At 66.5% G+C, this 49061-nt stretch carries 54 protein-coding genes, 2 tRNA genes and 2 pseudogenes (1 of these 58 only partly in view); 25 read left to right on the top strand and 33 right to left on the bottom strand.

What is annotated here, in order from left to right; all coding sequences use genetic code 11:
* From FHX72_RS07010 to FHX72_RS06965, 10 genes are all read right to left on the bottom strand, one after another.
* On the bottom strand, window positions 1–306 hold a 306-nt coding region (locus FHX72_RS07010), incomplete at its 3' end, for an ATP-binding protein (RefSeq protein WP_183623896.1).
* The gene (locus tag FHX72_RS07005; RefSeq protein WP_183623888.1) at window positions 306–911 is read right to left on the bottom strand and encodes a hypothetical protein; all 606 of its coding nucleotides are present in this window, start codon (window positions 909–911) and stop codon (window positions 306–308) included. The genes FHX72_RS07010 and FHX72_RS07005, both read right to left, overlap by 1 nt.
* Entirely contained in the window at window positions 905–1465 is a 561-nt protein-coding gene (locus tag FHX72_RS07000; RefSeq protein ID WP_183623887.1) for a hypothetical protein, read from the bottom strand. Before FHX72_RS07000 ends, FHX72_RS07005 begins: the two co-directional genes overlap by 7 nt.
* The gene (locus tag FHX72_RS06995) at window positions 1456–1650 is read right to left on the bottom strand and encodes a hypothetical protein (protein WP_183623885.1); all 195 of its coding nucleotides are present in this window, start codon (window positions 1648–1650) and stop codon (window positions 1456–1458) included. Before FHX72_RS06995 ends, FHX72_RS07000 begins: the two co-directional genes overlap by 10 nt.
* Window positions 1651–1770: 120 nt before the next feature.
* Window positions 1771–1947 (bottom strand): hypothetical protein, encoded by a 177-nt coding sequence (locus tag FHX72_RS06990; protein ID WP_183623883.1) that lies wholly within the window; start codon window positions 1945–1947, stop codon window positions 1771–1773.
* The gene (locus tag FHX72_RS06985; protein ID WP_183623881.1) at window positions 1940–2452 is read right to left on the bottom strand and encodes a hypothetical protein; all 513 of its coding nucleotides are present in this window, start codon (window positions 2450–2452) and stop codon (window positions 1940–1942) included. The genes FHX72_RS06990 and FHX72_RS06985 overlap by 8 nt, the downstream gene beginning before the upstream one ends.
* A gap of 150 nt (window positions 2453–2602) precedes the next feature.
* Window positions 2603–2941 carry a hypothetical protein gene (locus FHX72_RS06980; protein WP_183623879.1) on the bottom strand — a complete coding sequence of 113 codons (339 nt, stop codon included), beginning with the start codon at window positions 2939–2941 and terminating at the stop codon, window positions 2603–2605.
* Entirely contained in the window at window positions 2938–4077 is a 1140-nt protein-coding gene (locus FHX72_RS06975; protein WP_183623877.1) for a DUF7666 domain-containing protein, read from the bottom strand. Before FHX72_RS06975 ends, FHX72_RS06980 begins: the two co-directional genes overlap by 4 nt.
* Before the next feature lie 681 nt (window positions 4078–4758).
* Window positions 4759–4980, bottom strand: a complete 222-nt coding sequence (locus tag FHX72_RS06970; RefSeq protein WP_183623875.1) for a helix-turn-helix domain-containing protein — start codon at window positions 4978–4980, stop codon at window positions 4759–4761.
* Window positions 4977–5222, bottom strand: coding sequence for a hypothetical protein (locus FHX72_RS06965; protein WP_183623873.1), 246 nt, complete (start codon window positions 5220–5222; stop codon window positions 4977–4979). The genes FHX72_RS06970 and FHX72_RS06965 overlap by 4 nt, the downstream gene beginning before the upstream one ends.
* An 86-nt stretch (window positions 5223–5308) precedes the next feature.
* On the opposite strand from FHX72_RS06965, the gene FHX72_RS06960 reads away from it, so the two are divergent.
* The 3 genes from FHX72_RS06960 to FHX72_RS06950 all read left to right on the top strand — a co-directional run bounded on the left by FHX72_RS06960 (window position 5309) and on the right by FHX72_RS06950 (window position 7424).
* Window positions 5309–5686, top strand: coding sequence for a hypothetical protein (locus FHX72_RS06960; protein WP_183623871.1), 378 nt, complete (start codon window positions 5309–5311; stop codon window positions 5684–5686).
* 66 nt (window positions 5687–5752) lie between these two features.
* Window positions 5753–6103 (top strand): ImmA/IrrE family metallo-endopeptidase, encoded by a 351-nt coding sequence (locus tag FHX72_RS06955; RefSeq protein ID WP_183623869.1) that lies wholly within the window; start codon window positions 5753–5755, stop codon window positions 6101–6103.
* Between the two features lie 55 nt (window positions 6104–6158).
* Window positions 6159–7424, top strand: a complete 1266-nt coding sequence (locus tag FHX72_RS06950) for a tyrosine-type recombinase/integrase (RefSeq protein ID WP_183623861.1) — start codon at window positions 6159–6161, stop codon at window positions 7422–7424.
* Between the two features lie 34 nt (window positions 7425–7458).
* Here FHX72_RS06950 and FHX72_RS06945 read toward each other — a convergent pair.
* Window positions 7459–7533, bottom strand: a tRNA-Arg gene (locus tag FHX72_RS06945).
* Between the two features lie 135 nt (window positions 7534–7668).
* On the opposite strand from FHX72_RS06945, the gene FHX72_RS19345 reads away from it, so the two are divergent.
* The 4 genes from FHX72_RS19345 (at window position 7669) to FHX72_RS06930 (ending at window position 14020) form a co-directional block, all read left to right on the top strand.
* A complete protein-coding gene (locus FHX72_RS19345) occupies window positions 7669–7800 on the top strand; it encodes a hypothetical protein (RefSeq protein WP_268873992.1) in 132 nt (43 codons plus the stop codon).
* Between the two features lie 12 nt (window positions 7801–7812).
* Window positions 7813–8088: a LiaI-LiaF-like domain-containing protein gene (locus FHX72_RS06940; protein ID WP_068478917.1), complete on the top strand. Its 276-nt coding sequence runs from the start codon at window positions 7813–7815 to the stop codon at window positions 8086–8088.
* Window positions 8089–8155: 67 nt separating this feature from the next.
* Window positions 8156–12409 (top strand): AAA family ATPase, encoded by a 4254-nt coding sequence (locus tag FHX72_RS06935; protein WP_183623859.1) that lies wholly within the window; start codon window positions 8156–8158, stop codon window positions 12407–12409.
* Between the two features lie 282 nt (window positions 12410–12691).
* Window positions 12692–14020 carry an MFS transporter gene (locus tag FHX72_RS06930; protein WP_183623857.1) on the top strand — a complete coding sequence of 443 codons (1329 nt, stop codon included), beginning with the start codon at window positions 12692–12694 and terminating at the stop codon, window positions 14018–14020.
* A gap of 75 nt (window positions 14021–14095) precedes the next feature.
* Here the strand turns inward: FHX72_RS06930 and mscL are convergent, their stop codons facing one another.
* The 3 genes from mscL to FHX72_RS06915 are packed head-to-tail and all read right to left on the bottom strand — an operon-like array spanning window position 14096 to window position 15507.
* On the bottom strand, window positions 14096–14533 hold the full coding sequence (gene mscL / locus FHX72_RS06925; RefSeq protein WP_082775199.1) for a large conductance mechanosensitive channel protein MscL: 438 nt from the start codon (window positions 14531–14533) through the stop codon (window positions 14096–14098).
* A gap of 45 nt (window positions 14534–14578) precedes the next feature.
* Window positions 14579–14869 (bottom strand): FmdB family zinc ribbon protein, encoded by a 291-nt coding sequence (locus tag FHX72_RS06920; RefSeq protein WP_068478908.1) that lies wholly within the window; start codon window positions 14867–14869, stop codon window positions 14579–14581.
* Between the two features lie 59 nt (window positions 14870–14928).
* The gene (locus tag FHX72_RS06915; protein WP_183623855.1) at window positions 14929–15507 is read right to left on the bottom strand and encodes a 5-formyltetrahydrofolate cyclo-ligase; all 579 of its coding nucleotides are present in this window, start codon (window positions 15505–15507) and stop codon (window positions 14929–14931) included.
* Between the two features lie 132 nt (window positions 15508–15639).
* On the opposite strand from FHX72_RS06915, the gene FHX72_RS06910 reads away from it, so the two are divergent.
* The 4 genes from FHX72_RS06910 to FHX72_RS06895 all read left to right on the top strand — a co-directional run bounded on the left by FHX72_RS06910 (window position 15640) and on the right by FHX72_RS06895 (window position 19406).
* Window positions 15640–16563, top strand: coding sequence for a UTP--glucose-1-phosphate uridylyltransferase (locus FHX72_RS06910; protein WP_183623853.1), 924 nt, complete (start codon window positions 15640–15642; stop codon window positions 16561–16563).
* Between the two features lie 12 nt (window positions 16564–16575).
* Window positions 16576–17223, top strand: coding sequence for a GNAT family N-acetyltransferase (locus FHX72_RS06905; RefSeq protein ID WP_068478897.1), 648 nt, complete (start codon window positions 16576–16578; stop codon window positions 17221–17223).
* A gap of 97 nt (window positions 17224–17320) precedes the next feature.
* Window positions 17321–18442 carry a hypothetical protein gene (locus tag FHX72_RS06900; protein ID WP_183623851.1) on the top strand — a complete coding sequence of 374 codons (1122 nt, stop codon included), beginning with the start codon at window positions 17321–17323 and terminating at the stop codon, window positions 18440–18442.
* 43 nt (window positions 18443–18485) lie between these two features.
* Window positions 18486–19406: a hypothetical protein gene (locus tag FHX72_RS06895; RefSeq protein ID WP_183623849.1), complete on the top strand. Its 921-nt coding sequence runs from the start codon at window positions 18486–18488 to the stop codon at window positions 19404–19406.
* Window positions 19407–19790: 384 nt separating this feature from the next.
* Here FHX72_RS06895 and FHX72_RS06890 read toward each other — a convergent pair.
* The 3 genes and pseudogenes from FHX72_RS06890 to FHX72_RS06880 all read right to left on the bottom strand — a co-directional run.
* Window positions 19791–19967, bottom strand: a pseudogene (locus tag FHX72_RS06890) (transposase); the annotation flags it as partial.
* Between the two features lie 24 nt (window positions 19968–19991).
* The gene (locus tag FHX72_RS06885) at window positions 19992–21302 is read right to left on the bottom strand and encodes an ISL3 family transposase (RefSeq protein ID WP_183623847.1); all 1311 of its coding nucleotides are present in this window, start codon (window positions 21300–21302) and stop codon (window positions 19992–19994) included.
* A 93-nt stretch (window positions 21303–21395) separates the two neighbouring features.
* Window positions 21396–21911, bottom strand: coding sequence for a hypothetical protein (locus FHX72_RS06880; RefSeq protein WP_183623845.1), 516 nt, complete (start codon window positions 21909–21911; stop codon window positions 21396–21398).
* A gap of 155 nt (window positions 21912–22066) precedes the next feature.
* On the opposite strand from FHX72_RS06880, the gene FHX72_RS06875 reads away from it, so the two are divergent.
* On the top strand, window positions 22067–23386 hold the full coding sequence (locus tag FHX72_RS06875; RefSeq protein WP_420874862.1) for an ISL3 family transposase: 1320 nt from the start codon (window positions 22067–22069) through the stop codon (window positions 23384–23386).
* Here FHX72_RS06875 and FHX72_RS06870 read toward each other — a convergent pair.
* From FHX72_RS06870 to FHX72_RS06855, 4 genes are all read right to left on the bottom strand, one after another.
* Window positions 23376–24479, bottom strand: a complete 1104-nt coding sequence (locus FHX72_RS06870; RefSeq protein WP_183623843.1) for a transposase — start codon at window positions 24477–24479, stop codon at window positions 23376–23378. The two genes, FHX72_RS06875 and FHX72_RS06870, sit on opposite strands and share 11 nt — an antisense overlap.
* A gap of 261 nt (window positions 24480–24740) precedes the next feature.
* A complete protein-coding gene (locus tag FHX72_RS06865; RefSeq protein WP_183623840.1) occupies window positions 24741–25577 on the bottom strand; it encodes a siderophore-interacting protein in 837 nt (278 codons plus the stop codon).
* Window positions 25574–26392 carry an ABC transporter ATP-binding protein gene (locus FHX72_RS06860; protein WP_183623839.1) on the bottom strand — a complete coding sequence of 273 codons (819 nt, stop codon included), beginning with the start codon at window positions 26390–26392 and terminating at the stop codon, window positions 25574–25576. Before FHX72_RS06860 ends, FHX72_RS06865 begins: the two co-directional genes overlap by 4 nt.
* 213 nt (window positions 26393–26605) lie before the next feature.
* Complete coding sequence (locus tag FHX72_RS06855) at window positions 26606–27427, bottom strand: helix-turn-helix transcriptional regulator (protein WP_183623837.1); 822 nt, start codon at window positions 27425–27427, stop codon at window positions 26606–26608.
* 205 nt (window positions 27428–27632) lie between these two features.
* On the opposite strand from FHX72_RS06855, the gene FHX72_RS06850 reads away from it, so the two are divergent.
* Window positions 27633–27705 (top strand) — tRNA-Ala (locus tag FHX72_RS06850).
* 83 nt (window positions 27706–27788) lie between these two features.
* Here the strand turns inward: FHX72_RS06850 and FHX72_RS06845 are convergent.
* A complete protein-coding gene (locus tag FHX72_RS06845; RefSeq protein WP_276510448.1) occupies window positions 27789–28547 on the bottom strand; it encodes an NADPH-dependent F420 reductase in 759 nt (252 codons plus the stop codon).
* Between FHX72_RS06845 and FHX72_RS06840 the strand changes: the two genes are divergently transcribed.
* Both FHX72_RS06840 and FHX72_RS06835 read left to right on the top strand, forming a co-directional pair.
* The gene (locus FHX72_RS06840; RefSeq protein WP_068478787.1) at window positions 28536–28886 is read left to right on the top strand and encodes a DUF2200 domain-containing protein; all 351 of its coding nucleotides are present in this window, start codon (window positions 28536–28538) and stop codon (window positions 28884–28886) included. The genes FHX72_RS06845 and FHX72_RS06840 overlap by 12 nt on opposite strands.
* 55 nt (window positions 28887–28941) lie before the next feature.
* Window positions 28942–30222 (top strand): heparan-alpha-glucosaminide N-acetyltransferase domain-containing protein, encoded by a 1281-nt coding sequence (locus FHX72_RS06835; protein WP_183623833.1) that lies wholly within the window; start codon window positions 28942–28944, stop codon window positions 30220–30222.
* An 86-nt stretch (window positions 30223–30308) separates the two neighbouring features.
* On the opposite strand, the gene FHX72_RS06830 is transcribed toward FHX72_RS06835, so the two are convergent.
* Entirely contained in the window at window positions 30309–31304 is a 996-nt protein-coding gene (locus FHX72_RS06830) for an ABC transporter substrate-binding protein (protein WP_183623830.1), read from the bottom strand.
* 151 nt (window positions 31305–31455) lie between these two features.
* On the opposite strand from FHX72_RS06830, the pseudogene FHX72_RS19340 reads away from it, so the two are divergent.
* From FHX72_RS19340 to FHX72_RS18845, 5 genes and pseudogenes are all read left to right on the top strand, one after another.
* Window positions 31456–31611 (top strand): annotated as a pseudogene (locus tag FHX72_RS19340) (Fe(3+)-siderophore ABC transporter permease); the annotation flags it as partial.
* Between the two features lie 103 nt (window positions 31612–31714).
* A complete protein-coding gene (locus FHX72_RS06825) occupies window positions 31715–32431 on the top strand; it encodes a FecCD family ABC transporter permease (RefSeq protein ID WP_338110062.1) in 717 nt (238 codons plus the stop codon).
* The gene (locus tag FHX72_RS06820) at window positions 32428–33492 is read left to right on the top strand and encodes a FecCD family ABC transporter permease (protein ID WP_183623828.1); all 1065 of its coding nucleotides are present in this window, start codon (window positions 32428–32430) and stop codon (window positions 33490–33492) included. The genes FHX72_RS06825 and FHX72_RS06820 overlap by 4 nt, the downstream gene beginning before the upstream one ends.
* A gap of 67 nt (window positions 33493–33559) precedes the next feature.
* Window positions 33560–34762: an MFS transporter gene (locus FHX72_RS06815; protein WP_338110061.1), complete on the top strand. Its 1203-nt coding sequence runs from the start codon at window positions 33560–33562 to the stop codon at window positions 34760–34762.
* A gap of 110 nt (window positions 34763–34872) precedes the next feature.
* Window positions 34873–35112: a DUF1622 domain-containing protein gene (locus tag FHX72_RS18845; RefSeq protein ID WP_338110060.1), complete on the top strand. Its 240-nt coding sequence runs from the start codon at window positions 34873–34875 to the stop codon at window positions 35110–35112.
* Between the two features lie 100 nt (window positions 35113–35212).
* Here FHX72_RS18845 and FHX72_RS06805 read toward each other — a convergent pair whose 3' ends face one another.
* The 4 genes from FHX72_RS06805 to FHX72_RS06790 all read right to left on the bottom strand — a co-directional run bounded on the left by FHX72_RS06805 (window position 35213) and on the right by FHX72_RS06790 (window position 39453).
* The gene (locus FHX72_RS06805) at window positions 35213–36415 is read right to left on the bottom strand and encodes a TetR/AcrR family transcriptional regulator (RefSeq protein ID WP_183623826.1); all 1203 of its coding nucleotides are present in this window, start codon (window positions 36413–36415) and stop codon (window positions 35213–35215) included.
* Between the two features lie 209 nt (window positions 36416–36624).
* Window positions 36625–37803: an Ig-like domain-containing protein gene (locus tag FHX72_RS06800; protein WP_183623824.1), complete on the bottom strand. Its 1179-nt coding sequence runs from the start codon at window positions 37801–37803 to the stop codon at window positions 36625–36627.
* A gap of 268 nt (window positions 37804–38071) precedes the next feature.
* Window positions 38072–38275 (bottom strand): cold-shock protein, encoded by a 204-nt coding sequence (locus tag FHX72_RS06795; RefSeq protein ID WP_068478769.1) that lies wholly within the window; start codon window positions 38273–38275, stop codon window positions 38072–38074.
* 368 nt (window positions 38276–38643) lie between these two features.
* On the bottom strand, window positions 38644–39453 hold the full coding sequence (locus FHX72_RS06790) for a siderophore-interacting protein (protein WP_183623822.1): 810 nt from the start codon (window positions 39451–39453) through the stop codon (window positions 38644–38646).
* A gap of 175 nt (window positions 39454–39628) precedes the next feature.
* Here FHX72_RS06790 and FHX72_RS06785 point away from each other — a divergent pair, with 175 nt between their 5' ends.
* From FHX72_RS06785 to FHX72_RS06770, 4 genes are all read left to right on the top strand, one after another.
* Window positions 39629–40411 carry an alpha/beta fold hydrolase gene (locus tag FHX72_RS06785; protein WP_183623820.1) on the top strand — a complete coding sequence of 261 codons (783 nt, stop codon included), beginning with the start codon at window positions 39629–39631 and terminating at the stop codon, window positions 40409–40411.
* A gap of 100 nt (window positions 40412–40511) precedes the next feature.
* Entirely contained in the window at window positions 40512–41600 is a 1089-nt protein-coding gene (locus FHX72_RS06780; protein WP_183623818.1) for a GNAT family N-acetyltransferase, read from the top strand.
* A 54-nt stretch (window positions 41601–41654) separates the two neighbouring features.
* A complete protein-coding gene (locus FHX72_RS06775; protein ID WP_183623816.1) occupies window positions 41655–42482 on the top strand; it encodes a VOC family protein in 828 nt (275 codons plus the stop codon).
* The gene (locus FHX72_RS06770; protein WP_068478758.1) at window positions 42479–43429 is read left to right on the top strand and encodes an SDR family NAD(P)-dependent oxidoreductase; all 951 of its coding nucleotides are present in this window, start codon (window positions 42479–42481) and stop codon (window positions 43427–43429) included. Before FHX72_RS06775 ends, FHX72_RS06770 begins: the two co-directional genes overlap by 4 nt.
* Here the strand turns inward: FHX72_RS06770 and FHX72_RS06765 are convergent.
* The gene (locus FHX72_RS06765; protein WP_068478755.1) at window positions 43369–43755 is read right to left on the bottom strand and encodes a thioredoxin family protein; all 387 of its coding nucleotides are present in this window, start codon (window positions 43753–43755) and stop codon (window positions 43369–43371) included. The two genes, FHX72_RS06770 and FHX72_RS06765, sit on opposite strands and share 61 nt — an antisense overlap.
* 122 nt (window positions 43756–43877) lie before the next feature.
* On the opposite strand from FHX72_RS06765, the gene FHX72_RS06760 reads away from it, so the two are divergent.
* A complete protein-coding gene (locus tag FHX72_RS06760) occupies window positions 43878–45347 on the top strand; it encodes a DHA2 family efflux MFS transporter permease subunit (RefSeq protein ID WP_183623814.1) in 1470 nt (489 codons plus the stop codon).
* Between the two features lie 57 nt (window positions 45348–45404).
* Here the strand turns inward: FHX72_RS06760 and FHX72_RS18840 are convergent, their stop codons facing one another.
* From FHX72_RS18840 to FHX72_RS06735, 5 genes are all read right to left on the bottom strand, one after another.
* Window positions 45405–45692: a YciI family protein gene (locus FHX72_RS18840; protein ID WP_068478750.1), complete on the bottom strand. Its 288-nt coding sequence runs from the start codon at window positions 45690–45692 to the stop codon at window positions 45405–45407.
* An 8-nt stretch (window positions 45693–45700) separates the two neighbouring features.
* Window positions 45701–46621, bottom strand: coding sequence for a PRC-barrel domain-containing protein (locus FHX72_RS18835; protein WP_183623812.1), 921 nt, complete (start codon window positions 46619–46621; stop codon window positions 45701–45703).
* 107 nt (window positions 46622–46728) lie between these two features.
* Window positions 46729–47670, bottom strand: a complete 942-nt coding sequence (locus FHX72_RS06745) for a DUF4349 domain-containing protein (protein WP_183623810.1) — start codon at window positions 47668–47670, stop codon at window positions 46729–46731.
* Window positions 47671–47768: 98 nt separating this feature from the next.
* Window positions 47769–48599, bottom strand: a complete 831-nt coding sequence (locus FHX72_RS06740; RefSeq protein WP_183623808.1) for an aldo/keto reductase — start codon at window positions 48597–48599, stop codon at window positions 47769–47771.
* Between the two features lie 56 nt (window positions 48600–48655).
* Window positions 48656–49061, bottom strand: the 3' end of a protein-coding gene (locus FHX72_RS06735) for an MFS transporter (RefSeq protein ID WP_068478739.1). It continues 809 nt past the right edge of the window; the window shows 406 of its 1215 coding nt (coding positions 810–1215); its start codon lies off the right edge, out of view — the gene reads right to left on this strand; it ends in the stop codon at window positions 48656–48658.

The following is a 49061-nucleotide window of genomic DNA, read 5'->3' as shown; positions in this document are numbered from 1 at the left end:
CGAGTACTTCGCCCCATCGAGCGCGTACGCCTCGAGCTTGCCTGCGTCGTTCTTTTTCCACGTGCGCACCAGGCGGATCCCGAGCGCTTCGTCGATGAACTCCGACTGCGCGGAGTCAGCGCCGTCACGGATGGGCTTTGGCGTGAGCTTCACACCATGCGGGTCGAACAGCTCGGAAATGCCGTCGATGAACGACGACTTCCCGGATCCGTTGCGGCCCGCGACGATGACCAGCTCGCCGGCCGTCGTCTCGATGGACACGTCACGCGCGCCCTTGTAGTCGGTAACTGAGAACTTCTGCGACATCAGGCGTCTCCCTCTGTCTCGTCCTCGTCGTCCACGATCTCCGCGTCGACAACATCGCCCGCGGCCTCGTTCTGCTCCCACTCGGAAAGGAGCACGTTCGCGATCGTCCACAGCGTCTGCGGCAGCTCGCGGTACTGGTACCGGCCGGGATCGACTTCGCCGATCTCCGCGCGCAGGAGGTTGCCCCGCATGCCAGCCTCGATGCCCGAACGGGTGAACAAGCGAAGCGATAAGCGGCCCGCGGGCTGGTCGCGGATCTCGTACTCGTACCCGCCGCCCTCCTCCAGCTCGAGAGTCAGAGCCTCAGGCTCAGCCTCAGGAACGTCCAGCGGAGGCTGCCCCGTCCGGGCGCCCGTGCGCTCCGCGACGAGCTCACCGAGCACCTGCAGGACCACGTCCTTGTACTCGTCCGACACCGGTTCGACCTGAAGGAAGCGAGCCTTCGGTTCCTTCTCGAGGTCCTCGTCGATGTTCACCTCCTGCGTCACCAGCAGGCCGATGACCGGGAATACGGTCTTGTCCTGCAAGCCCTGCACGAGCTTCGAGCTGATCGATGTCAGCCCGTTCTTGTCGTCCTTCGGCAAGGCCGATGCGAACTTCACCATGACTTCTCTCCTCCGTTGTGGGGCCACCGCACAGCGCGGCACGCCTCCAGTTGTTTCGCGCCTATCGACGCTTCGACGGGCACGCCAAGGTGACGCCACCCGAGTGCGGCGAGTGCGAGCGCATCCGCCAAGTTGTGGTCCGTGATCGCCGCCGCGGGAATCGACTCCCGTAGGGCCGCGACGACCGCCGGCTTCTTCGCCGTCCCGGATCCTGTCGCGTACTTCGCCCTCGTCGCTGGCGACACCGACGCGATGCGGTCACCACGGGCAACGAGCGCATGCACGACTCGCCACCAGACGCCGGCTCGCTCGTGCGGGTTCCCGAACTTGGAACCATGCGACGGAGCTTCGATGACGATCAGCCCCGGGGGAGTAGCCGCGATCACCTGATCCGCGATCGACACCTGACGTGCCGCCCACTGCTCGAGGGACGCACCCTTCGGGAGTGACTTCGACTCGACAAGATGCTTCGCGAACCGCCACCCCTCGGTGGTGCGTCGTATCGTGACGACGCCCGACCCCGTCAGGGACAGATCCAGCCCCGTTACGAGCACGCTTCCAGCGCCTCGTCCAGGAGCGTCTCTGCCCACACCGGGGCGAACGCTTCATCCCAAGTGCGGAACGGGCCGTGCTCGAAGTAGGCCGGGTGAAAGCCATGCTCGCTACACGGCATCTGCCCGATCGGTTCGAACAAGCGCCAGAGCCGCGTCTGCGGGTTACGCCGAATGATCCACTTCATGAGCGGGTTCCTTCCTCCACCAGCGAGCCACGCTCGCCTCGAGTTCTTCCTTCGTGCGTCCGAACGCCACGAACCCGCCGGGGAAGCGAGCTACGAGGACGCCGGACGGATGGACGCTGATCACCAGAGCTCCTCCACATCCGCCTGCAGCGGTTCGCGCTGCTTGCACGCGGGGCAGGTCCAGTGAGACGCGCGCACCTCGCGGTCGCGGTCGACGGTCACGAATCCGGTCCAGCCGCACTCCCAATGCGTGCGCCATTCGTCGTGGCTGTCCACGAGCTGCCCGCTGCTACCCATGAGCGGGCCTCCGGGGATGCGCTTCCCACAGCTCGGCGGTCGCCCACAGCACCGTCTTGACGAGCAGCCGCCCGTCCTTCTCGATCACCGGCACCGCGAGACGATCACGCACCCACACCCACGATTCGTGAGTGGGCGACCACCGAACGCAGGTCGGCGCGCGAAGCGTCAGAGTCAGCTCCGACATCTCCAAGCGAGCCTGACCGCACATCTGCGCCCACCGGTCCTGCGCGTGCTTGGTGACCTTCAAGCGGGCGATGTCCATCACCGGAGCGCCCGTCTTCTGGACGCCGTGCTTGTACGAGTCCGCCGGCCACCCGTACCGCTCCCGCAACCGATGCAGGTCGGCGGTGATCTTCGCGAACGAGTTGCCCGCGCGAAGCGTGTATCTGTTGCCGTCAGGGAACAGGTAGTGCTCGCTCTCGCGGTGACGGCCGTCGAACCTTGCGCCCATCGAGCGCAGCTCCTTGCGGGCCAGCTTCGTGGGACTTTGAATCTTGCCCATACGGGGTCCTTCCTCCCTTGGAAGAGTCGAATGAGTGCCCTCGCCGGGGATCGCGCCCGGTGCATCTCTGAGATCAGATCGAGGGCGCCCCGCATCTGGCGGGGGTTTCTCACCGCGCGACTGTGCGCATTCCAACTTGCGGCGAGAGAGTTAGGCGGTCCCGAGGATCGCGTCCGTCAGGGCAAGCGCGCGCTGGGCAGCAGCTCGTCCTTGCTCGAGGTCATGCTTCGCCTGAGCGAGGGCCATCAACGTGAACGGAATTGTTCGGTGGAGGGTGACGATAAGTTCAGCGTCGGCGGGCGAAGGCGAGTCCTGCAGGTGAGTCTCGTGAAGCATGGCGACAGACACGGTGCCGTCGAACGTCGGGCCGCGACCAACCACGAACACGTTGGCCAGAGTCTCGATGTGCCACGGACCTGGCGTGCTCGTTGCCTGGAGCTGTTCCAGCTTCTCGATTGCCGCCGAGATGCGAGCAAGCGGGGCAGTCACGCTTTCACCTCGCCACCGTCACGAGTGACCTCGCGAAGCACAACGCCGGTCCGGAACTTCGCCTTCGGCACACGGCCCAGGATCGGGCGCAGCTCAGCGAGCGGCACCTTCACCTCGAGGAAGCGCGTCGCCCGCTCGAAGTAGCTGTGCGCCGTGCCCGGAGTTGGCGACACGTGCAGACCACCACCGCACTCGTTGTCGTCCGTCCAGTCCAGGCAAATGACCGTCTCGCCGACCGGGTACGCGAACAGGCGCTCCGACTTCAGGTCGTCGTTCACCGCCTTGTAGAGCAACGCGTGACCGTCCTCGACCGTGACGCCCTGGAACTCGCACCAGGTCTCAGCGTCTTCCTCGTTGACCCCGGACAGGTCGATGATCCGACCTCCGTCGACTGTGACGTCCGCGCCGTACACGTAGATCGTTGCCCACGGGCCGGCCTTCGCGATGGTCGCTCCGGATTCGGCACGGAGGACGATGGATGCGCCGCGTAGGTCCTGAACGGTGCCGCCCTGCAAGACCTCCTGAACGGTGCCGCCCTGCCAGACCTCCTGAACGGTGCCGCCCTGCAAGACCTCCTGAACGGTGCCGCCCTGCAAGACCTCCTGAACGGTGCCGCCCTGCCAGACCCTCTGAACGGTGCCGCCCTGCAAGACCCTCTGAACGGTGCCGCCCTGCAAGACCTCCTGAACGGTGCCGCCCTGCCAGACCTCCTGAACGGTGCCGCCCTGCAAGACCTCCTGAACGGTGCCGCCCTGCAAGACCCTCTGAACGGTGCCGCCCTGCCAGACCCTCTGAACGGTGCCGCCCTGCCAGACCCTCTGAACGGTGCCGCCCTGCCAGACCTCCTGAACGGTGCCGCCCTGCAAGACCCTCTGAACGGTGCCGCCCTGCCAGACCCTCTGAACGGTGCCGCCCTGCCAGACCCTCTGAACGGTGCCGCCCTGCCAGACCTCCTGAACGGTGCCGCCCTGCAAGACCCTCTGAACGGTGCCGCCCTCGAGGATGACGTCGTGGTCGCCCGTAGGCCCAACCACGAGCCGCAACCGCTTCTCGGCCCGGATCCGGACCTCTGACCAACCCGACGCGGCAAGGGCCGCGTCGAGCTCTGCCTGCGTGGTAACGATGACTGTCGACATGCTCTCTCCGTCTGTAGATATGAGTGATGGGTGAATGAGTGCGGCAGCCGCGCATTGCACACGATCTGGGAGCTTCGAACTCACTGCCGCCATCCCGGTCTTGCCTGGACCCCTCGAGCGCCGCCATTCCCGCGACTCGGGGCCCGTGTAGGTGGGCGCAGTGGGAATGCACTCGCCACCCGTGAACCGGGACGAAACTTCTATGGGCCGTAGCCCCCTCCGGCCTCTGCCGGGAATCAACCCCTGCCGTGTCCGCCTAAGCGCCGGTCTTCGTGGGTTTCCACCCCTCGGTGCTGCCCGATCTCGCATGAAGCGGTCATCAGGTCTGCCGAACCACGCGTCACGCGCAGTCCGTACTCGCTAGCCGAGAGGCTTATCTGCTGTGGAGTTTTCAACTTGCAGTGGTCGTCTCGCCCGTTTTTGGGTGCAAGAAACCAGCGCCTCGTCACGGCTTCGAGCCGCGGCATCACGCCCCGGGGACGGGACGAGGCTGGGAGAGGTGCCGCCTACCGGTGAAGGCGGGCGGTGACGAGGAGCGCGAACGCGAGCCCGCAGGCGAGGAACAGGAGCAGAGCGCTCAACGGTCCGGCCGGGAGGGGGCGCCGTACACGAGGTAGACGCCGAGGATGATGACGAGAGCGACGCAGGCGATCAGAGCGTGAGACGAGAGTGGCGACATCGCTATGCGTCCTTGACCTCGGCCGACGCGAACAGTGCAAGGAAGCGATCCTTGGGAATCAGCACTCTTCGTCCAACGCGAATGACAGGAATCTCGCCGGCATCAATTCCCGCCGTGACGGTTCGAGGGTCGACGCCGAGGATCTCAGCCACCTCGCGACGTGAGAGCACCGCATCGGACGAGTCGCGAGCCTTCGCGAGGGTCATCAGGCCGGCGGTGCTCATGCCGGTACCTTCACTGCGGTTGCCACGGAGTTGGGGACTGCGAGGAGGGTGGGGATGTCGATGCCGAAGACGGTCGCGATCTCCCCGAGGTCTTCGAGATCGAAGTTGACGGTGTGGTTCATGCGACGCCCGATCCAGAACGGGGACTTCCCGAGCTGGGACGCGAGCCACGACTGGTTCTTGTTGCGTGCCGCGAGCAGGAGGCGGATAGCCTGGGCTGCAGCGTCGTTGCCTGTTTGCATGTACCAACAATGGCATACGCAAACCGCTCATTGCAAGCTGGTTTTGCACTTGACTAGCGACTAGCGCATATGCCAAGCTTCAACACGTGACCCGATACAACGACCTCACGCCCTTCTCCATCGCGTTCGCCGCCGCCTACCGCGGGTTCATGGCCGAGAACAACGTGACTGGCAAGCAGATCGCCGCCAAGCTCGGGCGCAACACCGGGTACGTCTCCGAGCGCATCAATGGCAAGCGGGCGCTCGACACGGAGGACATCGACGCCCTGGCGATGCTTGCCGGGGGCGGGCTGGACGGAGGGCAGCTGTTCCTAGAGCTCGCGCGACGGGCTAGCGACTCCAGCACCCGTCCGGACAACGTCACCGCTTTCCCCGGTGCGCCGGACCGAACCGAGCTCACTGAGGAGCAGGAGCTGCGCTACGCGGCCGACACATCAGAGGTTGAGGACGAGATCTTCGACTAGCTCGAATGTCGGTGGCTCAATGCAGACTCGCCGGCACCATCTCCCACCTTCCCTGCTAGGAGACTCATGTACGACCCATACGAGCACGCCCAAAAACTCGGGCTCAAGATCGAAGAAGCACGGATCCGAACGGCGAACGCGCTACTCATTCCCGAGAAGAACCTGATCCTTGTGCGCCCCAAGCTTCCGGCGGTCCATCGCCGGGCCACGATCGCGCACGAGATCGTCCACTTCGAGAAGATGGATGTGGGGCGCGCACCTTGGCAGGAAGATCGCGCCGATCGCATCGCCGCGAAGCGTCTGATTCTTCCTGCCGACGTGCTGCGAGCTGAGCGCATGTACGAGCATCCTGAGCTGATCGCACGCGAGCTCGGAGTTCCAACCAAGTATCTGCACGCCTGGCGCCAGGCGGCGTGAAGCACGGATCGTGGCGACCGCAACACGGTACGCCGCTCGACAAGAAGGGGGCATCGTGTCTGCAAGTTCAACGAAACGGCGCCGAGGCAGGTCGTCGGGACGCGGCAGCGTGTCGAGCTACCAGACCAAGGCGGGACAGAAGTGGCGTTGGCAGCTCTGGATCAAGCTCGATCCCAGCGGTGACGACAGTGACGAGCGGCGCGTCGGGGGGACGGGGTTCGACACCAAAGCTGACGCCGAGGATGCTCTCGACAAGAAGCGTTCCGAGATCGCGGACCAGGAAGTCGTGGTCGCAGGTAAAGCGCCGCTAATGAGCGTCTACGCGCAGACTTGGCTGGACACGCTCCGGGTGGAGGACAGTACGAGGGCGGGCTACGAGGGGCTCGTCAAGCGCTACGTGATCCCGACGCTCGGCAGCTTCCGGATCGATGCGATCAAGCCGACGAAACTCGCCCAGGTCTACCTCCGGCTCGAACGGGACGGAGGCCGCGGGGGAGCTCCGTTGTCCGCGAACACTGTGCGCAAGACCCACGTCGTGATCGGCTCTATCCTCGACGCGGCTGTCGATGACGGGTACGTGCGCCAGAACGCAGCGCGGCGCACGCGAGTCGTCAAGGCCCCCACTGCGAAGCAGGTGAAAGCCGAAGCTCCAGAACTCGAGGTTTGGACCGCCGAGCAATTGACGGCCTTCCTCAAGTGGGATCGCCACATCTACGACGACTCCGACTACACGCTCTGGCTAGTGCTCGCGCACACGGGCATGCGCCGCGGCGAAGCACTTGGACTGAGGTGGAAGGACTTCGACGTCACGAATCAACGCATCTCTGTGCGACGGGCCGCGAACAGCATCAAGCACGGTGAGACAAAGGGGACGAAGAGCGGCAAGCCTCGCGTGATCGACCTGGACGAGAGTGTCGTGGAAGTGCTGAAGGCGTGGAAGGCGGTGCGCGGTTCACTCAGCCTCGACCTCGCACGGGCCGACGCGGTGATCTTCGGAGACACGGCCGGCAATGTCATCAATCCGAACAGAGTCACGGGCAGATGGGCCGCTCGTGTTGCCGCCGCGCGCCGAGCTGGGGTAGAGCTTCCGAAGCTCGCGCTACATGGTCTGCGTCACACACACGCGACGAACCTGCTGCAGGCGGGCGTGCATCCGCGCATCGTGCAGGAGCGCCTCGGTCACGCTGACATCAGCATCACGATGGGGCTCTACAGTCACGTCACCGAGTCCATGCAACGCGACGCAGTAGCTCGCTACATGGCCGTCATGCAGGCTGAGCACAAAACCGAGCACAAGGGGCCGGATCTGGGTGCGGTCTGATTCCGAGAATGCCTGGTCAAACACCGCAAAGAACTGGTGCCCCTGGAGGGACTCGAACCCCCAACCGTTTGCTTAGGACGCAACTGCTCTTCCATTGAGCTACAGAGGCTGGCGCGACAATGCTACCGGTGCTCGCGGCCTCGTGTGCACATCGCGCGGGTCTTGGGCCTGCGAGTCGTCAGAAGTTCATCATGATTTCGCAACGAAGCTGTTCGTGGACCGTTCGGAGTGGAAGTGTTGGGCCATGAGCACCTCAGAACAGCGCAGGGCGAGCCTCGCGGGTCCGATCGGTCTCGGCGTCGGGCTCATCATCATGGGCACGGCCTACCTTCTCGACCGTCTCGGCATCCTCCCCATGGATTGGGGGCTGCTTTAGCCGATCGCTCCCATGATCGTCGGGGTGGTCGCCCTCGTCACCAACATCCGCAACTGGTGGGGCTGGATCCTGATCGCGGTGGGCGTGTTCTTCCTCCTCAACGAGCTCGTCTTCGGTGGGCTCGGCAACATCTGGGAGCTGTGGCCTGTCGCGGTCATCGTCGTCGGCATCGTCTTCATCGTGAATGCTATCCGGGGGCGCAACAAGACCGAAGCTGGTCGCGACGGCGGGGGAGCGATCCCGCCGTCCCCGTATGGGGTCGATCCGGTCTCCGGCCGCGAAAACTAGGCCAGGCTGGGCGCAATCCACGCGCGCCTCCCCGCGCAGGTGGGCCCGGACACTTACAGTGTCACGCGTGTGGGGTCTGTTTCGTAAACGAGGTTCAGAGCCGGGCGACGCGAAGAGCGACGATCACGGCTCCGGCAAGGGTGCGCCCACAAACAATGAGACGGAGCCGATACCCGACCTGAGTCCGGTGCGGGAACGCCTCGAGCGCGAGCGTGCCGAGCGCGACCGTGAGGCGCAGGCTGACGACGAAGGCCTCGACCTCGGTCGTGACCACGAAGACGGGGTCCGCGCCCGCAACGCCGATGGTCCGAGCCTCACCCGCGGTCGGTCCTGGGTCGCGGATGCGGTTGCGCACGAGCGCAAGACGCATCCGGTTCCCTCGGCAGACGAAGAAGCTCTCACCGCCCTCGACCTCGAGCGTGCAGAAGAGGCAAGGGCGCTCCAGGCGGCTGTCGACGCCGCCCAGGACTCCTGGCTGCACGAGCTCGCCCAGCTCGGCGGCCCATCCCCACTCCTCGACTTCGCCGACGAGCCCGGTACTTACGTTGAGCTCACGAGCGCCCACCCCGGTGGCATCGCGCCCTTCGCGGCTGGCAAGACCGTGCTCCTGTCTGCGCTCGTGCGCGAGAACTCCTCGTTCCGAGGGGCACGCGACGCAGCCGATCTCATCGCACAGAAGGGCACCGAGCTGCTCGCCGGCCGCGGTATGAGCACGATCCAGCTCGCCACGGGCTTCGCCGAGTGGACGCAGGACGGCACGCATTTCCGCGCCCCCATCCTCACGCGCACGGTCGACCTGCGCCGCGCCGGTCGCGACTACGAGTTCACGCTCAAGGGCCCAAGCCGAGTGAATGCTTCGCTCGTACGCCACCTCGCACAGCACTTCGGTGTGCGCCTCCCTGTCGCTGAGCTCCTTGGCCTCGCCAAGTCGAACGACGCCTTCTTGCCGCAGCAGGTCTTCGACCGCACTCGGGCGCTCGGCGCCTCCATCCCGCAGTTCACGGTCTCGGCCCGAGCCGTCATCTCGAGCTTCGGTGAGGTGGCGAGCGCCATGCTTCGCGACACCAACGAGCTCACGCACCCGGTGCTTCGGGCGCTCGCGGGTGACGAGGACGCGCGCCAGCAGGTCTCGGCTCCCCAGCCGGCAGAGCAGCGGCCGAGCCCCGACCGGCGCGACCCCGTTGGCGATCGGTTCCTACTCGACGCGGACACCGAGCAGGAGCGCGTCGTCGACGCGATCGCGGCGGGCAACTCGGCCGTCATCAACACGATGCCGGGTACCGGCCTCACGCAGACCGTTATCAACGCGCTCGGACTGCTCGTCGCCGACGGCAAGCGTGTGCTTGTCGTCACGCCCCGCTCGGCGAGCATCCGCGCCATCCGTGCTCGGCTCAAGAGCGTTGGGCTCGAGGGGCTCGCCGTCACGCCCCGCACCCTCCGCCGTGACGCCATCGCCTCGATCTCGCGCAACGAGAAGGCCCGCAAGCCTGCGATGCACGAGCTGGACGACGCGCTCGTCAGACTCCGCCACGTGCTCGCCGACTACCGGGACGCGCTTGTGCATCCCGACCCCGCGCTCGGCGTCTCGGCGCTTGACGCCCTCGAGGAGCTCTCCCGCCTCGAACTGCGCGACCAGCCGCCCATCACAACCGCTCGTCTTGACCGCGACGCCATCGAGGCCATCGCGACGGGCCGTGACGCCATCGCCCGCCAGCTCCGCGCAGCCGGCGAGCTCGGTCAGTTCAAGTACGGCCCCGACGACTCGCCCTGGTACGGGGTTTCGTTCGAGTCGACGGATGAGGCCAACCGCGCGCAGGAAGCGGCGGTCGAGCTCGACGCCGGTACGCTCGTGGAGGTCATCGACCGCGCGCAGGAGCTCGTCGGTCGCACCCGGATGCGCCCCGCAGAGACGTACGGCGAGCTCGGCATCTACCTCCGCCTGCTGCTCGACCTGCGCGAGACGCTCGATCGCTTCCGCCCCGCGGTCTTCGACCACTCGCTGACGGACGTCATCCATGCCACGAACCCGAAGCGGGAGGGAAGCGATCTGACGTCGGCCCGCCGCAGGCAGCTGCGCCAGCTCGCGAAGGACTACGTGCGGCCCGGTGTCGTTGTGGAGGACCTGCACGAGTCGCTCAAGCTCGCTCAGCGTCAGCGCATCCTGTGGCACCGCTACGTCACGGACGGGTCCACGCCGACCGTGCCGACGGGAATCTCGGACGTCCGTAAGTTCCACCGCGAGGTCGCCGAGAAGCTGCGCCTCCTCGACGAGCCACTTGTCGACGCAGGCGCCGTCTCGCTCAGCGAGCTGCCACTGGCCGAGCTGCCGGCTCGGATCACGGAACTCGCGGCCGACAGCGAGGTGCTGCACAACCTCGTCGAGCGCCTCACAATCATCGAACGCCTCGAGAACCTCGGCCTCACGCCGCTCCTCGAGGACCTCTCCCAGCGCCACGTCGAAGCGGATGCGCTCGGCGACGAACTCGAGCTCGCCTGGTGGCAGTCGGTGCTCGAAGACCTCCTCGACCGAGACAAGGCGCTGCTCAACGCGAACACGCGCGTCGTCACCCGCCTCGAGAGCGACTTCCGGGTCGTCGACCAGGCCCACACCGATCACTCCGCGGCGCAGCTCGCCTGGCAGCTCGCCGAGGCGTGGAAGGTCGCGATCGTCGACTACAGCGAGCAGGCGGATGCTCTCCGACAGCTCCTGCGTCGCCCGGGCGTGCCCTCCACGAAGCTGGCCGTCGAGGCCGGCGACGTGTCGAAGAGCATCGCCCAGCTCTGGCTGACCACGCCGTACGATGTGCCGCTCGTGAGCGAGCGCATCCACTTCGACACGGTGGTGCTCGTGGATGCGGGAACCATGTCAATCGCGGAGAGCATCGGGGCGATCCGCCGCGGTGACCAGGTTGTCGCGTTTGGCGACCCCGTCACGCAGTACCCGACGCCGTTCACCGTCGCTGTCACGCGGCCAGCCGCAGACAGCACGGACACCTGGGGCCTGCGGCACTCCGACGAGGTCGGCGAATCGGTCTACTCGCGCCTCGCAGAGTTCCTGCCGGAGCACGCGCTCACGCGAAGCTACCGGGCAGGAGGCGAGGACCTCGCGGAGCTCGTCAACCGGCGCTTCTACAAGGGGCGCATCCGCTCGATGCCCTGGGCGGGCACCCTGCTCGGGCACTCGAGCCTCAGCTTCTCGTTCGTCGAGAACGGCACGGGGCTGCCCGACCCGATCACGGGTGGCGTCGAATCCACCGACGCCGAGGTGAGCCGCGTCGTCGAGCTTGTTGTCGACCACGCCGTGCACCGGCCGCGGGAGTCGCTCATGGTCGTCACGGCGTCTGCCCTGCACGCCCGCCGCGTCGAGCAGGCCGTGTACTCGGCCGCGTCTCGACGCAGCGACATCGCTGACTTCTTCACGGCGGCTCGTGGCGAGCCATTCACGGTCACGACGATCGAGCTGGCCACGGCGCAGTCTCGAGACCGGGTCATCTTCTCGATCGGGTTCGGACGAACGCCCCACGGACGTGTGCTCGCGAACTTCGGCGTGCTCGGAACCGAGCTCGGCGAGCGTGCGCTTGCCGTCGCCATGACCCGCGCGCGACGTTCCCTGGTGATCGTCTCCTGCATCCGCCCAGGTGAACTCGACCCCTCGCGCATGTCGCGTGGTGTCCTCGGTCTGGCGCAGATCCTCGGCGAGGCCGAGTCGAGCGAGACCGGTTCAGCTCAGCAGAGTTCCGCCCAGCCGAGCTCCGTCAAGGCGGGCTCCGGCGAGGCAGCGGCTGGCGAACCAAGCGCGGAGAGCTCCGACGACGAAGAACACGAAGTCGAGGCGCCGCCAATGCTGCTCGACCTCGCGAACCGGCTCGAGTCGTTCGGCATGACGGTCGAGCTGTTCCACCGCGGGCGAATTCCTCTGGCGGCCGCCTACCGTGGCCGTGCGATCGCGATCGACACGGACGGGCTCGACTTGCGCATCGCGGGTTCGGCGGATGCGACGCTGCGCGAGACGCTGCGCCTCCGCCCGGAGCTCCTCAAGCGCCTCGGCTGGTACTACTTGCGCGTGCACTCCTTCGAGCTGTTCGCTCATCCAGAAGCCGTTGCTCGCCGCATCGGCAAGGCGCTGAAGGTGCCGCTCCCGGCGGAGACCGCTGGCATCACGGCCGGGTCCATGGAGGGTGAGCTCGGCGAGCTGACCTCCGGCGGTTCGGTGACGAATGCGGGTGCCTCGGCGGGTGCGAACCTCGCCTCGGTCACCCTGCCTGACGGCAACCAGCAGATCGCCATCGCTCGGCCGGGCGAGCCCGGCGGTGCGAGCTGAGCGTGAGCCACTCGGACGGACAGACCACGAACCTAGACGAGCAGAGCACGGCCCCGGACAAGCGCCCTGCAGGCAAGCCGCGCCGGCGGGTCACGACCGCGCCGCCGGCGGGCAGTGACCCAACGCCACAGTCCGTGGATGGCAGGCGGGAGCCCGCCGTGCTCGCCGGGGAAGACTCGCCTGCGGCCTGGGGAGACGCCGACGTCCGTTACGCGGACGATCGTGTCGAGAGCCCTCGCGGTCCAAACGACGACCGACTGCGCGCCGATAAGCCGCCGCACTATGGCTGAGCGGGCCATCGAGCCGAACGACCCTACCGTCCCAGGCTCGGATCCCGAGCATCCGACAACCGGACAGGTCCCGATCGTCTCGAGCGTCGACGGACCAAGGCCACCCATCCCGGCCGAGATCTGGGTGCTGCTCGTCGCGACGTTCTTCATCGCGATCGGCTTCGCGCTCATCGTGCCGGTGCTCCCGCAGTACGCGCTGAGCTTCGGTGTCGGCGCGACCCTAGTCTCCGTCGTGGTGAGCGCGTTCGCCTTCATGCGGCTGGTCTTCGCCCCAGGGGCCGGCGCGCTCATCAACAAGCTGGGGGAGCGGCGCATCTACGTCGCTGGCCTCCTCATCGTGGCGGCCTCGACGGCCGCCGTGGCCTTCGCGCAGGACTACTGGCAGCTGCTCGTGTTCCGAGGCCTCGGCGGGGTCGGCTCCGTCATGTTCACGATCTCGGCGGCGGGCATGATCGCGCGCTACTCGCCACCGCAGATCCGCGGGCGAATCTCGGCCCTCTGGGGCGGCATCTTCCTTATCGGGAACATCGCGGGACCCGCCGTCGGCGGGGCGCTCGCTCAGTTCGGTATCGGAGTCCCGTTCCTAGTCTACTCGGGCACGCTGGTCATCGCAGCCGCGATCGTCGGCATCATGATGGGACGCGCGCACCGCATTACGGCAAGGAAAGTCGCCGAAGAGGCCGGCCTGCACGACGCGGGAGACGATCGCGCGCCAGCGGCGAGGAAGCTCGAGCCGAAGAGCTTGCGCGAAGCGCTCCAAGACTCGGCGTACCGAGCTTCCCTGGTTTTCGGCTTCGCGAACGGATGGGCGAACTTCGGCGTACGCACGGCCATCCTTCCGTTGTTCGTCGCGACGAGTATCAGCCAGGAACCGTGGGTCATCGGCGTGGTCATCGCGGTTGGCGCGGTCGGCAACGTCATCTCGCTGCAGTACGCGGGGCGCAAGACTGACCGCGTCGGGCGGCGGCCGTTCATTCTTGCCGGTCTCGCCATCTCGGCGGTGGCGATGTTCGCGACGGCTTTCGCGGGCGACATTGTCACGATGCTCGTCCTGAGCTTCGTGCTCGGCCTCGGCTCTGGCCTTGCGGCGCCGGCGGAGCAGGCCGTCATCTCCGACATCATCGGCTACGGCCGCAGCGGAGGCCAGGTGCTCTCGACCTACCAGATGACGCAGGACGGTGGCAGCATCCTCGGACCCATCGTGGCTGGCGTCATCGCTGACCTCTTCGGGTTCACGTGGGCGATCATCGTCTCGTCGGTGATGCTCGCGATCGCCTGCCTGTCCTGGGTATGGGGCCGCGAGACGTTCCGCTCAGCGTGAGACGCAAGAACGCCGCCGGGTGACCGGCGGCGTTCTTTGTGCAGTGCATGCGGCTGCGGGGGTGCTGCGACGTGACTAGGCGCGCGTCTCTGGGCCTTCGCCCTCGAGCTTCGCGGGTGACTCCTGCTGCGCCTTGAGAAGGTCGCGGATCTCCTCGAGCACGTCCTTCTCGGTGACCGCTGCTTCGACGGCGGGCTTCGGCTTGCCGTGGATGAGGCGGTAGCTCATGTCGTTGAGCTTGTTGATCGGCACGATGATCGCGAAGTAGACGACCGCTGCGATCAGCACGAACTGGATGATCGCGGCGATGACCGCGCCGAAGCCGATCTGGGCGCCGAGGATATTAACGGTCGCGGCGGCGATGTCGTCAGCATCGAAGATGGCGGCGATGATCGGGTTGAAGATGCCATCGACGATGGCGGTGACGATGCCGGTGAACGCGGCACCGATGATGACGGCGACGGCAAGCTCGATGACGTTGCCACGCATGATGAATTCGCGGAATCCCTTCACGGGGTCCCCTTTCGTTCTGTACTTGAAGTACTGAGATGTGTCAGTTCAGGAAGCAGCTGGAGTGCTGCTGGCGCTGCTTGAAGCTGCAGCTGGTGCCGGGTCCTTCTTCGCCTCTGCGGCGGCAGGTGCGGAGGATGAGCCTGAGCTCTTCTTCGCGCTGGCTGCTGAATCGGTCCGGTAGAACCCGGATCCCTTGAAGGAGACGCCGACGGCACCGAAGACCTTGCGCAGCTTGCCTCCGCACTTGTCGCAGACGGTGAGGCTCGCGTCGGCGAACCCCTGCTGGATGTCGAAGGCGTTGTCACATTCGGTGCAACGGTATGAGTAGGTAGGCATAATCTCGCTTTCGGGACCAGGACAGCATAATCGCGCCAGAGAGCCCGCGGGGTAATGCGTCAGAAACGTGTGGTGCCGGACGGCGTGACAACTCCGTTGACGCGCTCGTCGTGCACTTCGCGGGGGACGGTGCCGACGAGCTCGTCGTCGTAGATGACCGCGTAGATAGGGGGACAGCCGACCATCGATCCGAGGGTGCGGTCGTAGTAGCCGCGGCCCCAGCCCATCCGGTAGCCGCTGGTGTCGACGGACGCGGCTGGAACGATGATGAGGTCGGCGTCGCCGAGCGCGATGGGGCCGAGGAGCTCGCCGAGTGCTTCGGGGAACCCGAGCTCGTGGGGCCGCTCCGATTCGCCGTCGGAGACGACCCAGTCGAGGAGTCCGTCTTCACGGGTCACGGGGAGGAGCACGGTGATGCCTTGCGTGCTCGCCCAGTTCAAGAACGGTCTCGTGTTCGGCTCGAATTCTCCGGAGAGGTAGCAGGAGATGCGGGTGGCGCCGTGGGCCGCCACGAGGCCCTGCAGATGTCGCGAGAGCTCCTCGCCGTGCTCGGCGAGCTGCAGCTCCCCGTGGCTGCGTCGTCGCTGTCTGATCTCGGCGCGGAGGGCACGCTTCTCGGTCTTCGCGTCGGTCGCCATGTCTCGAGCCTAGCGAAACCATTCCGGCTGGTTTGGGGAGAAGCGGGGAGCGAACCCGTAGGCGGCGCCCAGTTGACGCGCAAAGGTCAAGTGCGTTTCGCGATGACATTCGCGGGCCATACGATACGGCCTATGTCCTCGCGCATTACTAAGGCCGTTATTCCAGCTGCGGGTCTCGGGACGAGATTCCTGCCCGCAACAAAAGCCATTCCGAAGGAAATGCTGCCGGTTGTCGATCGTCCCGCCATCCAGTACGTGGTCGAGGAGGCTGTCGAGGCCGGGCTGTCCGACGTCCTCATGATCACCGGGCGCAACAAGACCACGCTCGAGAACCACTTCGACCGGGTTGCCGAGATCGAGGCGCTGCTCGAGGCGCGCGGCGAGACGGAGAAGCTCGCAAGGGTGCGAGCCGCGACGAATCTCGCAGACGTGCACTACCTGCGTCAGGGCGACCCCCTCGGGTTGGGGCACGCGGTGCTGCGCGCCAAACAGCACGTGGGTGACGAGGCGTTTGCGGTGCTCCTCGGCGACGACATCATGACGGGTGCCGGTTCGCTGCTCAAGCGGATGATCGCCGTGCACGAGGCGACCGGTGCGAGTGTGGTGGCGCTGCAGGAGGTGGAGCCCGCAATGATCTCGTCGTACGGCGTCGCCGCCTACGACGTGGGTTCGAGCGTCGAAGACGGCGTGCCTGGTGCTGGTTCGGACACCATCCAGATCACGGGGCTTGTAGAGAAGCCCGCCCTCGAGGATGCGCCATCGAACTTCGCCGTCATCGGCCGGTACCTCCTGCGTCCTGAGGTCTTCGCGGTACTCGAGGAGACGAAGCCGGGCGCCGGTGGGGAGATCCAGCTCACGGACGCCCTGCAAGTCCTCGCCGCGAAGCGCGAGGAGCTCGGCGGCGTCGTCGGCGTCGTCTACCGGGAGCGTCGCTTCGACACGGGCAACAAGCTTGACTACATCAAGGCGATCGTCGAACTCGCAGTCGATGACCCCAAGCTCGGCCCCGCGCTCAGCCCGTGGCTGAAGCAGTTCGCCGATTCCATCGGAGAGTAGACTCCGCTTTCTATGAGCGCATCCGTTCCCACGCTGACGCACGGCCCGGTGTCGCTGCGTCCCATCAGGGTTCGGGACGCGCGCGAGCTCGAGTCCGTGTTGCTCGCGAACCGCGAGTGGCTCCAGCCCTGGGAAGCGACGAGCCCCGGCGGTGGCGGGCGCTGGGATGTGCGTGGCGGCATCCGCTCGCTGCTCGCGCAGGCCTCAGCGCACACGGCTCTGCCGTTTGTCATCGCCTACGAAGGGCGTTTCGCGGGTCAGCTCACGGTTTCTGGCATCAGCTACGGCGCACTCTCCTCCGCCACCCTGGGGTACTGGGTCGCGCGTGAGTTCGCGGGGAAAGGGCTCGCGACGGTCGCGACCGCCATGGCGACCGATCACTGCCTTCAGGGACTCGGGCTGCATCGCATGGAGGTCTGCATCAGACCGGAGAACGCGAAGTCGCTGCGAGTCGTGGAGAAGCTGGGCTTCCGCTACGAGGGGCTGCGCCGTCGCTACATCCACATCGACGGAGACTGGCGGGATCACTTCTGCTTCGGCGTCGTGCGGGAAGAGGTTCCGCAGGGGGTGCTGAGGCGGTGGCGTGAAGGCGCCGCTGACGAGGCGGAAGCGCGGGTGCCTCAGTCCGATTGGGAGCGGACGGCGCAGCCCTTGCGCTGAATGCCAGTTCCATGCGCGGAAGAAGTTCGGGATTCCCGACTCAGACACTCCGCACCAATCGGAGGCCGTAGGTGCCTCCGCGCTTAATGTTGACGCCATGCAGTTCGGCAGCAGTCTCGTCCTCGCCCTGGCGGTGACGCTCTGGCTTGCCTATTTCGTGCCAACGTGGGTGCGCCGCCGCAACTACCTCGCGACCGAGCAGAACGCCATCCGGATGCAGCAGGCGCTGCACACGCTCGCGAACACCAGCCACCTCGGCGAGGCACGGGTCCGTGCCGATGGTCGCGGTGTGAGCGAGCAGGAGCGGCGCATCAAGCGCGCGCAGGCTGAGGCGGAGCGCGCCGAGCGCGAGCGCGACGAAGCGGCTCGACGGGCTCTGCCTGCGGTCGCCGTGCCCCGTTCTGTTGAGGATCGGCAGCGGGCCGCTCGTGCGACGCGCCGCGCTCGCCTCGTGACTTCGCTGCTGACGCTCGTCGGACTCATCGCGGCTGCGGTTGGGATCTGGCTGGGCGCAAGTGCTGGGGTCTGGTGGGTGCTGGTTGCTGGCGTTGTGACGGTGCTTGCCGGAGTCGCGGGCCTGCAACGTCTTGCGCGCATCGCGAATGCACAGCGTCTCGCGGCGCGCGCCTCTGGCGCAGCGCAGCGCGAGGTGCGCGCTGAGCGCCGTGCCGACGCGACGATCGACTTCTCTGTGAGCGATGCTGCTGCCGTCGAAGTGCAGCCCGCCGTTGCAACGCAGGTGACGGAGCCGCTCGGCGGCTGGGTTCCGGTTCCTGTGCCGAAGCCGCTCTATCTCGAGCGTCAGTCGGTTGACGCCCTGACGAGCGTCGAGGAGGAGTCCGGAGCGCCCGGGCGTCCAGGGCCCGACGGTCCTGGTGGCGGTGTCGAGGTGGAGAAGGTCAACCATCTCGAGCTGCTCCGTGAGGCGGCTCGCAGGTCCGAGCAGAAGATTCGGGACGCGCACGCCCAGCCCGGCATCGCGACGTTCTCGACCCGTGCCTCCGCGGCGACGCAGGGCATGCCACTCGCGCAGACGGCCGCGACCCGAGCCGGTCTTGCGCAGTCCTCGCCCGCGCTGAGCGAGGTCGTGCTGAACCCGATTGTGGTCGCCCCGGTTGAGAAGCGACCGAGCCGCTGGGCGAGCATGGGCGTTGTCGAAGAGGTTGAGCCCGGCATGGGCGACCTCGACGCTGCACTGCGACGTCGTCGCGTCGGCTAGTCGCATTCGGCGTGCGCGCACGATCCACTAGTCTGGTCGGATCATGGCAACACCAGTAGACGGCGACCCGTTCTCGCGCACCGACGACTCATCGATCGATGTGCCGAACGGAATCTTCGCGGCGGGCGACGAGATGCTCGACCGCACCGGCGCGACGAACGCGCGCCTTGTGCTCGGTGGTCCCTTTGCCCGCTTCCGCGCCGCGCCTGCAGCGGCCCGGTTGAGCTGGTTCGTGGCCGCGGTGGCCCTGGTCGTCGTTGTGATCGTGATTCCGGTCGCGATCGGATCCTTCGCTTCGGTTCGCAAAGAGTCGCTTGCCGCGTCGACGGCGGCCCCGGCTCAGCCGGCTGTTGTCGTGTTGAGCGCTGAGACGCTTGCGGTGAGCGCTCAAGTGGACGCGATCGAGCCTGCCTACGTCATGTCGAACGGTCTCGTGACCGACGAGTCGAAGACGAAGATGGGCGACCTGCTGACGACGGCCCGCGAGCAGATCGACGCGAATGACGCTGCTGGTGCTGCCTCGACGATGGAGTCGGCCGTGCCGTACTTCGTGTCTGAGTACTCGCAGCGGGTTGCGACGGCGGCCGAGACGCAGGTTGAGGAGTACGACCAGTCCGAATGGGAGACGGATGAGCGGCTGGCTGAGCTCATCGAGGTCGTTCGTGCGAACGCTCAGGGGCAAGATCTGCCGGCGCTTGTGGCTGCTGTCATCGAGATCCCGCAGCTCGTCGGCGACGCGAGGGCTGAGCACTTCGGCAATCGGCGTACCTACGTGCCGCCAGCTCCGACGACTGCAGCGCCCGCGCCGACGGCACCCGCGGCGACCCCGCCTCCGGCGACCGAGGCTCCGCAGATGACGCAGGCGCCCGCCCCGTCACAGGCCCCGGAGCCAGAGCCCACGAAGGCTCCTGAGCCCGAGCCGACTGGCGGACCCAACTTCACCTCGGGCCCGAACGGCGACTAGAACGGTGGCGGCTCGCTTCCTGCGGGCCGCGTGCGCGGAGCGTCTTCGACCTGCCCGGCTCTTCCCATGCGGCTCGGACGAGGGAAGTTGCCGGATCGACTCTGTTCGTCGGACCGATACTCTCCGTCGGACCAATACAGTTCGTCGCTGGGTCTGAAGATCACGCCGTGGGGTTCTGGTCTGCTGATGTAGACCTTCCCGCTTGGGGTGGTCCATTCGAGGACGCCGCCGCCGAGTTGTTTCACTTTCCAGGCGGTGTGGTGTTTGACGATGTGGTGGTGTTTGCAGAAGTGAGGCTGTCGCACGAACGATTCTGAGCTGGGTTTCGGAGTTCGATCCTGGTTCGTGGGCAGCGTTCCCGGGGGCGCGGGAAACCCGCCCGGGCTAGCCGCGGATGGCCCGATGGAGCTTGAGCAGATTATGGGCGGTGCAGATCAGGCGCCACTCGCTTTGTACTGAGGCGAGTCCTCGCCCGGCGAATCTTCGGTAGCCCAGGTTGGCTTTGATGTTCCCGAAGACCGGCTCGATCGAGTATTGACGTTTCGCGTAGACCCTTCGATTTGCGGGTTCGCTGAGTTTATCGGCTCATCGCGTTTGAGAGTGTAGAGAGGGCCTGAATCCTCCGGTCTCGAGGAGTGATCTTGCGATGTAGTGGGTCAGGTTCCGGAAGCCGAGCGCGATACCGCGGAGGTGCTCGAGGCGCCCGTTAATGGCCTCGGTCGGGCCGTTGCTGCTCCCGGGATGATCGAAGAACGCGAGGATGTCGGCGGCCCGGTGCTTGAACGTGGTGCCGAGCGTTGCCAGCTCCGGGACCGTCTTCGCGGTAGCCTCGGCGAGCGCATTGATCACGGCGCGCAGCGCGGTCTTCCCGAGCTGCTTCCGGGGTTCTCGATAGGCAGTGATCACGCGTTGATAGATCGTCCAGACAGCCTCGACCTCGGCATGCTCGGGGTTCGCGAACACGCTCTCGAGACGCCCGATCTGACGCTCAGTGAGGAGCGTCGTCCCGGTGCGCAACGCTCGCCTGACGCCGTAGAGCGGGTCGCTCGTGCGGCCGCGGTGTCCGGTCGTTGCTTGCTGGACTCGCTGCCGGCAGGTATCGAGGGCGTCACCGGCCAGCTTCACGACATGGAACGGATCGAGGACCTCGACCGCGTCTGGGAGCTGTTCGACCGCGGCGGACTTGAAGCCCGTGAACCCGTCCATCGCGACGATCTCGACACCGGTGCGCCATGCGTCGGGGCGGGCTTCGAGCCAGTCCCGGAACACGGCCTTCGATCTGCCCTCGACCATGTCCAGAAGGCGGGATGGGCCTGTCTTGGCGCGGATCGGGGTGAGGTCGATGATCACGGTCACGTACTTGTCTCCGTGTCGCGTGTGTCTCCAGACATGCTCATCGACCCCGATCGTGGTGACGTGCTCGAAACGGCGCTCATCGTCGATGAGCAAGCGATGCCCTTCGGCCAGGACGGCGCGGTTCGCGGCGTCCCAAGACACATCAAGCGCTTCAGCGACTCGCGCGACCGAGAGATGCTGACACACGAGCGAGACCAGACTCCATCGCAGCGCGGCTCGGGAGAGCTTCGCGCGAGGTGCGGCCGCGGCGGTCGTGTCTTGCCGCCAAACGTGTTTGCAGTGCTCGCACCGGTAGCGGCGCACCTGGAGCAGGAGCACAGTAGGTCGCCATCCGGAAGGTTCGTGCGCGAGCCTGCGCGTCACCGAGTCTCTCAGCCTCCCCTGGCTGCCGCAGCGGTGACACCAGTCATCGGCCTCAACGACCCGGCACATGAGGACCGTTCGCTCGTGCGTCACGAGCTGCCCGGTCACCTCCAGCCCGAGGTCGTCAAGACGGCAGAAGGTCGTGAGGTTCGGCGACTGGAGGGTAGCGTTACGCATGTCGAGGTCTCTCGGATGGGTGTGTAGGAACTTCCATCCTGGGAGACCTCGACCTCTACCAGCGCAAAGACGCGCTACCCCACTCCTACACTCTCAAACGCGATGAGCCAGTTTATCGTTCATTGATTTTCGAGCTATTCCAGGTTCTATCGCATCGCCGCGAACGTGGGCGAGCATAGCGATCACCCTGCTCTCAGAAACTTGTAATTCATCTCTTGCTGCCCTTCGCGATATCTCACCGGAGTTTACTCGCTGGACAACGGGAATCCATTCGCTCGGTTCCGGTTCCCGGTTCCGAGTTACTTTCTGTCCTTGCGACCCGAAGTAACGCTTGGTCATATCCCGAACCCAGGTATGGGATACACCAAGAATTTCTCCCGCCGCCCGCTGCGTGAGCTCACCGCGATTGACTTTCGCGAGCACGATGAGTTTGTCATCGTCTGGCTTCTCTTTCGTTCTCCAGGTCGGGTTCCGTGTCGCGATGAGGACGTCGGCCCCAACGTCTGTAGTTCCGTTCGCGGTCGTCCAGTAGCCTGCATCGGCAACGAAAACGCCAACTGGCGTGAGGGATTCTGCGAGTTTCAGATTACGGCTGACACTTTCCGTCATGGGCACAAAAGAAGGTTGGTCATTTGTTGAGGAGTTCACCGGCTCTTCGGACTTTCGGTGGGGGTAGGGCTCGCCGGGTGAGGTTCGACGGGTAGGGGTCGAGGTCCCGGAGGATCAGAAGCGCTAACCACCTGATCCATCACGAGGACCTCGACGTGCTTCACCCTACTTCGGTGTGCGCTGACGCGCGCTCTGCCACTGACCCGTGTTCCCGCTGTGACCTCCTGCTCGGCCTCGAGGGCGTCCATGTCGAGCACGTGGACCGCCGCAACGGACTACTGATCGTGACGGTCTCGAGTCCTGCGGCGCCTGCCGGTTGCCCGTCGTGCGGGACCGTCGCGACCGGCCGTGGACGTCGCCGCCGGCTGCTTCATGACGTGCCCGGCATGACACGGGTGCGAATCGTGTGGCGGCAGCGAGTCTGGCGGTGTGACGAGTCGGGCTGTGCACGGCAGACGTTCGTGGAACAGCTGCCGTCTCTTGTCGCCCCGCGTGGGGTACTCACCCGACGCGCGGTCGTCTGGGCAGTCGGTCAGCTGCGTCGCGAACACGCCACGATCGAAGGACTGCGTCGCCAGCTGGGCACGTCGTGGAAGACGGTGTGGCGGGCCGTCGAGCCGGAGCTTGTGAAGCTCGCGGCCGATGAGTCCCGGTTCGAGAACGTGACAACGCTGGGCGTTGACGAGCACATCTGGCATCACGTCGACCCGCGCAAGCGCGGTCCGAAGGAGCTGACCGGGATGGTCGACCTCACCCGCGACAGCACCGGGAAGACGCGGGCCCGGCTGCTGGACCTCGTGCCGGGCAGGTCGGGGAAGGCCTACGCGACCTGGCTCAGCGCACGTGGCGACGCATTCCGCAAGCAGGTGAAGGTCGCGGCGCTGGATCCGTTCGCCGGTTACAAGACCGCGATCGACGACAAACTGCAAGATGCCACCGCCGTGCTGGACGCGTTCCATGTCGTCAAGCTCGGCACTCAAGCGGTCGACGAGGTCCGCCGCCGGGTCCAGCAAGACACCCTCGGCCATCGCGGACGGACCGGCGACCCGCTCTACGGGATCCAGACCATCCTCCGCGCCGGGGCGGAGAACCTGACCGAGAAGCAGCAGGCCCGCCTCATCGCGGCGATCGAGGCGAACCCGGCCCACGACGAGGTGTTCGTCGCATGGCAGTGCGCCCAACAACTCCGCGCTGCTTACCACCAGAGAGACCTGACCACGGGACGCCGGATCGCCGAGAAGGTCATCGAGTCGTTCCACACCTGCCCGATCCCCGAGATCGCACGCCTCGGCCGCACCCTGCGACGCTGGCGCTCAGCGTTCCTCGCCTACTTCACCACCAGCCGGGCAAACAACGGCGGCACCGAGGCGATCAACGGGATCATCGAGCTGCATCGTCGCCTCGCTCGCGGCTTCCGAAACCGAGAGAACTACCGGCTCCGCATGCTCCTCGCCGCCGGCGGACTCACCCCATGACCCCCACCGAATGTCCGAAGAGCCAGTTCACCTCGGCGGCGAGAACTATGTTCTGAACCGTTGCCGCAGCCTGCGCGTTATACCCCTGCATCACTCCAGACGCTTTCCTTGCTATCACGAGCGAGTGCGGGTCCGTCGTGTTGCCCTTCCGCGCGCTCGCCGTGCGTGCAGGTGTCTGAGAGGGCTCGGGTCCCCTTGGTTTCTTCCCGGTTACCGCCGCCTTTTCAGCGCGTTCTTTCATCCGTGTTTCGTAGTCACGTCCTCGCTGGCCATCGATCTCATTCAGTGCTTCACGAATTCGCTCGCGACGACCGCCACCTCCAGCCCATTCCTTCGGGAGATCACCCCCGCGGTTATCCCCGAGCTGCGCGTCCTCGCTTGCATCCGTAGCTTCGGCTTCCGCAAGAATTTCTGCCGCCAGTTCCTCGCGAGACTTATTCGCGAAGTACGAAGCGTTCGCTTCAATTTTCGTCCCGTCTATCGACACAACTCCGGTATCCACCAGGCCCGCTCTCACACAAAGTCCGAGAACTTGCGAGAACAGGACAGAGATCGCTGCCTGGTGCCGCCGGCGAAATCGAGCAAGCGTAGCGTGGTCCGGAAACTGGTTCGCGGTGAGAACTCGATAAGCGACGTCTTCAATGCAACGCCTCTCGAGTCGTCGAGATGAACGCTCGCCCGTGCAGTAGGCATAGACTAAAACGCCCAGCATCATTGCCGGATCGTAGACCGAACCCCCACGGCCATCCGCGCGATGTGCCGCGTAGAAAGCACTCAAATCGAGTTCGCCGACTGTTTCCAGAACGAACTGCCCTTGCGCGACCCCCGAGGACACCTTCACAAGCAACGCGACGTCGTCCGCGATCGAGCGGACATGCATGGCGGACTCCGCGCATCCGTCAGCGACATCGAACGCGTGCCCGAAGTCGTACGCCGCAGCGTGCGCTCGCAACTGCAGTGCAGTAGCGCTCGCGATCATCGCGGCCGCCTGCTCCTCCATCGCGAGAATCTCCGCCCGACGGGCCGCGACCGACGCCGGGTCCGAGGGATCAAACCCACGGCCCGGAAGATCGGAATCGCGGTGCTGTTGCATGCCCCCAACACTACGGACCACCACCGACATTCGAGAGGGTCTTGGATAACTTTCCATCCCGAAACGCTCTGTCCACAGGAGCGTCAGAGAGTTATCCCCAGATCTGGAGTGAACTCAGATGCGTCACTATTCGTATACATGTTCGATTCTAGGTACGGTTTAACTGTGAAACGCAATTAACTAAAAATCCTCGCGCAATCTTCGATCAATCCCAGCAACGAGGCAGCCGCGCCTGCCGAGCGAACTCCTCGACGACGAGCTTCAGTTCTCAGCCTTGCCGATCTTCCAGTAGCCGGAGAAGGTGATCGAGCTCGGTGGCAGGTCGCATTGCCGGACGAGGTGTCGGCGGATGACCTTCACCGTCGTCGACTCGCCCGCGACCCAGGCGTAGAACGAGCCGGAGATCTCGGTGTCGATGGCCCAGGCGTCGATGGCCTGCGTGAGGCGCTCGCCGTAAGGGTGTTCGCCTCGCACAAGCCAGGTGACGACGACGTCGCCATTAGCCGTGGGCATCGGGACGCAATCGGCCGCGGTGGGTACTTCGAGGAAGACGCTCGCTGCGGTGCCCTTGGGGATGCGCTGGAGGATGTTTCGGACGGCGGGGAGACCCGACTCGTCTGCCGCCAGGAGAAGGCGCCGTGCGCCGTGCGGCTGGAAGTCCATGCCGCCGGTTGAGTCATCCGCCCGGCTGTCCGGACCGACGACGATGAGTTCGTCCCCGGGTTGCGCGGTCGACGCCCAGGAAGTCGCCGGACCGGCTGGCTCGTGCAGGACGAAGTCGATGTCGATTTCGCGTTCCGCCGGGCGAACCGCGCTTGGCGTGTAAGTGCGGATCGGGTTGCGGTGCTCGTCGGGGAGCGTGCGCCAGCGGGTGTACCAGTCCGTGAGGGACGGTGGGGGAGAGTCCTTGATTCCGAAGTCGCCGTACGTGCCGTCTGGGTGCTGGATGATCAGCTTGATGCGGTGGTCGTTGCCGTGCGGCGCGAAGTGCTCGAGCTTGTCCCCGCCGAGCGTGACTCGCACGTAGCTGGGTGAGACTCGTGCGACTCGCTTGACCTTGGTGACGAACGGCGGGAACGGGGTGTAATGCTCTGTCATGCGGGGATCGTGGCCGGGGCGCGCTGCACGACCGCTGCCCGCGCGAGGGGTACGACGAGTGGAGTGCCCGTTTCGGGATCGGGCAGGACACGGGCTCGCACGCCGAACACATCGGCAACGAGCTCCTCTGTGACAACTTCGGACGGGTGGCCCTCCGCGATGAGCTCGCCTGACTTGAGGGCGATGAGATGAGTTGCGTAGCGTGCCGCCTGGTTGAGGTCGTGCAGCACGGCGATGAGGGTCTTGCCCTGGCGGTGCAGCTCCGCGCAGAGCTCGAGGACGTCGATCTGGTGGGCAAGATCGAGGTACGTCGTCGGCTCGTCGAGAAGAACGACGGGCGTGTCCTGTGCCAGGACCATAGCGATCCAGACCCGCTGTCGCTGTCCCCCGGAGAGCTCATCGACGCTACGGTCGGCGAGCTCGGTGAGTCCGGTGCGCTCGAGCGCGTCCTCGACCGCGTCGTCATCGTCGTGGGACCAGCGCTGCAGGATGCCCTGGTGCGGATGCCGGCCACGGGAAACGAGGTCGGCCACAGTGATCGTGTCAGGGGCTATCGACGTCTGCGGGAGGAGCCCCACGCGTTTGGCGAGTTCCTTGGACTTGAGTGTGCGGATGTCGGTGGAGTCGAGGAGCACGCTTCCGCCGGCAGCGGGGAGCAAGCGGGCAAGGGAGCGGAGGAGCGTCGACTTGCCGCAGGCGTTCGGCCCGACAATGACGGTGAACGAGCCGGATGGGATGGTCACCTCGAGCCCGTCGAGGATCGTTCGCTGCTCGTAGGCGACCGTCAGGTCGGCGGCGCGGAGCTCACCGCTCACGCGAGACCGCGCTTAGAGGCGTCGGTCGTTGAACGCGACCTCTCGGTAAGAAACGCGCTGTGGTGTCGCATGTCGTGGACCAACTTCATCTCGCATCTGGCGAATGCAGGCAAGGCTTGCCTTCATGCCAAGTATTCCACGATTCCGTGCCGCACGGCGAGTGAGCAAACGCGCATTCCGAGAACGTGCCTGCGTAGCGCGTGCCGGCGCACGTTAGGCGGCCAGGGCGTGCGCCCGGTACTGGCCGGGGGTCACGTTCAGGACGCGCCTGAAGGCGTCGATGAAGGTGCTGGTCTGTGCATAGCCGAGGGATCGCGCTACGAGAGCAACACTTGCTCCGTTCGAGAGCTGCTCGAGCGCTGACTGCACCCGCACCAGTTGACGCCAGCTGTGGAAGGAGATGCCCGTCTCGTTCTGGAAGATTCGCGCGAGCGTCTTGCTGCTGAATTCGAGCGCCTCGGCCCAGTCATCGAGCGACCTGCGGTCGCCGGGCTCAGTGGTGAGCGCATCCGCTATCGGAAGGATGCGCCGGTCGCGAGGCATGCGAACTCGAAGGTCGTGGGAGGCCGGGGAGAGGTTGTCGAACAGGACTCGTTCGATGTTGCGACGCTGCACCTGCGTGAGGTCGACGGCGCGCAGTCGGGCGAGAAGCTCGAAGAGCAGTGGAGTGATCGAGACGCCGTAGGCCTCGCGTGGTCGCAGGAACGACTCGCGCTCCGAGAAGAAGGTCGCCTGGAACTCACAGTGAGCCGAGGTTCTGCTCGTGTGGAGGGTGCCGGCGGGGACCCAGACAGCGAAGTGAGGGGGCACAACCCAGACGCTCCGCTCCACGACGAGCTTCATGATGCCTCGCTGAACGGAGAGCAGTTGGCTCACGGGGTGGGAATGGGGTTCCCACTCGAGCGGCTGACCGTACTCTTGCGGCGACAGCGTGGTCGCGGCTGGGAGCAGTGCAGGGGGCGGTGAGACGTCGGGCTCGATCACGATGGTGTGAGAGTCACGTTGCCACGTTGGTGGCAGTCCGGCGGTGCGCATGATCCGTTATGGTACACATCCTCGGACCGTTCCAAATAGGCATCCATGCGTACTCAAGAAGCTCACACGAATTCTGCGATTCGGTGCTTCGTTTTTGGGGATTTCCGACAAGCATTCGGGATTTTTTGGCGCGGCCAGCGCCACATACTCGATGCGGGTCGGATTGGCGGTCGGTGAAGCCTGGTGGTAATGTTTCGCTTCGTCAGGGCCTATGGCGCAGTTGGTAGCGCGCCTCGTTCGCATCGAGGAGGTCAGGAGTTCGAATCTCCTTAGGTCCACTGATAGCGAAGAGCCCGGCCGAGTTTCGGCCGGGCTCTTCGCATCGGTAGGAGTGCCGCCACGGTTCTGGCGGCACCATGCCTCAGTCGAGGTCTCGGTACCGCTTTGCCCCGGCGAGCGCTTCGACGAGCTCCGACTTGCTCACCTTGGCACCGTAGCCGGGGGTGTCCCTCTGGATACGCCAGCCTTCGGAGAGCGGGGTGAGTGCGACGGTGTCGAACCCGAACTTGTCGTAGAGGCCACGGGCGAACTCGAGCCCCGCCTCGCTGTTGCTGGCCGCGACGAGCGCGCGACGATCTGCGGAGCCGAGCGGACGCGCATCCGCCGTGATGTCGGCCGCGCCGATGTGGTTGAACGCCTTGACCACGTGCGACTCGGGGAGGTGCGCCTGCAGCAGCTCTGAGGTGGTTGTCGACTCGTCTTCGAGCTCGGCGATGCTGCCGTCGCGCTGCGGGTAGTAGTTGTTGGTGTCGAGCACGATTTTGCCGGCGAGTGCCTCGATGGGAACGGTGCTGTAGGCATGCAAGGGGATGGTCACCACGGCGATGTCTGCGGCCGCTGCGGCTTCGAGTGCGGTGGCGGCGCGGGCGGTGGGGCCGAGCTCGGCCACAAGCGCCTCGAGTGTCTCCGGTCCGCGTGAGTTGCTGAGGACGACGTCGTAGCCCGCCTCCACCGCCTTACGTGCGACCTGGCTGCCAATGTTGCCTGCTCCGATGATTCCAAGAGTTGTCATGCCGTGGACAACTCCGGCAATGCGCTCCTGCTTCCGGTGTGACATCGCGTGACGGATGATGACGTCACTAGAATCTCTGCAACACGAGGAGCAGACATGGCCGGGCATCGCATCTACGGGACCGCATTCGCGGACGTCTACCCGCACTACGTCACGAAGGCGGAGCGAAAGGGGCGCACGAAGGCTGAGGTTGACGAGATCATTCGCTGGCTCACCGGCTACAGCGAGACGCAGCTCGACGGCACGCTCGAGAGCCGCGTCGACTTCGAGGCGTTCTTCGGCGAGGCGCCGCTCATGCAACCGAACCGCTCGCTCATCAGAGGCGTTGTCTGCGGGATCCGCGTGGAGGAGATCGAGGAGCCCCTCATGCAAGAGATCCGCTACCTCGACAAGCTCATCGATGAACTCGCGAAGGGCAAGGCCATGGAGAAGATCCTCCGCAGCTGACGCCTCACGTCTTCGCGGCGTGCGCCTCCGCCTGTCCTGCCGGTAGCGTGAGGGCGTGAGCGTCATCGGCACGTCAGGTAATCCGGCCCCTTCTTCGAGGAGCCGAGGACGAGCTGGCGAGCGCGAACGGCGTGCTGGGCGCATCACTGGGCTCGACCTCGCTCGGTTCCTGGCGCTCATCGGCATGATGGCCACTCACGTCTGGGTCACGAACTCGGACGGATCCACGCCGGCCCTCGCTGCCTTCCTCGGCGGCAAGGCGGCGGCCCTCTTCGCCGTGCTCGCGGGTATCGGCGTTGTGCTCACGACCAGGCAGCAGCGTGAGCGCAAGGCGCATGGCGCGGCGGCCCTCAACGTGTTCGGGCGCGGCCTGGCGCTCATGCTGATCGGCATGACGCTCGGCCTCGTGCCTGGCCCCATCGCCGTGATCCTCGTCTACTACGGCCTGGTGTTCTGGCTCCTGATTCCCCTCCTACGGCTCTCGAACCTGTCGCTGCTCATGGTCGCGACAGCCTGGGCGGGCCTGTGGCCGTTCTTGTCGATGCTCCTTCGCGCACCGCTCAACGTGGGCTCCGAGCTCGGGACACCAAGTTGGCTCGATCTCGCGCATCCGCTTGAGCTGATTCGAGGGCTGTTCGTGACGGGCACCTACCCGGTGCTGACCTGGGTCGTCTACGCGATCGTCGGCATGGTGGTCGGGCGGATGCTCCTCATCTCCAGGGAGCGCGGCACGATTCTGCAGTTGAGCTTGGGGCTTGCCAGCGTTGGCGCCGTGCTCGCGCTTGTCGGCGTCGGCGTCAGCCTGCTTCTCGCTGGTCCCTTCGGCGGGCTGAGCTCGATCAGCGCCTCGACGGGCGCCGGCGACCGGGCCTCCGAGTTGTTCTACTCAGCGGCTTTCGGCACGTCTCCGACTGAGAGCAGCTGGTTCCTGGCGTCACCCGCGCCGCATTCCGGGACGACGTTCGACCTCGCGATCACTGCTGGCACGTCACTCATCGCGATCGGTGTCTGCCTGGCGTTCTGCCTCCGGCTCGGGGACGCGGCGATCCGATTTCTCGGGCCGGCGATTGGCGCAGGCGCGACGCCGCTCACGATCTACGCGGTGCATGTCATCGTCGCCGGGGTCACGTACTCAGTCGTTGTGCACGGCGGCGCGCTCGCGGATGCGCCCGAGCTGTTCTGGCTGGTCTCGAGCGCGCCGATCTGGCTCATTCACGTGGCGTGCGCCCTCGGCATCGGTGCCGTCTTCTACTGGTGGCAGCGCCGTGGGCCGCTTGAGGCGGCCGTCACGTGGACGGGGCAGCGGTTCGCGTCGCTCACGACACGTCGCCGGTGACGCGCCTCGCTCGAGGCGCGTCCTAAAACGCAGACGGCGCCCGCCACCTTGTGGTGTGCGGGCGCCGTCCTCGTCTGGCGTCTCGGCTACTTGCCTGCGAGCGCCGTCTCGATCTGCGGGGCGACCTCGTCGATCGCGTACTTCACGGCGAGTGTTGTGCCGAGCGAGTAGGCCGAGGCGATGTCACCGTCGATGACAACGGCGCGGCCGTCCGCGACGGCGGGAATCTGCTTCCACTGCGCGTCGTCGGTGATCGCCGACGTCTCGATGAAGATCGGGAAGGCGACGATCAGGTCGGCGTCGAGGAGGTCGAGCTGCTCGTTGGAGACGGTCGCTGAGAATCCGGTCTCGGCGACGGGGAGCTCGGCGATCTTCGGGCTCTGCGCGAAGCCGAGGTTCTCGAGGAACGCGACGCGCTCGCTGCCGTCGATGTAGGCGCCCCAGCCCTCGGCGGTCTTCGTGGCCGCCGTCGCCGTCTTGCCAGCCCATTCGGGGTTGGCATCCGCGACTGCCGCGAATGCTGCGTCGACCTCGGCGAGGAGTTCGTCACCCTTCTCGGGCACGCCGAGCGCGCTCGAGATGAGCTCCATCTGCTGTTCGGTTGTCGTCAGGTAGCTGTCGCCGCCCTCTGGTACACCCACGGTTGTCGTGATGGACGAGAGTCGGTCGTAGCGGTCCTGGTCGCCCGAGCTCTTTGTGTCGAGGATGAGGTCGGGCTCGAGAGCAGCGATCGCCTCGTAGTCGGGCTCCATGGTTTCGATGATGACAGGAGCCGTGTCGTAGAGGCCCTCGGCCCACGGGCCGACTCCCTCGCCGCCGAACGCGAGCCAGTCAGAGGCTCCGACGGGCTGGACGCCCAGGGCGAGGGCCGTTTCGGCGTCGCCCCAGCCGAGAGCGACGATGCGCGTGGGCGCCGCGTCGATCGTGATCTCGCCGAACTTGGTGTCAACGACGGCGGGAAACGCTCCGTCCGCCGCGGGAGCGGTCGTGTCGTCGGCAGCGCCGTCCGAGGTTGCGGAGCATCCCGTCAGCAGGAGTGCGGCGGCGGAGGCGAGGGCGAGGCCCTTGGCGAGGTGTTTCATGAAGGCCTTCTGTCTGAGTGAGCGGCAGTCGATGTAGGTTAGCCTAAACTCGGTTGTCGTGACGTCAGAAGTGAAGGTCAAGGCACCTGGTGGTGTGGCGCGGTCCAGTGCAGGCACCGCACGGCGTGTGTCCGCCGGCCGTCGCGTCTCGATGCTCCTCATCTCGGCCGCCCTGGTCGCGATCAGCTGCGCCGCCAGCATCGCTATCGGGTCCCGAGAGGTGCCCCTCGACCAGGTCTGGGCCGCTGTCATCGGGGGAGAGGTCGATCAGGCCACACGCACGGCCATTCTCGACCTCCGCGTGACGCGGACCATCATCGGCATCCTCGTGGGCGCCGGGCTCGCGGTGGCGGGCGCGATCATCCAGTACGGTCACGAGGAACCCCCTCGCCGACCCGGGAATCCTCGGCGTGACCTCTGGTGCGTCGTTTGCTGTCGCGCTCGCCGTCGCGGTGCTCGGAGTGACAAACCCAATCGGCTACGTCTGGTTCGCGTTTCTCGGAGCCGCCGCGACGACCGTACTCGTCTACTTCCTCGGCAGCGGGAAAGGAGGGCCAAATCCGCTCAGGCTTACGCTCGCGGGCATGGCCTTCGGTGCCGTTCTGAGCGGGATCATCGCGGCCATCAGGTTCAGCGACCCTGAGCGCTTCAACGCGCTGCTCGTGTGGGAGTCTGGCTCCTTCCAGTTGCGGACGCTCGAGACGACCTTGCCGGTTGCTCCGTTTGTGGTCGCGGGGATTGTCTTGGCGCTCGCCCTCGGCCGTTCCCTGAACGCGCTCGCCCTCGGCGACGACCTTGCTCACTCGCTTGGATCGTCTGTGGCGCGCACCAGGGTCCTGTCCATCGTGGCGGTCACGTTGCTCGCCGGTGGAGCGACGGCGATCGCCGGACCCATCGCGTTCGTGGGTCTCATGGTCCCGCACTTGGCGCGGGCGATAGTCGGCCAGGACCAGGGCTGGATCATGGGGCTCAGCGTCCTCCTCGGGCCCTCGCTCGTGCTCGTCGCCGATGTGCTCGGAAGGGTCGTCCTGCGCCCTGGTGAGCTTCCCGTTGGCATCGTGACGGCATTCATCGGCGCCCCAGTCCTCGTCGCGCTCGCGCGTCGCAAGAAGGTGAGCGGGCTGTGACCGCACAGGAGAGTACACAGCGTGAGGTCCGTAGTTCGGGGCAGGCCAGGCCGCTAGGGCCCGCGCGCGTCGCCCGCGAGCACCGGCGTCGCCGCACGGTCGTGGTGACGCTTAGCCTCGCCGGCATCGCCCTGGTGCTGGCCGTCGTGGCGCTCGGACTCGGCAAGTACCCGCTGAGCCCGATTGAGGTGCTCGAGGCGATCTTCGTCCCTGACGGTGGCTTCGCCACGACCGTCGTCCTCGAGTGGCGCGCGCCGCGCGTTGTCGCGGCGCTCGTGTTCGGGGCCGCGCTCGCCGCCTCTGGAGCCCTCTTCCAGTCGCTTACGAGGAACCCACTCGGCTCGCCCGATGTCATCGGCTTCTCCACTGGCGCGTACACGGGCGCCGTCATCGTCATCATCGCGGGCGCTGGCACGTTCATCGGGACGGCGCTCGGCGCGCTTGCTGGCGGCATCCTGACGGCGATTCTGGTGTACGCGCTTGCCCGCCGGGGCGGTGTCAGCAGCTTCAGACTGATCGTCGTGGGTATCGGCGTCACCGCCTTCCTCCACGCGCTCAACACGTGGATGCTCCTCCGCGCGCAAACGGAGGTCGCTATGACGGCGTCCATCTGGGGAGCGGGATCGCTGGCGCTCGCCCAGTGGTCACAGCTCCTGCCCGCCGCGATCATCCTGGTCCTCCTCATCCCCGCAGTTGCGATGCTCGCCGGCCCACTCCGGCAGCTCGAGCTCGGGGATGAGACCGCGAGGAGCCACGGCGTGCGCGTCGAACCGACACGCTTCGCCGTGCTGATCGTCGGCGTCATGCTCACCGCCGTCGTGACGGCGGCGACGGGACCGATCGCGTTCATCGCACTCTCTGCACCGCAGCTCGCGCTCCGCCTCGAACGGGGGCCCGGTGTCCCGATCCTGTCCTCGGCGGTCCTCGGCGGCGTCCTGTTGCTCGCGGCTGACCTCATCGCGCAGCATGTGCTCGGCGGCACCGTTCCCGTCGGGGTCGTGACGATCGTCATCGGCGGCGCGTACCTGGTCTTCCTGCTCGCGCTGCAGTCGCGGCGGTGATCCGAGGTGCTCGGCTGTGCTTGGATTGCTTCATGCTCAGCAAGCACCATGACATCGCGGTCAGGGAGTGATCTCCCGGGCTGACCGGCGCGCGCGCATCGCAGTCGCGGCCATGTTCCTCACCAACGGGGCGCTCTTCGCGAACCTGCTCCCTCGGTACCCGGGGCTCAAAGCCGAGCTGGGACTGAGCAACGTGGAGTTCGGACTTGTCGTCGCCGCGTATCCGAGCGGGGCGCTCCTCGCCGGTCTCGCGGCGGCGGCGCTCATCCGTCGTTTCTGGTCGTCTCGCCTTGCCGTCGCGGGCACTGCGATCACGAGCCTGGCCCTGTTCGCCGCGAGCTTCGCGCCGAACGGGCTGCTGCTGGCGGCGGCGTTCGCTCTCGGTGGGGCGGCGGATGCGCTGACCGACGTCGCGCAGAACTCGCACGGGTTGCGTGTGCAGCGACGGTTCGGGCGATCGATCATCAATGGCTTCCACGCCATCTGGTCGATCGGGGCGGTGCTCGGTGGGCTCATGGGGGCGGGGGCCGTGGCACTGCAGGTGCCCCTTCCGCTGCACCTCGGCATCAGCGGGGCGCTGTTCTCGCTCGTGGCATTCCTCGCCTACAGGTGGATGATTCCCGGCCCAGAACACGACGACGTCGAGGTCACCACCGCGGGGATCAGGGTCGTCAAGGAGGGCGCCCCGTCGCGGGGCGGTTCAACGAAGTACCTCGTGCTCTTCGCCCTCGTCCTCCTCACGGTCGCAGGCTCGGTGGTCGAGGACTCGGGGAGCACGTGGGCGGCGCTCTACCTCTCCGGTTCGCTCGAAGCTCCGCAGGCGCTGGCCGCGTTCGGCTTCATCGCACTTGTCGGCGCGCAGTTCGTCGGTCGGATGCTCGGTGACCGGCTCGTCGATCGCTTCGGCGAGCGCAGGGTCGCGCAGGCCGGCGGTCTCATCACGGCGCTCGGAATGGGTGTTGCCCTGCTCTTCCCCAGCGTTGGCGGAACGATCGCCGGCTTCGCCGCTGCGGGACTCGGCATTGCGACGCTTGTGCCCGCCGCGCTGCACACGGCGGACGAACTGCCCGGCTTCAAACCTGGCACTGCGATAACGCTTGTGTCGTGGCTCATGCGCCTCGGCTTCCTCGCGGCACCGCCGCTCGTCGGCCTGCTCGCCGATGCAACGTCGCTGCGCGTCGGACTCATCGTGGTCCCGGTGGCAGGCGTCGTCGCGTTCCTGTGCGCGGGAGTCCTCGCCGGGCGCACCCGCAGACACGACTCCACCTAACCCCACCCCCGAGGAGCAGGAACGCAGGAATCCATGGACCGCGTGTTCGAGATCGTCGCGGTTGTCGTCGAGGTGCTTAACGCCGGCATCCTCCTGGGGCTCGAGGTGCTGTGGCAGCTGACCTCGTGCGCACCATCACCTCGAAGCCCTCGCTCGAGGACGCCCTCATCTTGGGGCTCATCGTTGTCATCCGGACGGTCCTGAGCATGTCCATTCAGATCGAGATCGAGGGTGTCCTGCCTTGGCGCCGTGCCCTCACGACGAGCGGCGCGCAGGTGCTCGCCGATCAGGTCAGATCAGCACATCGCCCTCAGCCCGGCGACCCCGCGGGCGCAGCCGAACCTCACTGATCAACTGGCGCGTGAACGACCTTGGCCCGCACCTTCACAGGTGCGGGCCAAGGGCTGTCAACAGCGGTTGTCTGGGACCGAGCGTCGTCTGTTACTGAGTTCAGACGCCGAGGACAGCGCGGAGCATGTGGGCTACTCGCGCCCGGTTGCTCGGCGTGTCCTGCCAGGCGAGCACTCGGCCGAGCGAATCGACCACGTGGAACCCAGCGTGCGCAACGCAGCGGGCTTCCGAAGCGGAGAACTGCGGCTTGACCGCGCGAAGCAGGCCAGCCCATTCCTCGATGTGATCGCGCTGCAGAGCCAGCAGGCGTTCGCGCTCTTCGTCTCCGAGGTTCGTTGATTCGGCGATGTAGACCTGCAGGAGCTTGTGGTGTGCAAGCTGCGCCTCGACGTAGGCGTCGATCAGTCCGTCTAGCGCGGCCTCGTTGGAGTCGACCGCCGCGAAGACGTCGCGCGTCACCTGTCCGAGGTACTCAGCCGCTCGTGAGCATGCCGCCGCGAGGATCCCGCTCTTGCTCTCAAAGTGGCGGTAGACGCCAGACGCGGTGATGCCGACCGCGCCACCGATCTCTTCGATGCTGACGAGGTTGTAGCCGCGGGCGAAGAAGAGCTCGATGGAACGCGCGACGATCTGCTCGCGCTTGGCAGTGGATGGGATGCCCGTGGCAGCAGGAGCAACGTAGGACTCAATGTCAGCAAGGGTGGCGTCGAGGGCTCGTTGGGACGCTGCGCGGAGGTAGTCGGCGGTCGCTGCCGAGATGCTCGTGCGGTGCATAGACACGCTGGCGAGCACGGCGAAGGCGGCTCGGCTCTGCAGGGCTCGGTCTTCGCTGCTCAGCTCGGGGTGGAGCTCCTTCAGCGCTGTCGAGAAATGGCCGTAGACCTTGGCGAGCCGCTGGTCGACGGAGGCGCGATCCGCGGGCTCGAGGTAACGAGACTCCCAGCGGATGATCTCGCCCGTTCCGCGGCACTTGATGAGGCTGTCGAGCGTCGCCTGAATCAGTGCGGTGGACTGCTCGGCGGCCGTAGCGCGCTCGGCGGCTGACGTCTCTGCCACTTCATCTGTTGCACTTTCGACGGCATCGACAATGCCGAAGGCTGTGTGCTTGAAGAGGTCGTACTTGTTCGCGAAGTGACGGTAGAGGGCCGGCGCGGAGATGCCAACCGAGGCCGCCACGTCGCTCATGCTCACCTGGTGGTAGCCGCGCAGGGCGAAGGCCTGAGTAGCGGCGGACTCGATGCGCTGCTTCCGGTCCTTGGGGCGGACGACTGGGGTATGAGGCCACGTGGGGGGAGTGGTCATGGAGGGGATGTTGCTCCGTTCAAAATCTGGTACTGGTAGTGAACGAGGTCTTCGGCGTTCGGGGGGTTCGCGCCTCGCCCCAGAAGGATACCCGTCTCACCGGTGGTTCTTCTCCGAACACACCTGATTTGTCGAGCGCACACTCCGCGGCCCGTGAACGACGAATGCCACCTCGCGATGAGCGAGGTGGCATTCGAGAGCTCAGGGAACTAGCTCTGAGCGCGCTTCTTGCGTGCAAGCAGCATTGCTCCACCGGCCAGGAGCAAGGCGGCTGCGGCCGCACCGAGTGGCAGGACGCTCTCCGCCCCCGTGGTCGCGAGAGGCGTCGGCGTGGGCGTGGCCGTCGGTGTTGGCGTCGCGGTCGGCGTTGTCGTGCCGCTGCCGTCACCGCCACCCTGCTGCTTGACGGTCGTGACATGTTCGATCGACGCGCCGTTCACATTGGCGCTGTTGCCGAACTTCTGTCCGAGGACAAGAGGGCCGCTTGCCTTGGTCTTATAGGTGAGGCGGTAACGGGCGTCTTCCGGGATCGGTCCGGCAAACGTGAACGTGTAGCTCAGGCGGTCGTCGCTGAGCGCAACGGAGTACTCGGCCGGGTCGACCTCGGCCAGGGCGTCGTCACCCGTGGCCGAAGAGAAGGAGAACGATCCAGGGACGATTTCGTGTGGTGCGAATCCGGCCTCAGTTTTGAGGGCATCCGTGATCGTGAGTGTCTCCTGCCCTGCGAACTGTGAGCCTGGCACGTAGATGCGCCACGTCATGGTGCCGCCTGCTGTGATCGGGAGCGAGTTCTTGACGAGTGAGGTCACGGGCGCCTCGCCCGGTGGGACTCCGATGCCTCCGCCAGGGAGGGGCACAACTGTGACGACGCCGTCGACGACAAAATCAACGCCGTCCTTTTCGGTGACCTCGCTCGCCTCTGCCCAGAACCAGAGGTGGCCGGCGATGTCGTCGAGGCCGTTCACGTAGTCGGTGAGAGTGCAGGTGACGACCGGCGCAACGTCATCGCTCACAGCGCAGTTCGCGACGGTTGAGTCCGGGCTGTCCGGGGCCGCGATCGAGAACGACCCGGCGCCGGCGATGCCGAACTCGGGTGGCAGCGTGATGCCGAAAGTCTCGCCAGCTGTTGCTCCGTTTGGGACTGACCATTCTGCGTCGATGCGCAGCCAATCCCACTTCTTCGGCTCATCCGTGGAGGAACCGGAGTTGGTCTTGATGGTGATCGTCGCAGGGTCGATGGCAGCCGGGTAGGTGAAGTCCGCTTCTGCGGCGCCTGCCGTCGCGATGCCACCGCCGACCGTGAGTGCGGTTGCTGCCAGTGCTGTTGCGAGTGGGAGCGCCGCTCGACGCCTTCCTTCTCGGCTCGTGCGTGCAGGTGTTCTGCTCAATCTTCCCACTGTGGTCCTCGCCGAGCACCAGACGTGGAGCGCGGCCCGATCAGGGTAATGACGCGATTCGCGTGTTGTCGCGCCTCAAGTGGGGGACGCTGGCAGGTTAGTCCGCCTCGGTAGCCCGGGAGTTCCGAGAACGCGTTTTGAGTTCTGCAATCAGTGGAGTGATGCTGCATCAGCTGAAAACAAAACGAGTGCGACCCGAAGGTCGCACTCGCTGTGCGTGGTCAGTTCGTCAGAGGACGAGGACCGCTGAGAGCCTGATTTAGAGCGGGCGGATGCTCTCGGCCTGGAGACCCTTGGGTCCCTGGGTCACATCGAACTCCACGCGCTGGTTCTCTTCAAGCGTGCGGAAACCCTGGACGTCGATTGCGGAGTGGTGCGCGAAGACGTCGGGCGTTCCGTCGTCCGGAGCGATGAAGCCGTAGCCCTTGTCTGCGTTGAACCACTTCACGATGCCAGTTGCCATGTTTTCTTCCTTCATTGTTATGCAGCCCGTACTTCGGGCGAGTGATCCGCAAGCGGATCTGTGCTTATTAGGCACGGTCTATTTCGCGCAGGAATGCGCTCCCGAATCAGAGGCGATTCGGATTGCTTTCCACGGCGGCGTGGAAAAGCAAAGCTCAGGGGTGGATAAGTTCTTGGGTTCGGGGCTGTCTGGGGGCAGTTCCGATTCGGATGGGGCGCGCGCTCGACCCGTGTTAACTGCGGTGCTACTGGACGGCTTCCCGACGCTCAGCGCGTGAGGTCAACTCTATCACGCTCCGGGCCCGCAATTGCAGGTGAATTCGGGCGAAAGAGTCACGCGGGGTCACGGATTCAAAACCCACCAATTGGTCAGTCGCGTGCGCTTTCGCTTCGTCCGAGTTTCCAGTAGCCGCAGAACGTCACCTGGGCCTTCGGTACCGAGAGGTCCCGCACGAGATGGCGGCGGACTCCAGTCGCGAGCTGGGCCTCGCCGACGGCGAACGCGTAAGGGTTCGCGCCCCCCAGCTCGATCGCCCGAACGCGCTCCAGCGCCAGTTCCCCGGGCCTGGTGTCGCCGGGTCGAGTCACCCAGTCGACCGAGAAGCCGGCAGGGGGCTCGACGGGCTGGGCATCTCCCGAAGTCGGGACTTCGATGATCGCGTGTCCGCGTGCATCCCTAGGGAGGTCTCGCAAGATCCCGACGACCGCTGGCATGCCCGTCTCGTCGGCGACGAGAAGCTGCCAGTCGGTGGTCGAGGGTGGCGCGAAGCCGCAACCCTGGTCGATGAGGGCCACGGGGGCGCCGTGCGCTGCGTCTCGCGCCCACGGTCCGGCTATCCCGGCGTCGCCGTGCACGATCACGTCGATGTCGAGCTGTCGGGTCTGGGCTCGGAACTCGCGCACGGTGTAGTTGCGCATCGCGGGTCGTTTCGACTGCGAGATCAGGAGGTACTTGAGGTACCCCTTGAAGTCGATCCGATCCGGCATGCGGTCGAAGACGGAGTCGTCCTGCTGGGGGAGAAGGAGTCTGAACCACTGGTCGAACCCCAGTCCACGAAAGCGAGAGAAATCTTCTCCCTCGAGCGTCACGCGCACCACGTGCTCACTCACGCGCTCTCTCGCGACAAGCCGGGACCTGACCAGGCCGCTCGAGGCGTGGGTGGTGGTGATGTTAGACATGATGGACTCCTTCGGGGGTTAGGTTTACCTTAGTCACGTGGAGGTTGCGTGACCAGCCATTGCTCGCGCGCTCGACGGGCGCGTGCAACGGTCGCCGTGCCTCGCGGCGGACGGCACCGTGTCTACGCTGGAGCGTGAGTGCGTAGCATTGAGAGCCAGCGAAGGAGTGGATCGCATGAAGGGTGAAGAGTCAACCTCGCCCGTGCGCGCGCTCCGAGCCGTTGGCGCTCAGCCAGACGCTGGATCCGCATCTGGTCCGCGGGCCCTCCGGGTCGATCTCGAGGGCGGAAGCGTCGAGGTCCTGGTGCGTGTCTCCTCTCAGGGGCGCAAGCACGACAACCTCCTCCTCCTCGGGGAACCGCGTGAGGCGACCGCGGAGACCCTCGCCGGACTCCTCCCGGAGGCCCACGTGCTGGCCCCTTCGATCTCAGATCTGGGGTGGCGACGGAGCGAGCAAGATGGCCGAGCGTCCACCACGCGAGCGGTCGTCAAGCTCCTTGACCACTTCTCGGTCGAGCGGGCTGTGCTTGTCGGAACCGAAGTCGGAGCGGAGCTCGCCGTGGCATTCGCGGCTGCCCATCCGGACCGTGTGGGGGCGCTGGTCCTCATCAACGGCGGACTCAGCGACACGAGAGACGGCACAGCTGTGACGGAAAGCGGCGGTGCCTCGCCGCGAGACGACCTCTCAGGGCTCAGGGTGCCTGTCGCGCTTCTCTTCGGCGGCTCCGCCGGTGAGTCGAACGGCTACACGACCGAGTCGGTGAATGCGATCACCGCGTGGCTCAGGCACGTCGAGGCGCAAGAGGTAGTCGCCGTCGACCACGGCGACTTCGAGGCGCAAGCTCTCGCCCTCGTCGCCGATATCGTCCAAGCTCAGCTCGCGTCCGTTCGAGCGAGGGCCGCGCATCCCGCAACGGGGTCGCACCGCGTCATCACGCCGGCCGACGACAAAAGCTGAGCGCAGGCACGCAGTCCAGGCCCGCACGCCTGCCTCGGCGTCGTATGCTGGACAGTTGCACACACGGGCTCGCCAGGCCCGAACAGGTATTGGATGGTCTATGAGCGTCGCAGCAAGCGTCGAGCCCCGCACGAACACGAGCCCGAGCAGATTCACTGTTCGTGAGGCCCAAGTCGATGAATTCGCGACGGTGGGCGAGCTCACGGTTCACTCGTTCGACGCTGGAGCGCACGGCAGCAAGCCCTGGCGCGATTCGCGTCGATCAGCAGAGCGTGACGTCGCCGCGCGAAGCGAGGCGGGTGTGATCCTCGTGGCGGTCACCCAGGACGACGGCGGGCAACCCTCGAACATCATCGGGACGACGACGCTGCTGCGTGCCGGAACGGACCCCGCTCGACTCGCGCGCGGGGACGAGGCCGAGCTGCGCTTCACGGCTGTGGCGCCAGAAGCGCGAGGCGAGGGTGTCGCAGACGCGCTGGTGCATGCGGGGCTCGAAGCCGCACGCCGGGGTGGCGCGCGTGCGGTTGTGCTCGATGTCGGTGCCTCGAACACGCAGGCCAGGCGGCTGGCAGAACGTGTGGGGTTCGCGAGAGTCAAGGGCCGGGACACCGAAGACGCGGTCGTCGGCGGGGAGCTTGCGTACCGCTACGACCTGACTCAGACCGAAGGCGTGCGCATCCGCCTCGTGAGGCACCACGAGATCGCTGCAATCGGACTGCTCACCGAGCGCGCGTACAGCAACGACTACGAGGTGACCCCGAGCTACGCAGAAGACCTGCGCGACGCGGCCAGCCGCGCACGCCGGGATGAAGTCTGGATAGCAGAGGACATCGCGACGGGCACCATCCTGGGCTCCGTGTGGACCCCTCGGCCAGGCGAGCGGATCTCGCAGCTCGCGAAGCCGGGCGAGCTCGACTTCAGGATGCTCGCGGTTGCCCCCGAGGCGCGCGGACGCGGAATCGGCCAGGCTCTGGCAGGACACGTCATCGCGCTCGGCCGAGACCGAGGAGCTTCGCGCGTCGTCATGAACAGCGGACCCGAGATGCTCGGCGCTCACCGGCTGTACGAGCGCCTCGGGTTTGTGCACCTCACTGACCGTGAGGGGCCGAAGGAAGTCGCCCCAGGAATAGTGGTGCACCTGTACGCGTTCGGCTACGACCTCACCGCATCGCCGGCTGTGGAGATCTGACGCTCCTAGACTCTGAGGCACGAATCTCTCGCTGAAAACGATGAGGAGCAGACGATGCCAAGGTACGAGCGCTTCGATGCGGGTGACCCCTGCTGGGTGGAACTGGCTACGTCGGACCCGAGAGGGTCCGCGTCCTTCTACGCCTCGGTCCTCGGCTGGAGCCTGCAGGACATGGGTCCGGAGAGCGGCCACTACCATCTGATCGCGGCTGGCCCGCTGGAAGACGGCGGTCAGGCGACCGTCGGCGGGCTCGGCGCCGCAGAGCCGGGCCAGCGCACCTCGTGGATCGTGTACTTCAACGCGCCAGACCTCACCGCAGCGCACACTCGTGCGCTCGAGGCCGGGGCGGCTTCCCTTGTCGGGCCCGATGCCGTCATGGAGCAGGGCAGTATGGCGCTTCTTGCCGATCGCCAGGGCGCGACGTTCGGCCTCTGGCAGCCTGCAGGCCGACTCGGTTTCGACGCTTGGGGTGAGCCGGGCACCGCGGCCTGGTTCGAGCTGCACACCACGGTGCTCGACGAAGCCACGGAGTTCTACGCGACGGTCACGTGTCTCGTTCCGCACCCCATGTCCGGCACCCCGGAGTTCCGCTACAACCAGTTCGCCCCGAGGCGTGGCGGGGCGGATGCCCGCTTCGGCGCCTTCGAGGAGACGAGCGGTGGCGGGCAGGCAGCCGGGGGAGCGGATGCGCGACCGCCCGCGGAATGGCTTGTGTACTTCGTCACGCCATCCGTCGACGAGGCGACGGCGAGGGCCGCCAGCCTCGGGGCTGAGGTACGCGGTGAGCCCACCGATACCCCATTCGGCAGGATGGCGAACCTCGTCGATCCCTTCGGAGCGGGATTCTGCCTCGTCGAGGCTGGCACAGGCGGCAACGAGTGAACGCGGCAGCTGAGTACGGGCCGCACGATCTCTCGGGCAGGCGCTACCTCGTAACGGGCGCTTCGACCGGGCTGGGCTTCTTCACCGCCAGTAGCCTGGTGTCTCGGGGTGCGCAGGTTGTCGTCACGGGTCGAAGCGCGGCGAGGTTGGACGCTGCGGCTTCAGCGACGGGACGGCCGGACCTCGTGACTGTGCTGCCGTTCGATATCGCAGAACTGAATGAGGTTCGCGAGGCGGCGGCGACGCTCCTTGGCGGGGAGCAGGGCGGGCGGCAGGGGTTCGACGGCGTCGTCCTCAACGCCGGAGTTGTGCATCCACCCGCCGAGCGCGAGGAGACGAGCGACGGCGTCGAGCGGCTCTTCGCGACGAACGTGCTCGGACACTTTGCCCTGTTGAGCCACCTCACCGTTGGCCGCGACCTCCGGGAAGGCGCGGCGGTCGTCTGGCTCGGGAGCATCGCGCCCGGACTCACACGAGCGCACCTGCAGGACGTGCAGTTGCGCGGCGGCTACACCTCGTGGAGTGCCTACGCGCAGTCGAAGCTGGCGACGCAGGTCCTCGCGATCGAGGGCGATAGGCGTGCGCGAGCGGCAGGGGCGCACGTGCGGAGCCTCGTCGCCCACCCGGGATACTCGACCGGCGGGCTCACGCCGACCGTTCCGGGAGTGCACGAGCCGTCGCTCGGCAAGCGGGCGCTCGACAGCCTCCTCGTCTTCGCCGCGCAGGGCAAGGACGCCGGAGCCCGATGCCAGCTCCGAGCCGTGACCGACCCGGAACTGCGAGGCGGGGAGACGATCCGCCCGGCCTACACAACAAAAGGGCGCCCCGTGCTCGGCAGCTCGCACTGGCGTAGCTACAACGCCGAGCTCGGGGAGCGCCTCTGGGACTACTGCGAGTCGCTCGCCGGGACAGCGCCCGACTTCTCGGCGATGTCGGCGCGAACCTGATCCATGTCGACGTTTTCGAGCGCCTCGATCAGCTTCTCGACGCCGGCAAGGGGCATCGCGCCCGGCTCGCGGTAGAGGAGCACGCCGTCGCGGAACGCCATCAGGGTCGGAATCGACGTGATCTGCAGTCCAGCGGACAGCTCCTGGTTGCTCTCCGTATCGACCTTCGCGAAGGTGATGTTCTCGTGGCGTTCGGACGCTGCGGAGTAGATAGGGCCGAACTGGCGGCAGGGCCCGCACCATTCTGCCCAGAAGTCGACAAGCACGATTCCGTCGGTGGCGACCGTGTCCTTGAACGTCTCAGTGGTGATGTCGATGGTTGCCATGCGTCTCCTGTCTCGGGGCGTGCCGATTTCTCACGGCGTACGGGGAGCGCAACGCTCCCAGGAGGCACGCTATTCCGACTCGCCTGAGCGGCGCATCCGCAAGCGGCGTAGCATCCACCCTCGTGGAAACAGTCTCCCGCCCCTGGCCCGCCCTCTGGGCGCTCGTTCTCGGCTTCTTCATGATCCTGGTCGATTCGACCATCGTGTCCATCGCGAATCCTTCGATCCTGCGTGACCTGCAGACGGACATCACGGCGGTCATCTGGGTGACAAGCGCCTACCTGCTCAGCTACGCCGTGCCGCTGCTCATCACGGGTCGACTCGGCGACCGCTTCGGTCCCAAGCGCATCTACCTCATCGGCCTCGTCGTCTTCACCCTCGCCTCGCTGTGGTGTGGGTTCTCCGGAGATATCGGGATGCTCATCGCGGCTCGGGCGGTCCAGGGCCTCGGCGCGGCGCTCATGACGCCGCAGACGATGTCCGTCATCACGCGCATCTTCGCTCCGGACAAGCGCGGAGCGGCGATGGGCCTCTGGGGCGCGGTCGCCGGTGTCGCCACGCTGGTCGGCCCCATCCTGGGTGGCTTCCTCGTGGACGGCCTCGGTTGGGAGTGGATCTTCTTCGTCAACGTGCCGGTCGGCATTGTTGCCTTCGTCCTGGCCTGGCGCCTCGTCCCGGACCTCGAGACGAAGGCGCACTCGTTCGACTGGCTCGGGGTCGTGCTCAGCGCGCTTGGGCTCTTCCTGCTCGTGTTCGGCATCCAGGAGGGCGAGACCTTCGACTGGGGGCAGATCGTCGGCCCCATCTCGGTGTGGGGGCTCATCGTGTCCGGCGCTCTTGTGCTCGTCGCTTTTGTCGTCTGGCAGCGCTTCAACCGCAAGGAGCCGCTCCTGCCGCTCGGGCTGTTCCGCGACCGGAACTTCACGGTCGCCAACCTCGGCATCTCGGTGCTCGGCCTTGCCATCGTGTCGATGCCGCTGCCCATCGCGTTCTACTTCCAGACCGCGCGAGCCCTCGAACCGACGCAGGCGGCGCTCATGCTTGTGCCCATGGCGGTCGTGTCGGGCGTCATGGCGCCGTTCGTGGGACGCTTGACCGACCGGACCGAGCCGCGCTGGATTGCCTTCGCGGGATTCCTGATCGTCGCCGCTTCGCTCGCGTGGATGTCGCTGCTCATGACGGCGGACCGGCCCTTCTGGCAGCTGCTGATCCCACCCGCGTTCCTGGGCCTTGGGCTCTCCGGGCTCTGGGCGCCGCTCGCGACGAGCGCGACGAGGAACCTGCCTCCCGCGCTTGCCGGGGCCGGGTCCGGCGTCTACAACATGACGCGCCAGGTCGGCTCGGTCCTCGGGTCGGCCGCGATCGCGGCTCTCATCAGCTCACGGCTCGCCGCCGAACTGCCTGGGATGCCGGCCGAGGCCGCCGAGCAGAGCAACGGCGAGCTGCCAGCGGCCGTCGCTGAGGGCTTCTCGACCGCAATGGGACAGTCGCTCCTGCTCCCGATCGCTGCCTTCCTCGTGGGTTCGGTGGTTGTCCTGTTCTTCGAGAAGCCGCGAGTCCAGAGCCGGGCGCAGAGCGACAAGAGCGCGTAGACGAAACCGGTCGCCGCGAAATGCGGCGACCGGTTCGGTCGATCTGACGTGCGGGTACTAGGGCACGAACGGCCCGAAGACCGGTGTCCACTCGTAGACGTCGGTCTGGCGGATGACACCGACCACCGCAAACGGGTCCGCCGGAATCAGCTCACGCAGCGATGCCTCGTCGTCGCTCTCCCAGAGGAGCAGCGCGCCCGCGTGAGGGGCGGCCCAGGGGCCAGAGGCCTTCAGGATGCCCGCATCTTTCTGCTCGCCAAGCCACGCCCGGTGGGCGGGGCGGTGCTCGTCACGTGTTGCGTCTGAGTCGTCTTCGTAGTGGTAGATCGTGGCAAAGATAGGCACGGGGGCTCCTAGTTCCGGTCGGTGCTGGTCGGGTCGGTCGGCTCGTCGGTCGGGCGCTGGAAGCTGATCTCTTCCCACTCGGTAACCGTCGGCGCTTCGAACTCGTCGTCGCTCGCGGCCGCTTCGGCTGTCGCGATGAGGCGAGTGTCGTCGTCGTCGGCCGAGAGCAGCGGTGCGGCAGTCTCGTGCGCGTCGATGCTCGCCTCTGTGTCGAAGGCAGAGTCGGAGACCGACTCCGCGAGCAGCGCATCCTCGGTCAGGGTCGCCTCGTCGGTCTCGACGAAGTCGTCGCCGCTCTTCTCCAAGACGACGGGCGCACTGCCGGAGCGAAGCTCGTTGCCGTCCTCGACGAGGCTCGACTCTGTGCCATTCTCTGGCATGCGGCCAGGAACCTCGTAGTGCACGTAGAGGGCGTCTTCCTCGGCGGGGCTGAGGTTCTGGTCGACCTCGGTGCTCGGCGCGCTGGTCACGAGCGACTTCGGGTACGGCACGAGGATGCGCTTCTCGTCGAGCTCCGCGAGGTCGAGCGGGATGAAGAACTCCTTGGTGCCGAAGAAGCCCGTCTTCACGGTGATCCAGTTCGGGTCGCGAGTCTGGTCGTCGAGGTACACCTGGCCGACGCGCCCGATGCGCTCGTCGCCTGGACCGAACACCGTCGCCTGGAAGATGCGGGTGAGCTTCGCTTCGTGCGCCTTGAGCGCGGCAGCGGCTCCGCTCTCGCCCGCGATCAGGGTGTCGTCGGCCGCGAGCGAGTCTGCGGCTTCGTCGGCGGCCTGCGGCGGCTCGATGGGGTCATCAGCGAGGCCCTCGGTCGCGTCAGCCTGCGCAAGGTCCTGCTCAGGGATCTCGGCGGCCTCGATGCGCGTCGTGTCGTCGTCGCGCGGGTCGAAATCAGGGTCGAACTTATTGTTCGTGTCGTCGGCAGCCATGCTGTGCTCCTCGGTCAACGTGGATGTGGCGGGCCGCCCGCGCCTGCTTGCGCGCGAACGACCTGCACAAGACTAGCGATCGCGGCGGTGCGCTGGCCGAATCGCCGCTAGGAGGCCGGTCCGGGCGGAGTGGTGTCGGCTGCCGCCGGCGGTCCGGCCGGAGGCTGCGTGGCAGTTGGCCCTGGCGGGACGGCGTCAGCATTTGGTCGCCGCGCCGCACGGTTCGCGGCGCTCCTGCGGCTCAGGCGGACGATGAGCCAGGCCACGGCGCCGAGCGCTGCGAGGAGCACAAGCCCGGGGAGTGCGAAGCCGAACGCGGTCCAGAAGGCGGCGAACCCGCGGAACAGGGCCGCCATCCCGTCTTGCAGTCCCGCCAAGAACCCGGCGGGCTCGTCGCCGGGGGACGGCGCGTCGCTAGAGATTGAGATCGAGACGGTCGAGTACGCGATGCTCTCCTCCAGGACCTCGAGCTGGGCGCGGAGGCTCTGCAGCTCGCTCGTGCGCTCGGTGAGCGTCGTCTCGATCGCGAGGAGGTCGTCGACCTCGGTCGCTGCGGAGAGCATCCCGCGCAGCGAGGTGACCGAGGCCTCGAGGGTCGCCACGCGCGAGGACATGTCAGTCTTCTGCAGCGTTACGTCGACGGCGGAGGTCTCGACCGAGACGACGTCGCCAACCTCGCGCAGCTCGGTGATGAAGGCGTCGTAGTCTCCCGCCGGGACGCGAGCCGTGAGCTGCGCGGAGATGTAGTCGCCCCCGGTCTCCGACCTGGCATCGATGCGCCCGTCACGGGCCTCGACGAGAGTCTCGACCTTCTCGCGGACTCCGGGTACGTCTCCCGTCTGGATCCCGACGTAGCCCGTTGTGACGACGTCTCGGGTCTCCTGGGCAGCGTCGGCCATGGGCTCCTGCGCGCCGTAGTCCTGCGCGACCCCCTGGGGCGCACCCGCCGACTCCGTGGAGGACATGCCCCCGGCGGCGCATCCGGAGAGCAGAAGAGCGCTCAGTGCTATTGCGGTGGTGGCGCCGAGCCGCCGGTGTGAGGTGCGCATAGGAGTCATGCAAGCACCTGACGCGGCGCGGTGTGCTCCGAGTTCCCCGAGAGAGCGGCGGCGATCACGTGCATCCACTCGTCGCCGTCGCCGAGCGATCAGAAGAAGAGGTCCGGGTCTTTGCCTGTCCGTTCGCCGGATTCGAGGGCGGCGAAGACGGCCAGGTCATCGGCGTCGAGCGCGAAGTCGAACACTTCGAGGTTCGAGGCGAGCCGAGCACGGTGAACCGACTTGGGGATGACGAGGTTGCCGAGGTCGAGCTGCCAGCGCAGCACAACCTGGGCCACGGTCTTGTGATGCTTGGCGGCGACGGTGACGAGTGTCGGCTCCTCGAGCAGCGTCCCCCGCGCAAGCGGGGACCAGGCTTCCGTCAGGATGCCGTGCGCGTGGTTGTATGCGCGGGTCTCGGATTGCGGCAGTCTCGGGTGCAGCTCGATTTGATTGACGGCCGGGACTGTCCCGGTCTCCGCTGCGAGACGGTCGAGGTGGTGTCCCTTGAAGTTCGAGACGCCGATCGAGCGGGCGCGGCCCTCATCCCGGAGCCGTTCGAGCGCACGCCACGTGTCGACGTATCGGTCCTGTGTCGGTGCCGGCCAGTGGATGAGGTAGAGGTCGACGTAGTCGAGCCCGAGCTTGTCGAGGCTCTCGTCGAACGACGCGATCGTCTCGTCGAAGCCGTGGCGGTCGTGCCAGACCTTGGTCGCGACGAAGAGGTCATCGCGTGGAGCGCCGCTCTCGCGGATGCCACGACCCACACCCACCTCGTTGTCGTAGAAGGCCGCGGTGTCGATGTGGCGGTAGCCGAGGTCGATCGCGTCGACCACAACCCTCGTTGCCTCGGGGTCTGGCACCTTGTAGACGCCAAGCCCGAGCTGCGGGATCGTGATGCCGTCGTTCATGGTCAGGCTGGGGGAGAGTGGCGAGGGCATGGGGCCTTTCTTGCGGCGGCGGGCGCACGGCCAGTCGTGAGATCAGGACGGCGAGGTCAAGATGGCGCGTTCAGGATGTTCATTGGCTCAGTGTCCGGGCGCGGGGCGATGTCGGTGCCGCGGAGGTCAGGGATGCTGCGGCGCCAGATGAGCGCGACAGCCGCGCCGAGGAGCGCGAACGCGGCGCTGATTAGGAACCCGCCGAGGGAACCGGCGACGTCGTTCGCGATGCCGGCGAGCGCGGAGCCCGCAGCGGCGCCGATCAACTGGCCCGTCGCCATCCACCCGTACGACTCTGCGCTCTCACTGAAGCGAACGCTCGAGGACACGGCCGAGAAGCTGCCGGAGAACACCGGCGCGATGCCGAGACCGCTCACGAAGAACGCCGCGCCGAGCCAGATCGGGTTCGTGGAGAGGAGCGCAAGGCCTATGCCCAGGAAGACGATCCCCATTCGGCGCGCC

The sequence above is a fragment of the Pseudoclavibacter helvolus genome (genome assembly GCF_014191305.1).
In the GTDB taxonomy this organism is placed as follows: domain Bacteria; phylum Actinomycetota; class Actinomycetes; order Actinomycetales; family Microbacteriaceae; genus Pseudoclavibacter; species Pseudoclavibacter helvolus.
The sequence above is the reverse complement of the archived record's forward strand: the minus strand, read 5'-3'. Positions and strand labels throughout refer to the sequence as shown.

Bases quoted from the DNA above. Each gene is read 5' to 3' on its own strand.
- FHX72_RS07005 (WP_183623888.1), bottom strand. From the start codon at position 911: ATGGTGAAGTTCGCATCGGCCTTGCCGAAGGACGACAAGAACGGGCTG.
- FHX72_RS06995 (WP_183623885.1), bottom strand. From the start codon at position 1,650: ATGAAGTGGATCATTCGGCGTAACCCGCAGACGCGGCTCTGGCGCTTG.
- FHX72_RS06990 (WP_183623883.1), bottom strand. From the start codon at position 1,947: ATGGGTAGCAGCGGGCAGCTCGTGGACAGCCACGACGAATGGCGCACG.
- FHX72_RS06985 (WP_183623881.1), bottom strand. From the start codon at position 2,452: ATGGGCAAGATTCAAAGTCCCACGAAGCTGGCCCGCAAGGAGCTGCGC.
- FHX72_RS06975 (WP_183623877.1), bottom strand. From the start codon at position 4,077: ATGTCGACAGTCATCGTTACCACGCAGGCAGAGCTCGACGCGGCCCTT.
- FHX72_RS06970 (WP_183623875.1), bottom strand. From the start codon at position 4,980: ATGAGCACCGCCGGCCTGATGACCCTCGCGAAGGCTCGCGACTCGTCC.
- FHX72_RS06965 (WP_183623873.1), bottom strand. From the start codon at position 5,222: ATGCAAACAGGCAACGACGCTGCAGCCCAGGCTATCCGCCTCCTGCTC.
- FHX72_RS06955 (WP_183623869.1), top strand. From the start codon at position 5,753: ATGTACGACCCATACGAGCACGCCCAAAAACTCGGGCTCAAGATCGAA.
- FHX72_RS19345 (WP_268873992.1), top strand. From the start codon at position 7,669: ATGAGCACCTCAGAACAGCGCAGGGCGAGCCTCGCGGGTCCGATCGGT.
- FHX72_RS06940 (WP_068478917.1), top strand. From the start codon at position 7,813: ATGATCGTCGGGGTGGTCGCCCTCGTCACCAACATCCGCAACTGGTGG.
- FHX72_RS06930 (WP_183623857.1), top strand. From the start codon at position 12,692: ATGGCTGAGCGGGCCATCGAGCCGAACGACCCTACCGTCCCAGGCTCG.
- FHX72_RS06920 (WP_068478908.1), bottom strand. From the start codon at position 14,869: ATGCCTACCTACTCATACCGTTGCACCGAATGTGACAACGCCTTCGAC.
- FHX72_RS06915 (WP_183623855.1), bottom strand. From the start codon at position 15,507: ATGGCGACCGACGCGAAGACCGAGAAGCGTGCCCTCCGCGCCGAGATC.
- FHX72_RS06910 (WP_183623853.1), top strand. From the start codon at position 15,640: ATGTCCTCGCGCATTACTAAGGCCGTTATTCCAGCTGCGGGTCTCGGG.
- FHX72_RS06905 (WP_068478897.1), top strand. From the start codon at position 16,576: ATGAGCGCATCCGTTCCCACGCTGACGCACGGCCCGGTGTCGCTGCGT.
- FHX72_RS06900 (WP_183623851.1), top strand. From the start codon at position 17,321: ATGCAGTTCGGCAGCAGTCTCGTCCTCGCCCTGGCGGTGACGCTCTGG.
- FHX72_RS06895 (WP_183623849.1), top strand. From the start codon at position 18,486: ATGGCAACACCAGTAGACGGCGACCCGTTCTCGCGCACCGACGACTCA.
- FHX72_RS06885 (WP_183623847.1), bottom strand. From the start codon at position 21,302: ATGCGTAACGCTACCCTCCAGTCGCCGAACCTCACGACCTTCTGCCGT.
- FHX72_RS06880 (WP_183623845.1), bottom strand. From the start codon at position 21,911: ATGACGGAAAGTGTCAGCCGTAATCTGAAACTCGCAGAATCCCTCACG.
- FHX72_RS06870 (WP_183623843.1), bottom strand. From the start codon at position 24,479: ATGCAACAGCACCGCGATTCCGATCTTCCGGGCCGTGGGTTTGATCCC.
- FHX72_RS06865 (WP_183623840.1), bottom strand. From the start codon at position 25,577: ATGACAGAGCATTACACCCCGTTCCCGCCGTTCGTCACCAAGGTCAAG.
- FHX72_RS06855 (WP_183623837.1), bottom strand. From the start codon at position 27,427: ATGCGCACCGCCGGACTGCCACCAACGTGGCAACGTGACTCTCACACC.
- FHX72_RS06840 (WP_068478787.1), top strand. From the start codon at position 28,536: ATGGCCGGGCATCGCATCTACGGGACCGCATTCGCGGACGTCTACCCG.
- FHX72_RS06845 (WP_276510448.1), bottom strand. From the start codon at position 28,547: ATGCCCGGCCATGTCTGCTCCTCGTGTTGCAGAGATTCTAGTGACGTC.
- FHX72_RS06830 (WP_183623830.1), bottom strand. From the start codon at position 31,304: ATGAAACACCTCGCCAAGGGCCTCGCCCTCGCCTCCGCCGCCGCACTC.
- FHX72_RS06805 (WP_183623826.1), bottom strand. From the start codon at position 36,415: ATGACCACTCCCCCCACGTGGCCTCATACCCCAGTCGTCCGCCCCAAG.
- FHX72_RS06795 (WP_068478769.1), bottom strand. From the start codon at position 38,275: ATGGCAACTGGCATCGTGAAGTGGTTCAACGCAGACAAGGGCTACGGC.
- FHX72_RS06790 (WP_183623822.1), bottom strand. From the start codon at position 39,453: ATGTCTAACATCACCACCACCCACGCCTCGAGCGGCCTGGTCAGGTCC.
- FHX72_RS06785 (WP_183623820.1), top strand. From the start codon at position 39,629: ATGAAGGGTGAAGAGTCAACCTCGCCCGTGCGCGCGCTCCGAGCCGTT.
- FHX72_RS06780 (WP_183623818.1), top strand. From the start codon at position 40,512: ATGAGCGTCGCAGCAAGCGTCGAGCCCCGCACGAACACGAGCCCGAGC.
- FHX72_RS06775 (WP_183623816.1), top strand. From the start codon at position 41,655: ATGCCAAGGTACGAGCGCTTCGATGCGGGTGACCCCTGCTGGGTGGAA.
- FHX72_RS06765 (WP_068478755.1), bottom strand. From the start codon at position 43,755: ATGGCAACCATCGACATCACCACTGAGACGTTCAAGGACACGGTCGCC.
- FHX72_RS18835 (WP_183623812.1), bottom strand. From the start codon at position 46,621: ATGGCTGCCGACGACACGAACAATAAGTTCGACCCTGATTTCGACCCG.
- FHX72_RS06745 (WP_183623810.1), bottom strand. From the start codon at position 47,670: ATGCGCACCTCACACCGGCGGCTCGGCGCCACCACCGCAATAGCACTG.
- FHX72_RS06740 (WP_183623808.1), bottom strand. From the start codon at position 48,599: ATGCCCTCGCCACTCTCCCCCAGCCTGACCATGAACGACGGCATCACG.